Genomic DNA, 44,679 nt, shown 5'->3' with positions numbered 1-44,679 from the left:
AAACGTATAAAAGTGAAACTAAAAGGCCTGACTCCGATAGAATATCGAACTCAGGCCTTGAAAGCCGCTTAACAGAAATGTCCAACTTTACGGGGTCACTTCAACCTAGGTTGCGGGCTTTGCTATAAGCGATGTGTATTTTGCTATTAAGCAGTCAGAGACAAGATTGTGCCTGGCAGTACAAGGAATACCGCAACAAGGTAACCGGCAACAACAGCTTTGTTCTTCACAGCCATGTCTGAAATCATGTCTGCTGCTTTAACTGGTAGCTCACGTAGGAACGGGATACCGAAGATGAATACCGTTGCCATGATGTTGAACACCAAGTGTACTAGAGCAATCTGTAGTGCGAATACTGCGAACTCACCAGATACTGCTGTTGCTGCTAGCAGAGCGGTAATACATGTACCGATGTTTGCGCCTAGAGTGAATGGGTAAACATCACGTACTTTAAGAACACCTGAGCCTACTAGTGGAACCATCAAGCTTGTCGTCGTTGAAGAAGACTGAACAAGGATAGTAACGATAGAGCCAGAAGCGATACCGTGGATTGGACCACGACCGATTGCGTTCTTCAGAATCTCACGAGCACGACCAACCATTAGGCTCTTCATCAGCTTACCCATAACTGTGATAGCTACGAAGATAGTTGCGATACCTAGAGCGATAAGCATGATGCCGCCAACCGTGTCGCCAAATGTTGATAGAGGCTCTTTAATTGCGCTCACTACTGGTTTAGTGATTGGTTTGATGAAGTTAAGACCCTTCATGCTCATATCACCTGTTGCTAGCATCGGAGATACCAACCAGTGAGAAATCTTCTCTAGAATACCAAACGCCATCTCTAGCGGTAGGAAGATAGCTACAGCCAATAGGTTAAAGAAGTCGTGAATCGTCGCACTTGCGAATGCGCGTTTGAACTCTTCTTTACAACGAACGTGACCAAGGCTAACTAGCGTATTGGTTACCGTAGTACCAATGTTTGCACCCATGATCATAGGGATTGCTAGCTCAACAGGTAAACCACCTGCCACAAGGCCAACGATAATTGAAGTAACTGTACTTGATGATTGAATAAGTGCGGTTGCAACTAAACCAATCATTAAGCCTGCAACTGGGTGTGAAGCAAATTCAAAAAGAACTTTTGCTTGTTCGCCTGTTGCCCATTTGAAGCCTGTACCAACCATTGAAACTGAAAGTAATAGTAGGTAAAGCATGAATGCCAAGTTAGCCCAGCGTAGCCAACGAGTTGTGCTCGAAATAGGCGCTGCTGCAGTAGTAGCTTGGTTCATAATGTTTTCTCCATAGGACCGTTTAAGTCTGTGTTTGGTCTGTTTGTTTAATCTGAGCGTGATGTTAGAGGTGAAATATTTCAGTAATATTACATTTTGATTGAGGCGAGACTTTTTTGTGATGATTTACTGTTTAAATATTCTGACAGTAAATGTGGTTGTTTTAAGTTATTGTTTTTGAATGTTTTTATTGCTGGTTTTGATGGGTGATATAGATCTTAAAAGTTAGAAAAAAATTGAGAAAATTCGTCCTAATATTACATTATGAAATCAAACACTTCGAAAAAATTAGTGGTTAAATGGTTTTGTGATTGGTTTTTCCGAGTTTGTTGAGCGGAGGTGTCATATTTGATATAAAAAGGAATCGACTCTCTTATTTACGGCACACCTATGTCGCACCTCAACTATAACCATCTTTATTACTTCTGGATGGTCTGTAAGCAAGGCTCTGTTACTAAAGCAGCAGAAGCTCTATTTCTCACACCTCAAACGGTAACTGGCCAGATAAAAGCATTAGAAGAGCGAATGGACGGCAAGCTGACTAAGCGTAATGGTCGCAGTGTTGAACCAACAGAGCTTGGGCAGTTGGTGTTCAAATACGCGGATCGTATGTTTGGTTTGAGCTACGAAATGCTCGACATCGTGAACTACAGTCAGCACTCAAATATTCTGTTTGATGTCGGTGTTGCGGATGCGCTGTCAAAAAGGCTCGTTAGCAAGATCCTGATGTCGACAATTCCAGAAGACAACAGTATCCACCTTCGCTGTTTTGAATCGACTCACGAAATGCTGCTTGAACAGCTCTCTCAACATAAGCTCGATATGATCTTGTCTGACTGCCCTGTGGACTCTAGCCAAAGCCCAGGCTTATTCAGCAAGAAGTTGGGTGAGAGCGGTATGAGCTTTTTCAGCTCGGGTGAAGTGAAAGGGGTTAATTTCCCTGCTGTACTAGAACAAAGGAAGTTGCTGATCCCGGGCAGTCGAACCTCAATGGGGCGCAAGATACTGCAATGGTTTGACCGCCAAGGTCTTAAACCAGATATTTTGGGAGAGTTTGATGACGCGGCATTGATGAAAGCGTTCGCTCGCTATCACCATGACGCGATTTTCTTAGCGCCAACGCTTTATATGTCAGAAGTAGAACAAGACACTTCATTGCAGCTATTAGGTGGTATTGAAGAGTTAAAAGAGGAGTACTACGTCATTTTTGCTGAGAGGATGATCCAGCATCCAGCAGTAAAAAATGTATGTGACGCAGATTTTAGCAAATTGTTCGAATGAGGTAGTTTGTTAATGAATTGATATCGACTATGATAACTCCGCAATATGCCGTAAATACTGATAGCCCGTAGTTGGCGTAAAGGTTGTAGGGAGCCAAACTATGAACTTAAAAGAGATGGAGAAGAACTCAGCACAAGCTGTGATTCTACTCAAAGCCATGGCCAACGAACGTCGCTTACAGATTTTGTGCCTTTTACATGGTACTGAGCTGTCGGTTGGGGAGTTGTGTGGCAAGTTGGAACTGAGTCAATCGGCTTTATCTCAACACCTTGCTTGGTTGAGAAGAGATGGTTTGGTCGATACTCGCAAAGAAGCTCAAACCGTGTATTACACATTGAGCAGTGAAGAAGTAAAAGCAATGATTAATCTACTGCATGGTCTATATTGCAAGTAGTTTATTGTTGGTAAGAAAAGTAGTTTCTTATCAGGAATAAGGTCGACACAAGGAAGTGTCAGTATTTCACGTCGAACGTTTATCGCTGTCTATTCACTATCTATTTATCTACAACCTATCTATTTAACTCCTATCTGTTTTATTTACTATTCGTAACTTGGTTTGTTAGTCACCTTTAACTACTGCCTGTCAGTCGTTTAATTGGGCTGCTCAAAATTTAGATATAAAAAAACCGGCCTAAGCCGGTTTTTTTCGTTTTGCGTTGTAATCAAATTTCTATTAAAGAGCTTTGATTGCAGCAGCGAAACGAGACTTATGACGTGCAGCTTTATTCTTATGAATAAGGCCTTTAGTCGCCATACGGTCAAGAAGTGGTGTAACTTCTACAAGAGCAGCAGTTGCAGCTTCTTTATCACCAGCTGCGATAGCTGCGATAGTCTTTTTCATGTAAGTGCGCATCATAGAACGACGGCTAGCGTTGTGCTGGCGACGTTTCTCAGCTTGGATAGCGCGCTTCTTAGCAGATTTACTGTTTGCCAAGGGTCTAACTCCCAAAAACTTAGTTCGGTGACAATTTAAGGGCGAGGACTATCCCTCATTAGCGCTTAATTGTCAAATGATTTGTGCAAAAACCAATCGTAGCCAAACAAACTTTGGTATGGAAAGGTCATCGCGGTTAAGATGGCGGGGATTCTAACAGCATTTTTAGACCAATGCTAATAAATATGCTTCTTAGGACAGGATAGTATTTATCCTCCCTTGAAAGTAATCAACCAGTGTCAGAGGTTTCTGTGAGTAAACGACTATTAAAGTCAGGCCTGATTGTCAGTGCAATGACTTTTGTTTCCCGTGTATTGGGGCTAGTACGTGATGTAGTAGTAGCAAATTTGATGGGAGCAGGAGCGAGTGCCGACGTATTTTTCTTCGCTAATAAAATCCCGAATTTCTTACGTCGACTGTTTGCAGAAGGTGCCTTTTCTCAAGCGTTTGTTCCAGTATTAACGGAATATCACGCGGCTGGTGATAAAGAGAAAACCCGAGATTTAATCGCTAAGGTGTCAGGTACGCTCGGGGTATTAGTGTCTATTGTTACCGTTATCGGTGTGCTGGGCTCTGGAGCAATTACCGCGCTGTTTGGTGCGGGTTGGTTTATCGACTGGCTAAATGATGGCCCAGCGGCGCCTAAGTTCGAACTCGCGAGCTTTATGCTCAAGATTACCTTCCCTTATTTATGGTTCATCACTTTTGTCGCGTTATCTGGTGCCATTCTCAATACACTGGGTAAGTTTGCGGTCTCCTCTTTTACCCCTGTGTTTTTGAATGTCATGATCATCGGTGCAGCGTGGTTTATCTCTCCGAACTTAGAACAGCCAGAAATCGGCTTGGCGATCGGTGTGTTTCTTGGTGGCTTAGTTCAGTTCCTTTTCCAGATGCCTTTCCTTATTAAAGCAGGTGTGTTGGTTAAGCCGAAGTGGGGCTGGAGAGATCCGGGCGTCGTTAAGATTCGCACATTAATGATTCCAGCTCTGTTTGGTGTGTCAGTTAGCCAAATCAACCTACTGTTTGATACCTTCATTGCCAGCTTCCTAGCGACAGGCTCTATTAGTTGGTTGTACTACTCAGATCGATTGCTTGAATTCCCACTGGGTCTATTTGGTATTGCGATTGCGACTGTGATTCTTCCTGCTTTGTCTCGTAAGCACGTTGATGCTCAAGGAGAAGGGTTTGCACATACCATGGACTGGGGCGTGCGTATGGTGCTACTGCTTGGCATTCCTGCCATGCTGGGGCTTATTGTTTTAGCGAAACCAATGCTGATGGTGCTATTCATGCGTGGTGAGTTCTCTCCACACGACGTGCAACAAGCATCGATGTCTTTAGTGGCGTACGCATCTGGCTTGCTTAACTTCATGTTGATTAAAGTGTTAGCTCCGGGTTATTACTCTCGTCAAGATACGAAAACCCCAGTGAAGTACGGCATTATCGCAATGGTCACGAACATGGTATTCAACGCTATCTTTGCTTATTTCTATGGCTATATAGGTTTGGCAATTGCAACCGCTCTGTCAGCCTTTGTGAATATGGCCTTGTTATATCGCGGTTTACATCTTGCTGGTGTCTATAAGCTGACAAAGACCACTTTACTGTTCTGCGCGAAGCTTGTTGTCTCAGGCGGCGTGATGGTCGCGGCAATTCTGTGGCAGTTAGATAATATGCAACAATGGCTTGAATGGAGCTTTAGTCAGAGAGCGCTGATGCTAACAGGCTTGATTGGACTTGGTGGCTTTGTTTATATTGTTTCGGTACTGGTTTTAGGTATCCGAGTAAAACATTTAAAAGCAGCGACAGATTAATACTGATTAGTATATAATCCGTCGGTTTCACACAATGAATGATGCAAATAACAGGTTTTAGCTGATCATAATGGAACTGATCCGAGGTATACACAATATTAAAGCGCAGCATCACGGCTGTGTATTGACCATAGGTAACTTCGATGGTGTTCATCTAGGACATCAAGAGGTTCTTAGCCAGGTTTCTGAACAAGCGGCAGCATTAGGTTTACCTTCTGTTGTTATGACGTTTGAACCGCAGCCTATGGAGCTGTTTGCCCGAGATAGAGCGCCAGCACGTTTGACTCGCTTACGCGATAAGTACGTTCAACTGAGAAAGCTAGAGATCAGTCGTTTATTGTGTGTCAATTTTAATCAGTACTTTGCAAGTTTATCGGCGGAAGCATTCATTAAAGATCTTTTGGTTGATAAGCTTGGCGTGAAGTTTTTGGTGGTTGGTGATGACTTTTGTTTTGGCAAAGGCCGCACTGGCAATTTCGCTATGCTTAAAGAAGCGGGTGAAAAGTATGGCTTTGAGGTGGTAAGCACACAAAGTTATTGCTTAAATCAATTACGTGTCAGCAGTACTGAGATACGAAATGCATTAGCGGTCGATGACTTGGCTGCAAGTGCTACCATGTTAGGACGTGATTACAGCATTAGTGGTCGTGTGTCCCATGGTCGAAAACTGGGGAGAACCATAGGTTTCCCTACCGCTAACATTCCATTAAAGCGTTGTGTATCTCCTGTGTCGGGAGTGTACGTTGTCGAAGCATTGGATATCGATGGGGTTCCTGTCGGTGGCGTTGCTAATATTGGACAACGACCAACGGTGAATGGTGTAAGGCAGCAATTAGAAGTGCACTTTTTTGACTTTAAAGCCAATTTGTATGGTAAACAGTTAGAAGTACGACTTTTGCACAAACTGCGCGACGAGATAAAATTTGAATCGTTCGACGCATTAAAGAATCAAATAGAATTGGATGCTGAAGCCGCAAGGGTGTGGCTGCTTCAGCTAAAGAATTAATCGGATGATTCCACCGATTAACATAATGTCTAACTTCGCCCAATATAACGGAATTAAGAATCGATGAGTGATTATAAAGATACCCTGAACTTACCAGAAACAGGGTTCCCAATGCGCGGCAATCTGGCAAATCGTGAGCCAGAAATGCTTAAGCGTTGGTACAAAGAAGATCTTTACGGCGAAATCCGTAAGGCAAAGAAAGGTAAAAAATCTTTCGTACTGCATGATGGCCCTCCATACGCGAACGGCGACATTCACATTGGCCACGCGCTGAATAAGATTCTTAAAGACATTATTATTAAATCTAAGACCCTTTCTGGTTTTGATGCACCGTACATCCCTGGTTGGGACTGTCACGGTCTTCCAATCGAACTAATGGTTGAGAAGAAGAAAGGTAAGCCAGGTCAGAAGATTTCGGCTGCTGAATTCCGCGAAGAGTGTCGTAAGTACGCTGCGGGCCAGGTTGAAGGTCAAAAAGAGAGCTTCAAACGTCTTGGTATCATGGGCGAGTGGGACAAACCTTACCGCACTATGGATTTCGGTACAGAAGCGAACATCATTCGTTCTCTAGGCAAAATCGCAGACAAAGGTCACCTACTGAAAGGTTTCAAACCTGTTCACTGGTGTACTGACTGTGGTTCTGCTCTGGCTGAAGCTGAAGTTGAATACAAAGATAAAGTATCTCCATCTATCGATGTGAAATTTACTGCAGCTGACGAAGCGGCGCTTCTAGAGAAATTCTCTCTAGCTGACGGCCACGCTGGTCAAGGCGAAATCTCTATCGTTATCTGGACAACAACACCATGGACTCTGCCTGCTAACCGAGCGGTATGTCTACGTGATGATCTTGAATACGTGCTTATACAAGTTGAAGCGAATGGCGACCAGCCAGCTCAACGTATCGTTGTTGCTTCTGAACTAGCAAAAGACGTAATGGATCGTGCAGGCATCGAGCATTTCCATAACCTAGGCTTTGCAACTGGTGCTGATCTTGAGCTTTCTCAGTTCAACCACCCGTTCTACGACTTCACTGTTCCTGCGATCCTAGGTGATCACGTTACGACGGATTCAGGTACTGGTGTGGTTCACACTGCTCCTGGTCACGGTCAAGAGGATTTCGTGGTTGGTAAGAAGTACAACCTAGAAATCGCTAACCCAGTAGGCTCTAACGGCGTTTACCTGCCTGATACTGAGCTATTTGCTGGTCAGCATGTATTCAAAGCGAACGACTCTGTTTTAGACGTTCTAAAAGAGAAAGGTGCACTTCTGCATCACCACGCTTACGAGCACAGCTACCCACACTGTTGGAGACACAAAACTCCAATCATCTTCCGTGCAACACCACAGTGGTTCATCTCTATGGATCAAGCTGGCCTACGTGCAAAAGCACTAGAGTCAACGAAGAATGTTGAGTGGATGCCTGAGTGGGGTCAAAGCCGTATCGAAGGTATGATCGAAGGTCGTCCTGAGTGGTGTATCTCTCGTCAACGTACTTGGGGTGTGCCAATTGCTCTCTTCGTTCATAAAGAAACGTCAGAACTTCACCCAGATAGCTCTGAGCTAATCGAAAAAGTAGCGAAGCTAGTTGAAGAGAAAGGCATTCAAGCTTGGTGGGATGTAGACGCAGCTGACCTAATGGGCGCTGAAGACGCAGACAAGTACGAAAAAGTGCTAGATACGCTAGACGTATGGTTCGATTCAGGCGTTACACACTTCTCTGTTGTTGATTCTCGTGAAGAGTACAACGGTAACAGTGCAGATCTTTACCTTGAAGGTTCTGACCAACACCGTGGTTGGTTCCAGTCTTCTCTAATTTCATCTATCGCGATGAAAGACGAAGCACCATACAAGCAAGTGCTAACACACGGCTTCGTAGTAGATGGTAACGGCCGTAAGATGTCTAAATCTATCGGTAACGTTGTTGCTCCTAAAGATGTAACCAACAAACTAGGCGCAGATATCCTACGTCTATGGGTTGCTTCTACAGACTACACGGGTGAAGTAGCGGTTTCTGATGAAATCCTGAAGCGTTCTGCTGATGCTTACCGTCGTATTCGTAACACAGCGCGTTTCTTCCTAGCGAACCTAAGCGGTTTCAACCCTGAAACTGACCTAGTGCCTGCTGAAGAGATGGTTGCACTTGATCGCTGGGCTGTTGGCCGTGCACAAGCTGCACAAGAAGAGATCGTGAAAGCATACGGCGAGTACAACACTCACGGTGTAACTCAGCGTCTAATGCAGTTCTGTTCTATCGAAATGGGTTCTTTCTACCTAGACGTAATCAAAGACCGTCAGTACACAGCAAAACAGGGCAGCCATGCTCAACGTAGCTGTCAGACTGCGCTTTACTACATCGTAGAAGCTCTAGTTCGTTGGATGGCACCTATCATGTCGTTCACTGCAGATGAAATCTGGAACGAGATGCCTGGTCAACGTGACAAGTTCGTATTTACTGGCGAATGGTTCGAAGGTCTGTTCGGTCTTGCTGAAGGCGAAGAGCTAAGCAACGAATTCTGGGCTGAAATCCAAACGGTTCGTGGCGCTGTGAACAAGCTTCTTGAAGACGCTCGTAAAGAGAAAACAATCGGTGGTGCACTACAAGCTGAAGTCACTCTATACGCTGATGACGCACTAGCGGCTAAGATCAACAAGCTAGAAGATGAGCTACGTTTCGTACTTATCACTTCTGCAGCGGTTGTTAAGCCACTGAGCGAGAAGTCTGATGCGGCTCAAGCGACAGACGTTGAAGGTCTATTCGTTGAAGTTGCAGCAACAGAAGCTGAGAAGTGTGACCGTTGTTGGCACCACACACCAGACGTAGGCACTATTGAAGGACACGAGAAGATCTGTGGCCGTTGTGTATCAAACGTTGATGGTGAAGGCGAAGTGCGTAAGTTCGCATAACGACTCAGAGAAAGACTGAACTTTTTGTAAAAATCATAGCCCCAGTATCAACTGGGGTTATTTTTAGTTATAGGAAATGTGTTTAACCAAGCTGATTCTTCATGGCGACTCAAACCGAGTGTGTGAATGAGGAATCGCTTCGTAAATACTAGGAATAGAAATGAGTGAAGTTTCGTTAAAACAATCTGGTGTACGTTGGTTATGGTTAGCTCTGCTGGTTTTTCTTGCAGACATCGGCATCAAACTCTTTGTCATGGACAACATGGGTTATGGCTGGGCAAACCGTATTGAGGTGTTGCCGTTCTTTAACTTTTTGTACGTTCATAACTACGGTGCTGCATTCAGCTTCTTGAGTGATCAAAGTGGTTGGCAGCGTTGGTTATTTACAGGTATTGCCTTTGCTGTAACGGGCATGCTGACATACTGGATGAGCAAGCTACCAGCGACAGAAAAGTGGAACAACATCGCTTATGCCATCATCATAGGTGGTGCAGTCGGTAATGTATTTGACCGTGTTGTACACGGCTTTGTTGTCGATTACTTAGATTTCTACTGGGGCACTTACCACTGGCCAGCATTCAACTTAGCCGATATGGGTATTTGTATTGGTGCCGCGATGATCATCCTAGATGGTTTCCGCAAGAAAGACGAAAGCAAATAGCTTTTAAATAGATGCTCTAAAGTCAGTCTATGACTCACAGAATAGAATAGCCCTAAGCGCTGTCGGTTGATTCCGGTGGCGCTTTTTTTTATGCTTCAGTCAACAAGGGAGCAAAGCAAAATGCATCCTCAAATAATAAAGAAGTCTAAGGAAAGTAACGTGGCAGCAATTAAAAATGATTCAGCAGTAACCCTACATTTTACGATTAAAATGAAGGATGGTTCAGTTGCCGATAGCACCGAAAATATGGGCAAACCGGCGAAGTTCGTGATGGGCGATGGTAGCCTAAGCGAGAACTTTGAAGCGTGCTTACTTGGGCTTGAAGCCGGTACTGAAAAGTCTATCGACCTGAAAGCGGAAGATGCATTTGGTATGCCGAATCCAGATCATATCCATCACATGGACCGTGCTAAATTTGTTGGCGACTCTGAGGTTGAAGTGGGCACTATCATGGCATTTTCTGGTCCAGACGGCATGGAAATCCCAGGTATTATCACTGAGATCGCTGGCGATTCAGTGACGGTTGATTTTAATCACCCACTTGCAGGCCAAGATGTTACGTTTGACGTCAATATCTTAGCTGTCGACTAACATCACCTTACAGCTGTGATGTCACCCAGAGCTTCACTGTCTAGGCGCTTCACTGTAGAATGCGAGCCTCGCCGACGGCGAACTCTATAGAAACAACCTTAGTACCGCGGTAAATGATGAGCAATGAAATGAAAATAATGTTAGCTAACCCTCGTGGCTTTTGTGCCGGTGTTGATCGTGCGATCAGCATTGTCGAGCGCGCACTCGAAATGTATCAGCCACCGATCTACGTTCGTCATGAAGTGGTACACAACCGCTTTGTTGTTGAGGGGCTAAAACAACGCGGTGCTATTTTTGTCGAAGAACTTAGCGAAGTGCCAGACGATAACATCGTGATCTTCTCTGCTCACGGCGTGTCTCAAGCGGTTCGTAAAGAAGCGAAAGAGCGCGAGCTAACGGTATTCGATGCAACGTGTCCTTTGGTAACTAAAGTACATATGGAGGTTGCTCGTGCGAGCCGTAAACATATGGAAGTGGTACTGATTGGTCACGCAGGTCACCCTGAAGTTGAAGGTACTATGGGTCAATACGCGAGCCAAACGGGTGGCATGTACTTGGTTGAGAGACCAGAGGACGTGCAAAACCTAGTGGTGAACGATCCAACTAACCTGCACTACGTGAGCCAAACGACGCTCTCTGTTGATGAAACCGCTGATGTAATCGAAGAGCTACGTCGTGTATTCCCTGAGATTCAAGGCCCTCGTAAAGACGACATCTGTTACGCGACTCAAAACCGTCAAGACGCTGTTCGTGAGATGGCAAACGACGTTGACGTTGTGATTGTGGTTGGTTCTAAGAACTCATCGAACTCAACACGCTTGAAAGAGCTGGCTGAAAAACTAGGCACACCTGGTTACCTAACGGATTGCCCTGAAGACATTCAAACAGAATGGGTTGAAGGCAAGAAGAAAATCGGTGTAACGGCTGGTGCATCTGCTCCTGAAGAGCTAGTAAATCAAATCTTAGATCGAATTCGCGAGCTTGGTGCTACTGACGTTGAAGAGATTCAAGGTCGTGAAGAGAATATGTTCTTCGAAGTACCAAAAGAGCTACAGATTAAACAAGTCGATTAATCTCTATCGATTTGTGACATTAACGATTCGTCATACCGTCGATTCGCAAGCAGTAAAAAGCCAACGTTGATACGTTGGCTTTTTTGATCGTGCGCTTTGATAAGCTATTGGATACCGAGTTGTTCTTTTAGTGTCTTGAGATAGCGACGACTCACAGGCACTTCAAAGCCAGTAAGCGTGACGATCTCCGCTAATCCATTCTCTAGCAATTTGATCTCTTGGATCGATTTTATGTTGATCAAGTATTGTCGGTGACAGCGGATCAAATCGGTCTTCTCTTCCAAGATCTTTAGCGTCAGCTGTGAAGTGGCCGTTTGCGATGAACAGCGAACATGCACGCCGCTGATATCAGAATAGGCGCACTCGACACTTTGGCTCGCCATGATCACAATACGGTTGTGACCAATACACGGAATCTGTTCTAAGCGTGAAGGAGCAATTGAAGCGACATCTTGCTCTGGTGCTTTTTGGTTCTGCTTGACGACTTTATTCAGTCGAGAAACACTTTTATTGAGTCGGCAGGGCTCAACAGGCTTAAGCAGGTAATCAAAGGCGTTGTCTTCAAAGGCTTGAATCGCATATTGATCGTAAGCGGTCACAAACACCACGTAAGGCATTGTCTCTGGGTCAAGCATACTCAACAGCTCAATACCTGTAACTTGAGGCATCTGAATATCCAGATACACCACGTCGGGTTTAAGAAGGTTGATCTGCTTAAGTCCTTCGATCGCGTTGCTTGCTTGACCGATGACTTCCACTTCTCCCGTTTCAGTCAGTAACTCAATCAGCTCTTCGCGAGCAAAAAGCTCATCATCGATAACGAGTGCTTTTAACATCCTGCAATCTTCATTTTTGTTCTGTCCCTGCTTATTCCGCTTATCTTTTTTATGCCTGCTTCTAAATGTCGCTAATGAGAAGCGATTACCTACGAAACACCATTATTTTAGTATAGGTATGATAAAGCTCATTCGAGTAAATTGCTGTGGTTGAGATTCTATTTTTAGTGCTGAATCTTGTCCAAAGAAATTAGTGAGTCGTTTATCAACAATTTCCATCCCTAATCCTACATGATCTTGAGATGGCTTCTGGTAGTTACCAGCATTGTCTTCGACGATCAGTCTAAATCCACCTTGGAAAGCTTCGCTATAGATCTTCACTTTGCCGCCTTCCAGCATATTTGAAATCCCATGTTTAATGGCATTTTCAACCAGAGGTTGCAGGGTAAAGCTTGGCAATTGTGATTCAAACAATTGTGGGTCTATATCCCATTCAATTTCTAAGCGGTCAGTAAAGCGCGCCTTTTCGATCGTCAGGTACGCATTAACGTGCGCGAGCTCGTCTTTAAGCTTAACGGTATTAATATTCTGTTTGAGGTTGCTTCTGAAGAAGTGAGACAGATGCTGAATGAGCTCACGTGCTTTATCTGGATCACGACGTGTTACGGCACTGATGGTATTGAGTGCATTAAACAAGAAGTGCGGGTTGACCTGTGCGTGCAGCAGTTTGATTTCAGCTTGAGTGAGCAGGGTTTGCTGTTGCTGATAGTTGCTGAACAGGATTTGACTCGATAACAGCTGAGCAATACCTTCAGCCATCGACATGTTGATGGTTGAAAACAGCTTCAGTTTGGGCTCATACAGTTTAATGGTGCCGACGACTTCGTTACCAGCACGCAGTGGGATAATCAACGCTGACCCCAGCTTACAATCCTGTGAGAGAGAGCATTGGTATGGGTTCTCTTTACCATCCAGGTAGATGATGTCGTTCTGTTCCATCGAAGTCAGTGTGCTTTGCGATGAAATAGGAGTGTTAGGGATATGGTGCTCATCGCCAATGCCAACGAAAGCGAGAATTTTTTCTCGGTCAGTGATTGCCACAGCGCCTACGTTGGTCTCTTCGTAGATAATACGCACGATTTTCTGCGCGTTATCAGACGTGAAACCACCATGAAGAATACCCACCGAACGCTCAGCAATGGTCAATGCGCGGCGCGAGAAGGTCGCTGAGTATTTCTCAAAGATGGTTTTACGGTCTTGGATGATACTCATGAACAGTGCTGCACCCACGGAGTTGGCAATGATCATCGGTGCTGCAATGTCGGAAACCAGCGCATAAGATTGTTCAAACGGTTTGGCGACCGCAAGCAGAATCAACATCTGAATGATCTCTGCAAATAACGTCACAGAAAACACTACCATCGGATTAAACAATTGGCTGGCTTTGTTTTTTCTGACTAAGTACACATGCAGCAAGCCACCAATCAGGCCCTCTGCTGTCGTTGAGATAGCACAAGCTAAGTCCGTAAAACCACCTAATGAATAGCGATGTATCCCGCCAGTAAAGCCCACCGCAAAGCCAACTACAGGACCACCAAACAAACCGCCCATGACTGCGCCCATCGCACGTGTGTTGGCGATCGCATCATTGATCTGTAGGCCGAAATAGGTGCCCATAATACAGAACAGAGAGAACAGAACGTAACAGCTGATCTTGTGGCTCAAGCGTGAAGAGATGCTCAACAAAGGGAGAATCAGTGGGGTTTTACTTAGCATGTAAGCGATCACTAAGTAGACACAGGTTTGTTGAAGCAGAGAGAGAATGAGTTCCATATTTTCACCTATTGAGACGCTTGTTAAGTGTAAAGCTCATTGTGTGGTAAGGGTAGTTTTGCTTGTGTTTGTTAGGCTTATATCGAGCGATTAGCGCTCACACTGTCTTGTTGCTAACCAGTACAGACAATAAAGCCCATCACAGGGGATGGGCTTTAGTCTTAATATCCATGAATCACTGAGTGATTGCCGGAACAAGCGAAGTTGTGTTTGGCTGTTCTTGTCTTTCTATGAAGACTGGTCTTTTACAAAGAGTTTAAAGAACTAGGCTGTTTTAGTTTCACCTTTTGCTTCTTTTTCTTCATCAGCAAGGTCTGTTTCGCCTTTGCCTTTAGAAATCTTGATTACGTAAGCCGCAACACCCAGCGCACTAATCACACCAACGATAGTTGAGATTTGCATTGGTAGGCCGAAACCAAGTTGGCTGTTGTTCAGGATGAATGTGATACACACAGACGTCATGAAGATAGCTGGAACCGTCGTTACCCAGTGCAGTTTGTTGTGACGTAGTAGGTAAGCTGAAGCTGTCCACAACATCATTACTGCTGTTGATTGGTTAGCGAAACCGAAGTAGCGCCAAATGATACCGAAGTCTACTTGAGTCAGGATGCCACCGATAACGAACAGTGGTAGAGCCATCAGTAGGCGGTTACGCAGTGTCTTCTGTTCCATGTTGAAGTATTCAGCAAGGATAAGACGGCTTGAGCGGAATGCAGTGTCACCAGATGTGATTGGTAGGATAACCACGCCTAGGAAAGCAAGGATACCGCCGAATACACCTAGTAGGCCAAATGAAGCGCTGTATACAACGTTACCTGGACCGCCGTTTGCTACCGCTTCAGATAGAGACTCAACTGAACCGAAGAACGATAGTGCAAGTGCACACCAGATAAGAGCGATGATGCCTTCACCAATCATTGCACCGTAGAATACGAAGCGACCGTTCTTCTCGTTTTCCATACAACGCGCCATCAGAGGTGACTGAGTTGCGTGGAAGCCAGAGATTGCACCACAAGCGATAGTGATGAATAGAGCAGGCCATAGTGGTAGGTCGTTCGGGTTCATGTTGGTGAACATGTCGCTGATTTCAAAACCACCCATGATTTGGTGTTCATCAGAGAAGCCAATCGCAGTGATAAGGCCAACTGACATGAAGATAAGCAGAGCACCGAACAGTGGGTAGAAGCGACCAATGATTTTATCGACAGGGACAATCGTTGCGATGATGTAGTAAGCAAAGATAACAACAACCATAGTTGTTGCAGACATCGCGAAATCAGTTTGGTCGTTCACTAGGTTAGTGATCATGCCTGCTGGAGCAGAAACGAATACCACACCAACTAGAAGCAGTAGAACAATGGCAAAGATATTCATAAAGTGTTTTGCGCCATTGCCTAGGTAACGTCCAGTGATGGTTGGAACCGAAGCACCGCCATTACGGATAGATAACATACCTGAGAAGTAGTCGTGTACTGCACCTGCGAAGATACAACCTAGTACGATCCATAGCATTGCTGCTGGGCCGTATAGGGCACCCATGATAGGGCCGAAGATTGGACCTACACCTGCAATGTTTAGCAGTTGAACTAGGTAAACCTTTGGAGTCGACATTGGAACGTAGTCCACGCCGTCTTGCTTAGTGTGAGCAGGTGTTTGACGCTTTTCATTGATACCAAAAATCTTCTCGATAAAGGTACCGTAAATAAAGTAGCCACCAATGAGTGCTGCGACACAGGTAAGAAACCACATCATAATTTGTTATCCCTGAATGTATTAATTAAGTCAGGGTGTATATTAGAGGAGTGTATGGAAAGAAACTTCCGCTACTGGAGTGAGTGGTCGAATAGCTAATTAAGTGGTGTTATAACCGGTTTAGTGGTTTGTGACCTTTGTTGAGTGGTGGGGTAGAAGTGTTGAGAAGTATCGTGCTTCTGTTAAGTGGTCGATAGTGAGCATTAAACGGCGCGTAATAAAGATCAACGGCAGATAACAGAGATGAGTGGACATCAGCTCCCGTTCAGCGGAGAATCACCAACAGAGGCAAAGCTTCATTTAGAAGTGGCTAGGGAAATATAAAGGATTGAAATGAAAAAGATAATAGCACTATTCGCCGTAGCATTTAGCCTTGCAGGATGCAGCGCCAATGTTCAAGATTTAGCGGCAGAAGGCAACTGGCAAGAGATTGGCTACCGCGATGGTATTAAAGGCAACACTCAACGTTCCTATTCAGAGATGGCAAAATTGGGCGCGGTTGACCAAGCAAGTTACAACGAAGGTTACCAAATTGGTGTGACTGAATATTGTAACCCTAACCACGCATACCAGATTGGTCTATCTGGTCAGGTGTATGAAGGTGTTTGTTCTGGTACCGAAGATGCCCAGCGTTTCCGTATGGAGTGGCAACGTGGCTGGGATGAGTTTTCAAACGACCACTAACTTCGCTCGTGATTACTCACACCTCTTAAACGGAATCATTAAGCTTAAATTGAAAAAAACCAGTACCTTATGTGTACTGGTTTTTTGTATCACGCTTTCGTCAGTATTGAAGATTAATCCGACATTTACTGATTATTCTCGACCGCTTTTCTTAAAAAGCCGTTCTGCTGGTCAAGCTGAGCCTTCGCCGCCTGCAAATCAAGCCCGGTCAGAATCATTAAAATCGCTAGCTTAACGTCATAATCGGTAGTTTTAAGTGTCGACACTGCCAACGCTTTATCACATTCGGTTGCTTGAATAACGATACGAGCGGCCCGGGCTACTAGCTTTTCGTTAGTCGCTTTTACGTCGACCATCAGGTTCTGGTAGCTCTTACCAATACGAATCATGCTCGCTGTGGTCAGCATATTAAGAACCAGTTTTTGCGCTGTACCGGATTTCAGCCTTGTTGACCCCGTTAGTGCCTCTGGGCCAACCACTGGGCTTATCGCGATCTGAGCAATATCAGCAATTGGCGAATCTGGATTACAAGACAGAGCAACCGTCACCGCACCGATTTGATTGGCGTAGTTGAGTGCGCCAATCACGTAAGGCGTACGCCCGCTTGCCGCAATGCCAACCACAACATCCTTTTCTGAAAATTGAATCGCTTTCAGATCATCAATACCTAACGTTAGCGAATCTTCAGCCCCTTCTTTGGCTTTCAAAATGGCTTCTGGTCCGCCGGCGATAAGGCCGATAACCATTTTGTCTGAAACGCCAAATGTGGGCGGGCACTCTGAGGCATCTAAAACGCCCAATCGACCACTGGTGCCAGCACCCATGTAAATCAGTCGCCCTCCGTTTTGAAAGGCGTGAGCGATTTTATCAACGGCCTTAGCTATTTGCGGCAGTTCAGCTTCGATCGCCAGTGGGACTTGTTTGTCTTGTTGGTTAATCTTTTCGACCACTTCAAGAGAAGTGAGTAGATCAATATCCATAGTGTCAGGGTTTCTCCCCTCCGAAACGAGGTGCGAGAGCGCTGATATGAGAGCGTCGTTACTCATAATGATCCTTAAATGATGGTTCTAAAATGGTTTAGTTAGCACTGTATAGAACGCCTAGAGAGGCAGATCTACTTGCACCAGTCACTTCTGGTAAATTACTCGGTAGTTGATGGACATGACGTTGAGCAAGCCAAGCAAAAGCCATCGCTTCCATATAGTCAGCGTCTACACCTTTGCTGGTGGTTGAGGCAACCTCCCAGCTTGGTAGAAGCTCAGAAAGCCTCTTCATCAATAATGGGTTTCTAACCCCACCACCACATACATACAATGCTGGAGCGTTACCTAAGCGGTAAGCCTCGACTTCATTGGCTATCGTCAAAGCCGTGTATTCGCAAAGTGTGCGTTGGACATCTTGTGCTGAGATGTCATTAAATTCTGTTAATTGTTGCTCTAACCAAGGCAGATTGAATAGCTCTCTACCGGTACTTTTCGGCGGTGTTTGAGATAAATAAGACGCTTCCAGCAGTTGTTTTAATAAGGCTTGATTAACTTGACCTTGAAGTGCGAACTGAGCGTCGCGGTCAAATTTTTCACCCGTGTGTTTATCTACCCAAGCGTCCATTAACATATTGCCTGGGCCAGTATCATAACCAAGTGTTGGTTGATTCGGGCGCAGTACTGAAATATTCGATATGCCACCAATGTTCAGCACAACAACTGAGCTTTCTTGCGGTTGAAAAATAGTATGGTGAAAAGCGGGGACCAGTGGTGCACCTTGTCCACCAAGCGCCATGTCTTTACGTCTGAAATCTGCGACGGTTTGAATCTCGGTTTTAGCAGCAATAATGTTGGCATCGCCTAACTGCATGGTAAAGGGAGAGTCGCCTGTTGGTTGGTGGAATACCGTTTGACCATGATTGCCAATTGCGGTGACAGTTGATGCTGGAGTCTCTGACTTGGCGAGAAGCTGTAGAACGGCATCAGCAAATAGGTGGCCAAGCTGGTGGTCGAGCTCACCAATGGCAATCAAGTCAGTTTGCTGACCGATACATACATTAAGCAAGCGTGTTTTGAGTTCCTTTGGCATTGGAAACTCATCATGAGCAAGCAGTGTGATCCGGTTGTCTTCTATCGACACCAGTGCCGTATCAACGCCGTCCATGCTGGTGCCTGACATCACGCCAATGTATAACTCTGACTTCATGGTCATTTCCTTAATTAAGCGGGCGAAGCTTTTGATGTGCGATGATTTCTGCGCCATCTAAAGCATTACCTTGAACCTCTAAGCTGCGATCTTGTAGCGCTTGTGGCAGTTTGTCACGATAGAAAGCGCCTAAGCTGCCTAAGAACATGATCGGTAGTGAGTTGTTGTCTGAGCATGTTCGTGCAAGCAGATCAATTTCTTGAATACCTTGCTCAACGATGTTTTTTGCCGTCGGACAACACGGTTCTAACTCGACAAGCTCTTTTGCAAGTTGAGCATAATCGGTTGCGTTGGCTGAGCGAGTCCATTTTAGAATCGCACTGCGGACATTGCCTGTTTTCTTCATGACTAGTTGACTCGTTAACGAGCAACGTTGAGCGTCAAACTCGACAAGTGTTTGCTGAACCGCTTTAAAACCAAGCCAAGCGCCACCACCCTGATCGCCAATGGGGAAACCCCAACCGCCAAATTGATGGGTCACGTATTGGTTGTCTAATTGAATCGCAACAGAACCAGTGCCAATGGCAATACAGTTTACGCCTTCCCCTCTATTTGCACCAACGACCGAGGCTTCAGCATCGCTCGTCACATACAGGTTTGGGAAATGGGACAGTGCCAGTTGTAATTTCGCTTTTAGTTGAGCATTACCTGCGCCAGCAACACCGACCACAATATAACACTGTTTCGGACTTATCTGATTCACACTCAGCATTTCTTCAATGTAATGAGTCAGTTGAGTGATAGCTGTTTCACCGTATAAGGTCAATGACGTTGCGGCCAAAGTACGCTCTTTAATTACGCTCGGTGTCGGCGAAATTCGCTTGAGTCTCATTGCGGTTTTTGTGCCGCCACCATCGACGGCTAGAGTATGAGTAATCATTGGCTAACTGTTTGTAGTTTGTTTGCTTCTTGAGGCTGCTTCTTGCCTGATAGACAGACGATCAATGACACAAAGGTACCTACACACAGTTGATACGGGAAGGCCAATCGAACACCCACCCAATCAGTATTAATCATACCCATTACGCTATCCCAAACATAAGCTTGCATCAGTAACGTAGTTAAGAAGCCGGCGACAAGCGCTAAAGCTACTGATGTTTCATTGCCACGTTCGGTGAAAATCGCTGTGAAGTAGACCCCCAATAACCCAGTGTAAGCAAACACCATTACACTCAAAGCGAACGACAATAATGGCATGTCGGTGTATTGCTGCCAGTAGTAACACAAGATACCCATGCTACCTAAGGCCAGCGCAGCAGCGGCCATACCGAAGCGACCCGCTTTTACATAATGGAAGTCATCTTGTTCGCCTTTACGAGCTTCTAACCATGGTTTGTAGATATCTTGAATCGCAACAGAAGACATTGAATTCAAGCCTGAGTTTAGGGTTGAAAGCGCAGCGGCAACCACACCAACGGTCACTAAGCCTCGAAGGCCTGCTGGCATTTCATTGAGCACGTAGTACATGAAAATCGTCACGTTCTCACCATTAAAGCTCTGCACGACATCTTTACCTTCGACGCCCATCAGGTCAGGTCGTTGATAGAAAACATACAGAAGCAGGCCAATCGACATGAAAACCAACACAACAGGGATAGAGAAGATGATTGAGTTGATCATCGCCTTAGAACCTTGCTTGGCATCTTTGCAGGTTAGAACTCGCTGGGTCATGTCTTGATCAAGACCAAACGCACCAATGTTCAGCAGTACAAAACCAGTAATACATGCCCAGAAGCTGAAAGTACCAGCAGGTGTTAAATCAAGAGTGAAATCGAGCAAGGTCAGCTTCGAAGATTGACCTTCACCAGGGTTGGCAAGCACTTGTGCTATTTGGCTGAAATCTGCCGGGATCTGACCTAGTAAGTAGATAATGACTGCAATAGCTGCACCGACGTACACCACAAGTTGGATCAGGTCACTCCAGATAACCGAGCGGATACCGCCCATGTAGGTGTAAGCGAGGCCAACGGTGACCAAAATCACCACGGAAGTGATAACGCTGCTTGGGTCAATATTGGTAAATAGAATCATAGATACTGCGATAGCCGCCATATATAGACGAGCACCAGAAGCAAACACACGACCAACCAAATACATCACACCAGCACGCTGCTTAGTTTTCTCGCCAAAACGCACTTTCAGTAGCTCATATACTGTTGAAACTTTGTTTTGATAGAAGCGAGGAATCAGAATTAGAGCGACAAAAATAGCGCCCAGAATACCGCCAATATTAGTCGCTAGGTAAGTGAGGTCGCCACGGTAGCTCGATTCTGGTCCACCTAAAAACGTCGCTGCTGACTGTGAGGTTGCGAGTACTGAGATAGCCACCACCCACATTGGCATTGAGTTACCGCCTAAAAAATAGTCCTTGGTACTCGTGATTTTGGTTCGGCTGAAATGCCAACCTGTGAAGGCGATAACAACGAAGTAAATCGCAAATACCGCCCAATCCAGCGAAGTAAATAGTGAATTCATAGCAGCTCCATAGCATGAATAGATAAGAAGGTGTTTATTATTATTTTTTCAGAATGACAGTTTGAATAATGAGTTTCAAAACCTATTCCTTGGTGGAATAGTGACCAGAGGTTTTCTTTGATGATGCTCCCATAAGGTGGTGTGAGCTATTCCAAATGAGAAGGTGGAAAGGAATAATTATTCCAATGGAAAGGCAAAACTCGTTATGATGATGACAGTTGAAAGAGGAGAGGATTAGAGTGAAAGGCATTGCTAAAGTAAAAGCGTTATTACCAAAGCTCTCTCCATCGGATTCGCTGGTGGCACGATATGTATTGGATCACCCGCAGCAGGTCAAGCAGCTCTCTTCCCCTGAATTAGCGAAAGCGGTAGGTGTGAGCCAGTCAACGATCGTCAAGTTTAGTCAGAAGATCGGTTATAAAGGCTTTTCTGAAATGAAGGTGAAACTCTATCAGAGTGATATGAGTTATCAGCCCGTTTCCCAGCGAGGGATACACGGCACCATCACTAGAAAAGATTCGCCAGATACCGTGATGGAAAAACTTCTTGCAAGCAAAACACAATCGCTTGAACGTACCGTGTTATTAAATGAGGGCGAACAGCTGAGTAATGCCGCTGACTTACTGCACCTTGCTAATAGAATCCAAATTTCAGGTGTCGGAGCATCATCTCTAGTTGCGAAAGATTTCGCTTATAAGCTGATGAAAATCGGTCATGCGGTTCATGCTGAGCCAGATGCTCATATTCAGATTGCCAACGCGGCATCGCTTACTGAAAATGATGTGTTGGTAGCGATTTCCTATTCAGGAAAAACCAGAGAAGTCGTAAAGGTGGCTCAGCTAGCGAGATCGAAGAAGGCCAAAGTGATTGTGATTAGCCAGTTATCTCCCTCGGCTTTGGACAAATATGCTGACATCAAACTCATTTCGGCGGCTGACGAGAATCATATTCGTAGTTCCTCTATCACAGCACGTGATAGCCAACTTTATATTACTGACTTGTTGTTCATTGCGTTAACTCAGCAAGAAGAGCAAGCCGACCAATTAATCGAACAAAGTAAATCTGCGGTAGCGGAATTTAAGCAATAGAAGGACATATTATGGGACCGTTGTGGGTTGATGTTGCAGGCTACGAACTGACTGCGGAAGACAAAGAAATTTTAGAGCACCCAACCGTTGGTGGTCTCATTTTATTTGCTAGAAACTACCACGATAGCAAGCAGCTATCGGCTTTAAATAAAGAGATTCGCAAAGCGGCTAAGCGTCCTATTTTAATTGGTGTTGACCAAGAAGGAGGACGAGTACAGCGTTTCCGCGATGGCTTTTCTATTATCCCTGCTGCTCAAGAGTTCGCGACTCAAAAGAATGGTGAACAATTAGCTGAACAAGCTGGTTGGTTGATGGCAGCGGAGCTGATTGCTCACGATATCGATCTAAGTTTTGCACCAGTATTAGATAAAGGTCATCAATGCAAAGCGATTGGCAACCGAGCATTTGGTGAAGATATCGATACCATCGTTCGTCACAGTAGTGCATTCATCAAAGGCATGAAGTCGGTTGGTATGGCGACAACTGGAAAGCACTTCCCTGGTCATGGTGGTGTGATAGCCGATTCGCATCTAGAAACGCCTTACGACCCTCGAGACGATATCTTTGAAACCGATATGGCGACCTTTAAGGCGCAAATTGAAGCGGGATTATTAGATGCGATGATGCCTGCACACGTGGTTTTCTCTCATTATGATGACCAACCAGCAAGTGGCTCTCAATATTGGTTACAGAAAGTATTGAGACAAAAACTGGGCTTTAAAGGTCTGATCTTCTCTGATGATTTAACGATGGAAGGCGCTGCGATCATGGGCGGACCAGCCGACAGAGCAAAAGCAGCCTTGAGTGCGGGCTGTGACATGGTGTTGATGTGTAATAAACGAGATGCACAAATTGAGGCTCTTGATCACTTAGCGATTCAAGAGGTGCCTTTAGCCAACTCATTGCTTAAAAAACACAGCTTTGATTTGCCGACTCTTCACTCTGATACCCGATGGAAAGAGGCTTCAGAGCAGATTAAGCGAATGCTAAACGATGAGTGATAAATAAACACTCTACAAATTTAAAGAAGGCGATATGAGAAATATCGCCTTTTTTGTTTGTATTGACTGTGGTTTAAGCTAGTAATCTAATTAAAACGACTCAAAACTCACGTGTAAATTAATATTTACACTAAATGTTTTTTATTGTTTACGCTTGCAATCGTTTTTGTAGCTGTTATTGTGTTTTTAAAGATTGTTAACCCAAATGGAAATGTTGGGTGTAAAAATAAATATACAGGTTGAGTTATGCAGAAAAGTGAATTAAGCAATGTCAATATTATCGACGAACAGGTACTGATTACTCCTGAGGAGTTAAAAGCAAAACTGCCTTTGAGTGATAATGCTCGTCGTTTCATTCAAGAGTCTCGTCAAACTATCGCAAACATCATCCATAAGAAAGATCACCGCATGCTGGTTGTATGTGGCCCGTGTTCTATCCATGATGTTGAAGCGGCAAAAGAGTACGCGAAACGCCTAAAAGCTTTATCTGCGCAACTTAGTGATCAACTGTATATTGTTATGCGTGTTTACTTTGAAAAGCCTCGTACTACGGTGGGCTGGAAAGGTTTAATCAACGACCCTCATCTAGATGGTACTTTCGATATTGAGCATGGTTTGCATGTAGGTCGTGAACTATTGGTTGAACTTGCTGAGATGGAAATTCCACTGGCAACAGAAGCACTAGACCCAATCAGCCCGCAATACCTAGCAGATACATTCAGCTGGGCGGCGATCGGCGCACGTACAACGGAATCACAAACGCACCGTGAAATGGCAAGTGGTCTTTCAATGCCTATTGGTTTCAAAAACGGTACAGATGGCAACCTAGGCACAGCAATCAATGCGATGCAGGCAGCTTCTTCTAGTCACCGTTTCATGGGTATCAGCCGTGAAGGTCAAGTTGCACTATTAACTACTCAAGGTAACCCAAACGGTCATGTTATTTTACGTGGCGGTAAGCAAACAAACTACGATTCAGTATCCGTACACGAATGTGAGCAAGAGCTTGGTAAATCAGGTTTAGAAGCAGCACTGATGATTGACTGTAGCCATGCTAACTCTCGCAAAGATTTCCGTCGCCAGCCTCTGGTTGCCGAAGATGCGATTCACCAAATCCGTGAAGGTAACAAGTCGATCATCGGCCTTATGATTGAAAGCCATATCAACGAAGGAAATCAATCTTCTGATATACCTCTCAATGAGATGAAATACGGCGTTTCAATTACCGACGCGTGTATCAATTGGGACACAACTGAGGCACTATTGAAACATGCACATACGGAACTAGTCCCGTTCTTAGAGAACCGTTTGAAAGGTTAGTCAGAGTTTAAAAGTTTAGTGCCTCATCTAATGGGGCATTTTAAGATCTGTTGCTAACGAAATCGGCGTTGGTACGGGCTTATAGATTAGTAAGGAATAAAATGGCCGTTGAACTGAACGAATTACGCGACCAAATTGATGCTGTCGATAAACAGATGCTGGATTTACTGGCTCAGCGACTTGCTCTTGTTGAGAAAGTTGGTGAAGTGAAAAGTGAACATGGATTACCTATTTATGTGCCGGAGCGTGAAGCGGCAATGTTGGCGTCTCGTCGTCAAGAAGCAGAAAAAATAGGGGTTCCACCACAGCTCATCGAAGATATTTTGCGTCGAACTATGCGTGAATCTTATGCCAGCGAAAAAGACTCTGGTTTTAAGTGTCTTAACCCAGAATTACGTTCAGTGGTTATCGTTGGTGGTAATGGTCAGCTGGGTGGCTTATTTGGCCGTATGTTTAAGCTTTCTGGCTACGAAGTGAAAGTCCTTGGTAGTCAAGATTGGGATAAAGCCGATGAAATCCTAGATAACGTTGGTCTTGTGGTTGTAACCGTTCCAATTCACTTAACGGAAGGTGTGATTGCGAAACTTGGTAACCTGCCAAGTGATTGTATTCTTTGTGATTTAACATCGATTAAATCAAAGCCGCTGCAAGCAATGATGAACATGCACCAAGGCCCTGTTGTTGGTCTTCACCCTATGTTTGGTCCTGATGTACCAAGCCTAGCGAAACAGGTGATTGTTTACAGTGATGGGCGCGGTTCTGAAAGCTACCAATGGCTACTGGAGCAATTTAGTATCTGGGGTGCGAGCCTATGTCAGATGGATGCTGCTGAGCATGACCACGGCATGACTCTGATTCAAGCGCTTCGCCACTTTACCTCTTTTGCTTACGGTCTACACCTAAGCAAAGAGAACCCGAATATCGACCAACTTCTGAAGCTTAGCTCTCCAATCTACCGTCTAGAGATTGCGATGGTTGGTCGTCTATTTGCTCAAGACCCGAACTTGTACGGTGACATCATCCTATCTTCAGATGAAAACATTGAGATGATTCGACGCTTCCACCGTTGTTTTGGTGAAGCACTCGAGATCTTAGACGGAAAAGACAAAGCCAAGTTCGTTGAGAGCTTTAACCAGGTGAGTGATTGGTTTGGTGACTACTCACAGCAATTCTTGCAAGAGAGTCAAAGCCTGTTAAAACAAGCACATGACTCGATTCATCGCGGTTAATAGTGTGGTTTGAAAAATAAAAAAGAGCGACCATTTGGTCGCTCTTTTTGTTTGTGTTAAATGCCGATATTGCATCTGGCCTATAGTAGGCGAAATGCATTTTGATCATCATGGGCCAAACGAACAAACCTAGTTAGTCACGATAGGCTCTTTGTTATTCTCGTTCGATACTCGGTTATCATCGCTGGATACCGTGTCGATAGTTGAACTGATGTAAGGTACGTTAGTTAGGTTGATCTGCAAGCGAACCACGTTATCAATCAGCTGAACGAGTGGGCCCCATTTCACCTTTTTCTCTTTCTCAAACACGTAATTGAAGTTTTCTGGTGTCCAATCCATCAAGTATTGAGGATTCAATGAGCGACCAAGGAAGCGTACTTCATAATGTAGATGTGGCCCAGTTGAGTTACCTGAGTTCCCACAGCTCGCAATCACATCACCTTTACTGACAAACTGACCGCTGCGAACTTTGAATTTTTGCAGATGCGCGTAAGAGCTCATGAAGCCGAAAGAGTGGCGCATAGTGATAAAGTTACCGAAGCCTTTCTTGCTTGGACGAACCGTTTCAATCACACCGTCCGCTGGCGCTAAGATATCTTCGCCGCGCTTACAAGTAAGGTCGATACCAGTATGGTTGTGACGTTTGCCTGTAATTGGGTTTGTACGGCGACCGTAAGAAGACGAGATACGTTGATATGCCATCGGGCTATCATTAGGAATTAAGCGGAACATGGTAGCTCTTACCGCGGAATCGACTGCCGCAGCATCAATACGGTCTTCTAATGAAACCTCATCGGTGTGTAATTCTTCATCAGCCAGGCCAAGAACGGACTCCACATCGAATACACGCTTACCCAGTAACTGAATCGTGCCTTCTTTCTCAGTCAATGCTTGAGATAGGTTATGGTTGGTTTCAACCTGTTCCGCATATAAAAACTCGGTCTGTTCTTTTTCAACAATCAGAGTTTCAATTAACTGTTGTGCATCACCGGCTTGTGTAGCCAGCTTGTTTTTACTCTCAAGGTGCATGTAGGTAGCGCCACCAATCAATATTGGTACTGAGAGCAGGGACGTCATGCATAAGAGTACGGCTTTTCGACCGAAGTAAAACGTCTGTTCCCCCTGACTTGAGGGAATAGTAATGGAAACTTTTTTAGACATGGTTCTGTATTAACTAAATGCTTCTAATAGAAAAAGGGTAATGGAGACACTATTCCTTACCTAAGTCGGTAAGGTGTTCAATCTCTCTATAAAGCAGTTCATCGTCACCAACGTTAAGCTCAACAAGGCGCTTAAGGTGGCTGATACTATCAATATCTAAATGCTCTATGCGTAAACGCATTGAGGTATTGATGGTAGAGACTATCGTTGCTTCTAATTGAATATTGATATCGCTGTTGGCCAGCTTAAAGCTAACGTGAACAGGGGTATCTTGGCTGAATCGTTGTAATTCATCGCACTGAATGAGTAAACCATGGAGAGACAAGTCTTGCACTGAGCCTGATGCATTTATGTGTTCTTGTGAGATTTCAGTCGGAACTTGATAAACAACTCGTGAAAATTGACGTCTTTCAATCATAAGTATTCTCTCTATATCGATACGTAATACGTAAGCCAGATATATCAAAGGCCGCTATTATCGCGGCCTTTGTTCAAAATACAAGCTTATTTACTTAGCAATACGTTTGTACTTGATGCGGTGTGGTTCTGCCGCTTGTGCGCCCAGAGTCTTCTTCAGCCACTCTGTGTACTCAGTATAGTTACCTTCGTAGAAGTTAACTTGACCTTCATCACGGTAGTCTAAGATATGGGTCGCAATACGGTCTAGGAACCAACGGTCGTGCGAGATAACCATTGCACAGCCAGGGAACTCAAGCAGTGCTTCTTCAAGAGCACGTAGCGTTTCAACGTCTAGGTCGTTGGTCGGCTCATCGAGTAGCAGTACGTTACCGCCCGCTTTTAGTAGCTTAGCTAAGTGAACACGGTTACGTTCACCACCAGAAAGCTCACCGATGATCTTCTGTTGGTCGTTGCCTTTGAAGTTGAAACGAGAGCAGTATGCACGTGCTGGGATTTCGAAGTTGTTGATCTTGATGATATCAGCGCCTTCAGAGATCTCTTGGAATACTGTCTTAGTGTCGTCCATGCTGTCACGGAACTGATCAACAGAAGCAAGCTTAACTGTTTCACCCAGTTCAACCGTACCTGAGTCTGGTTGCTCTGCGCCGCTTAGCATCTTGAATAGTGTTGATTTACCCGCACCGTTGGCACCTACGATACCCACGATTGCACCCTTAGGCATGCTGAACGATAGGTCATCGATAAGAACGCGGTCACCGTATGACTTAGTTAGGTTCTTAACTTCAAGAACTTTGTCACCTAGGCGCTCACCTGGCGGGATGAACAGTTCGTTGGTTTCGTTACGCTTCTGGTATTGGCCAGTCGTCAGTTCTTCAAAACGAGCCATACGAGCTTTAGACTTAGCTTGACGACCTTTAGGGTTTTGACGAACCCACTCAAGTTCTTTCTCGATGGTCTTTTGACGTGCGCTTTCACCAGCTTTCTCTTGCTTCAGACGCTCATCTTTTTGCTCTAGCCAAGACGTGTAGTTACCTTGCCATGGGATACCTTCACCACGGTCAAGCTCTAGAATCCAACCAGCAGCGTTATCTAGGAAGTAACGGTCGTGGGTAATCGCCACAACAGTACCGCTGTAGTCCACTAGGAAGTGCTCAAGCCATGCAACTGATTCTGCATCCAGGTGGTTCGTTGGTTCGTCAAGAAGCAGCATGTCTGGCTTCTCTAGAAGTAGACGACAGATAGCAACACGACGACGCTCACCACCAGAAAGGTGTTCAATCTTAGCGTCCCACTCAGGAAGACGAAGTGCGTCTGCAGCGCGCTCTAGAGCTGCTTCTAGGTTGTGACCATCTTTTGCTTGGATAAGCGCTTCTAGTTCGCCTTGCTCTTTTGCTAGTGCATCGAAATCTGCATCTGGTTCAGCATAAGCCGCGTAAACTGCGTCGATACGTTTAAGTGCATCAGCAACATCAGAAACCGCTTCTTCTACGATTTCACGAACCGTTTTTGATTCGTCTAGTACTGGTTCTTGAGGTAGGTAACCTACGTTAAGACCTTGTTGTGCACGAGCTTCGCCATCGATATCAGTATCAATACCAGCCATGATACGTAGTAGGGTAGATTTACCTGAACCATTTAGACCCAAAACACCGATTTTAGCGCCAGGAAAAAAGCTAAGAGAAATGTCTTTAAGAATTTGACGCTTAGGTGGAACAGTTTTGCTCACCCTAGACATGGTATATACGTATTCAGCCATTGCCGATCGATCCTAGTTATTGTTCAAAATTGTTAGCTATTTTATACCAATATCCCTAAAGATGTTACTCCTAGGAAAGAAAAGCCATTCTTGAACGAATCCTTACTTACTATTGTCACATTGGTTATTAAAACTATATTTAATATGCTTCTTAGATGAAGTGTTAAATATTAATAATATTTACACTCAATTCCTTTACATTTTATGTGATGTCGGGCGTAAATAGATTTCACGTATTCATACACGCACTAAGGAAAGAGCGAATGTTTTTCCGAATTGGTAATACGAAGGTTGCTGTGGCTGCATCGGCAATCTTGTCTTCATTTTCACTAGCTCCAGTGGCTATGGCTAGCAATGCCTCAGAGCTAGAAATGCAGCGTGATGTTTATGATAGAGCGCAAGAGGTTTTAGACAACCGTGATCTAAAAGCTTACTCAGAACTGCGCAGCAAAATTCAAACATACCCTCTCACGCCTTACACCGATTATCGTGCTTTTCTTATCGGTCTTGGTGATCGTACTCCGGCTGAAGTGGATGCGTTTATTGAAGAGAACAAAGCCTTGCCATTTTCTAATCGTATGCGAGCACCATATTTAGATATGCTGGCTTCTAGAAAACAGTGGCAAACCATCCTTGAGTTTCAAACTAAAGAGCCAGTGGGCGAAAAGTACCAATGCATTTATTACCGAGCGAATTATGAGCAAGGTAATCAAGAACTGGCTTTTAAAGGGGCGAAGCAGCTTTGGTTGAGCGGCGATGGTGTTGATGACGCTTGCGACCCGCTATTTAAGAGTTGGGATCAAGCTGGCTTAAGAACTGATGAGCTGATTTTAGAGCGTATGCTGTTAGCGTTTGATGGGCGTAACGGTAAGCTGATGAGCTATCTGATCAAGCAATTGGATCATGATGAGTCAATTGCTCAAGCTAAGCAGATGAAGGCGTTATACAACAAGCCTGAAAACGTGCTCACATTCGCGAAGAAGTATCCAGCCAATGAGTTTTATCAAGCTCAAACGGAGTTTGCTTTTAAGAAGCTCGCAAGAAAATCGGCTAGCAGTGCCCAGGAAATATTTGATGATGTCATCAAGGCCCAGAAGTTTTCTAAAGAGAAATCTCAAGAGCTCGCTGATTACCTGACTTTCCGTTTAATCAATACCGATTCTGAAGAGTTGATGGAGTGGCGAGACGAGATGTTGGCGAGTTCGTCGAAACAAGTCTTATTGGAACGTCGTGCCCGTTTGGCTATTCAGCATGCCGATTGGGCTGGATTGAAAGAGTGGATTGCCCTCTTAGACGACAAGCACCAAGCTTCATTGCGTTGGCAATACTGGTTAGGCAGGGCTGAAATAGCAACTGGAGATACCGAAAAGGGCAACCAACGTCTGTCTGATATTTTAGGCAAGCGTAATTTCTACAGTGTTGCGGCGGCTAAGCAGTTAGGTAAGCCTATTCAGTACCCTACATCAACGCTAAAGTATAATGCTGAAACAGTGAAGCCTTTTAGTACTTCGCTGATTCGTATCGATGAACTGATTACTCGCGATAAAATTGCCGCCGCTAAAAGTGAATGGCGCTGGCTACTGACCAATGCAGATAAAGAGCAAAAAGAGATGCTTGCCGCTTACGCTGCGACACAGCGTTGGAATCACTTCACTGTGATTGCGAGTATTTCAGCGAAAATGTGGGATAACATTGCGCTGCGTTTTCCGGTTGCTCATAAGTGGTGGTTTAACTTCTACGCGGAGAAGCATGATATTGATCCAATCACCTTGATGTCTCTAGCAAGACAAGAGAGCGCGATGGATTCAGAAGCTCGTTCTCCAGTTGGTGCACGTGGTGTCATGCAAATTATGCCAAAGACAGCGCAATACACCGCGAACAAACACAAGATTAAGTACAAGGGTAGCGATGATCTTTACGATGTCGGCAAGAATATCGAAATTGGCAGCCACTACTTAGATGGTTTGCTCTCTCAATATGACAACAACCGTATCTTTGCTTTTGCTGCCTACAATGCAGGTCCAAGCCGTGTTAAACAGTGGCGTTCTCGCAGTGACGAAAAGCTTGATGCCTTCGCTTTTATTGAGATGATTCCATTCAAAGAGACACGCGGTTACGTTCAGAACATCTTAATGTTTGAGACTTACTATCGAGACATCTTGGGTGAGCAGGGCGAGTTTTTGGCTCCCCATGAGGTGAAAGCTAAATACTAGTGGTCGATAAGGCCTGAAACTGAGTGACAATTGAAGGCAGTGAGTGCGAACCATTTCCGCTTACTGCCTTTTTACATTGGATCACATCCAGTATTTCGGTATAAAGTGGTAGACGCTTTCAATCGATAAGCGACTCTTTAAAGTCTGAATTTAAAAGTAAGTGTAGAGATATGGCATCACAACCTGAATATGATAACTGGCAACAACTCATGGATTTAGTTAAGACAGCGGTTGAGAAAGATCAGCATGAACTGTTGTTGACCATGATGATGACGCCCGATGAGCGAGATGCTCTGGTTGCTCGAATTAATATTTTTTGTGAGCTAATGAAAGGTGAAATGTCTCAAAGACAAGTAAGCCAAATGCTGGGAGTCGGTGTGGCAACCATCACCAGAGGCTCGAATGAGCTCAAGGCAAAATCAGAACAAGAGAAAGCGATTATTGCCGATCTGCTGCTCAAGTAATGATGGCTTAAGCTATCACTGAATAGCGAGAGTGCGAATTGAAAAAAAACGCTAACTGAGGGTTAGCGTTTTTTAGTTTCTAGAGCTTGCAATCGAGCTGCTAGAAAGCTTGAGAAGCATTCATTGGTTAAGCCGAGAAATGTTCAGGGTTCACAAATGGGATCAGCGCTAAGATTAACGCTTGGTGATAGACCGAGCTACGTGAAAGCTGGTTATGTGTCAGTAAACCAATCGCTCCACCTTTTTGTTTGATATTGTCAGTACCAAATACTTCATCCATCACATCCCCGAGTTCGTTAGCGTGTTCTAGCTTCTCAAGAACGGCTGGTGGCAACATCAGGCTTGCCGAGCGAGATTCTCCACGTTGGCCATTTGATTCAATCACCATCCAAGCAAAGGTAACCCCGCCTTCGATTCCCGCTTCTAACCCAACATAGAAATCCGCATTAGGTTGCTGTTGTGTCGCATTGTGTACACGGTTCACCGCACCTTGATAGGTTTCATCATTACTCATCGGCTGATCGGCAACACCACTTGGCACACTTGCCCCCGTGAACTCAAACTCGGTGTTGGGAAACGCAGAGACAAAAGCACTTTTGACAGCATTGATCTTAGCGGGATTTAGCGAGGCGATGATGACAGATTTCATGTGTTCGATTCTTCTAGTCGGTTGATTCAGTTGGTGCGTGTTAATCGTTCTGCTGGTGCTTAAATCGCTGTTGGTGTTCGTGATACCAGTCGCTTAGTTCATTGAGAGGCATTGGCTTGCCAAAGTAGAAGCCTTGCAGCATGTCGCAATGCGCGTCTTGTAGCCATTGGTGCATCTCTTTGGTTTCGATACCTTCAGCAGTCACGGTTTTACCTTGCGCGTGACACAGTCCGATCACGGGTTTAACTATGTTCTGATTATCTGTTTCGATCAAGGCTTCTAAAAAACCTTTGTCTAATTTAATTTTTTGCGTTGGGTACTCAACCAATTGAGTGATGGATGTGTAGCCCGAACCAAAATCATCGATAGCTAATCGGTAGCCCATTCGAGCGAGTTCGTTGAGTAGCGGGAAACCGTGTGAATTTGAATAGAAGGTCTCGGTGATCTCAAAATCAATTAAGCTTGGTGGAATGCCATTAATCTTTGCGTGTTGTTCAATGAAATCCGCTAGGTGCGTAGTCTCTATCCCTGCGGAAGATAGGTTGATGGACAGCTGAATCGAGTGATCAAATTGACCCTGAAGCTGATGGAAAGAAGCGAAGGCATTCTCGATAACCCAGCGGTCGACAAGCTCAAATAGCCCTGTTTGCTCGGCAATAGGAATAAATTCATTGGGTGCAACCGTACCAAGTTGTTCGGACTCCCAACGCAATAGAACCTCAACCCCAATCACGTGGTTCCCTGCGGCATCCATGTAAGGCATATAAACGAGTTTAAACTCTTCATCGAAGTTTTTATCTCTGAGGGCGCGCTCAATATTGGCTTGACGCTGAATAGTTTTATCCAAATCTAACGAGTAATCCGCGAACTGATTCTTGCCAGCATGTTTTGCCTGATACATCGCAGTATCAGCGTTTGAGAGTAGTTTCTCTATGGTATGCCCATCACTTGGGTAGGTCGCGATCCCAATGCTCACGGTAATCGGAAAGCTTCCTGAGTCGGTGATGAACCCTTTTTGTAGTGGAGCGAGTAACTTTTCAGAGAATTGATGCGCAATATTATCGGCATTCGCTGGGGCATTGATATAGATAACAAACTCATCGCCCGACAAGCGCGCAGGCATGCAGTTAGCGCTGTCGCTTTGTTGAAAAAAGTCACATAAAGCAGTGATGCGCTCTGCAAAAGAAACCAGTATTGAATCCCCAATCTGGTGTCCGTATTTGTCGTTCACAAACTTAAAGTTGTCTAAATCGAGATAGAGTACCCAGGTATTGTTTTTCGAGTCAGGGGCTGGCAGAGATTGTTGCACAAACGACTGAAATTGAAGTCGATTGGGGATTTGCGTTAGCTGGTCATTTTCTGCCAACACTTTGGTCTGTTGGTAGGTATTATCGAGCTCTTGGTACATGTCATAAAAACGTTGTGACAAGCGGCCTAATTCATCATTAGTACCTAAGCGCTCAATGTTCTTTCTTTGCTTTTTTTCGACCTGTTGCAGCTGCTTATCCAAGCGCGTGATTGGATTAATCACACAGCGGGATAAAAGCATGAGCAATAAGCCCACACTGACAAAGGCAGACAGAGCAAACGACAAGCTGAGCTCATTCCAGATTGATTTTAGCTTGTTGTCCAACAAAAATTGAGCCGGGTCGAGGGTTGCGTAAAGTTCAGGTCCCAGCTTCACAGACTGAGTTAAACCATGCCCAAGAGTTATCGGTTCATCGGTAAAGAAAAGACTGGTTTGGTAGTCAAACTCTATCTGTTTTCGCAGTGAATTAAACTTATCGAGAGAGACCGAAACGACTAGAAAAAATACATCATTGATCTGCTCGCTTATCGGGGCCGAAACGCTTTTTTTATCAAGTACTTCATAGTGAACAAGCATCCCTTCGCCCTGCGAGTTTTGGATGTAGTCAGTACGTGAGGTTACGTGTTTTTCTTGATACTGACGATCAACAAACTCTAAGACCTTCGGGTCCATCTCTGCAAAGGGGTCACGGCTATTTTCGGCGTAGTAGCTGACGGTACCATCGCCGTCGAGAAGAGCAAGGCCAGTAAAGCTATCGTCGCCATCTTGTAATAACTTTATCGTCTCGTGTAGATCATCAATGAGTGCGAGCTCTTGGCTAGGGTTCTCTTCGGCCAAGAAGAAGCGTTTAATCATGTCACTTTTAGTAAGCGCATAAGAATAGCTGTTCAAAAAAGATCGCGATTGACGAAAGTGTCCGGCGAGCTTTTCCATACTCAATTGCAGAGCATTATCTTCGCGTTTGATGAAACTGTTTTTTTGAGTCGAGTAAATGATATAGCTGGAAGCCGCAGTACTGATCAGTATTACGGGGGCAATCAGAAGTAATATTTTCTTACTTAGCTTCATGGCTATTCACAACATGGTTTATAAATTTGAGCGCGTAAGTTTATGTCACTTGCGGTGAGCTCGCTATTAATTACACGTTGTACGGTGCTTTCCTGTGAAGGCGGTAAAGTTTTGTCTTTATTGATAAAAATGCCACTAATGAGTTTTCTATTAGGAAGGCATAAAGCAGTAGTAGATAGGGAGGGCCTAGGGGCTCTAAGAGTATTGTAAAAATGAGGGGCTTAAGTATTTGGCCTACTGTAGGCCAAATACTTCTATTAGTAAAAAGCGGTTACTAATTCTAAGTTATGACAACTTAACTTGAGTCGCTTTGATGTTTTCACTTGGGTAGCAACCAAGGACTTTTAAGTGGCGAGTAATGGCCGTCAACTCTGTGATTGCTTGCTGCATATTATCCGAATCTAGGTGTGCTTCTAAGTCCACATAGAACATCTCTTCCCAAGGGTTACCCATAATCGGACGAGACTCTAGCTTAGTCATGTTGATACCTAAGCGCTGCAGAATCAGTAGCGTCTCTACCAATGAACCTGCTTCTTGTGAAGTTGACATAATCAGTGTTGTCTTCGCAGGGATCTGAGTCGAGACTTCAACAGGTTTACGAGCTACTACGATGAAACGTGTGTGGTTCTCTGTCTGGTTCGCAATGTTGCCTTGGATAGGCTGAAGTCCGTAAAGCTTGCCGCTCGATGCATTACCAATTGCAGCAACATCATCTCCATCCAGTTCTTTGACCTTTTTCATTGCGTCGGCTGTGCTAGCACATGATTCAAGAGTTACATCTTTCAGGCGGCTCAAGAACTCACTGCACTGCTGGTGTGGTTGTGGATGTGAGTAAAGTGTTTTGATGTCTTCTAAACGGATATCACTTTTCGCGACTAGGCAGTGTTCAATCGGTTGAGATAGCTCACCAACGATATAAAGCGTGGTGTGCTGAAGTAGGTCGTACACTTCGTTAATCGAACCTGAACTGGTGTTTTCAATTGGCAATACACCGTAATCCGCATGTCCCGATTCTACAGTCGACGCTACTTCTTTGAAGTGATTACAGTTTAACTCAATCAATTCCATATTCTTACGGCTGAAATACTCACGGCTCGCAAGATGGGAGTAGGACCCTTTAGAGCCTAAGAATGCAACGCGAGCCAATGGTTTACGGCTTTGCGGGTTCGCAAGGTTTTGTAGGTATGACTGTTGCAGTAGGACTGAATCTTCAATGATGGTGTGGAACAGCTTGGTAATGTACTGAGCATCTAGTTCGTATTTGTCTTTACCGTTGTTAATCAGTTTAACCAACAGTTGTTGTTCTCTTACTGCGTCACGAACTGGCTTTGATGTTTCTACCTTGCTTTTAGCAACTTCGATGCTTAGCTTGCGACGTTCTGAAAGTAGCTTCAGTAGTTCGTCATCTAAATCATTGAGACGAAGGCGGATATCATCCAGTGAAATTGAGCGGTCAGTCATAAATGTGTCCTTATAAAAAAGCCTCCCTAGTGTGGGAGGCTTCTTGTTCGTTTTTGACTTGTTTTTCTAAAACGACTTAGCCTCCGATTTACGGAAGAAAAAAGAAGTCAAAAATAAACAAAGATTGAGTTTGCATAAAAAGTGATTGTTTTATGAATGTTTAAACACAATAAGCAAGCGAGCTACGAGCGTCAAGCAAAAAAATAGCGCCCTGAGGCGCTATTTTTTAATCTGTTATCTTTCCTTATTCTACTTCAGCTTCTAGCTCTTCGATTTCAGGCTTTTCAGCGCGGCGCGCTTCTGGTTTATGGCGTAGCTTGTTGAGTTGACGCTCTAGTTTTTGTTCTACTTCGTTGATAGCAACGTAGAGGTCGTCATGGATTGATGAAGCTACAAGTTGCCCTTTTGGTACGGTTAGTACCGCTTCAAATTTCTTCTTCTTGTTTGGTTCTTCACTAAAGCTCGCTTGGCAACCAATGATGTCTACTTGCCATTTATCCAGCTTCTTAAATTTGCTTTCTATGTGATCACGGATTGCAGAGGTAATGTCGATGTTTTTACCAGTGATGTTCATTTTCATAGAAGTTTTCCTCTGTTGTATCCCTCATGGGTTAACTTCAGATTACGACTTTTGGGAATTTAGAATGTGATCTAGATCTTGTTTTGATGGGGTGGAATGAGCATTAAAATCAAATGTGATCTTACGCAAGTCTTGATATCTTTTTGGCGAAAAATGCTTGTTATCCTTATGAAAAACGATAACTTGGAGGCAAGGCTTCGCTAAAAATTAAATCAGTTTTTAGGGGCGTCTTACAGCTTATAGAAAGTGCTTGATGGATATTTATCCAATTGTACTTTGTGACATAGAGCACACGATATGAAGCATCAGGTTAGCTTCTTCAGAATTCGATAAACAAAAGCCGCATAACTTTGCTTATGCGGCTTTTGTGTTTTTAGTCTTCCGTCGTTTTTCAGGTTATGACCAATTAATCGTTGGTTTGCAGTAATCTAGCTGTGCCGTTCTCTCGAATTGTATTGATGGCTTCTAACTGTTTATAGATAACGAAATATCGGTTGATGTTGGCGACATAGGTGACGGGTTCTTTACTGACGTATTTACGAGTAATGATCTCTACGTTTTTAAACCAGATATTCGGGTTGTAGCCTTTCTTCTTCGCAAGGTTCCTCATTTTTCTGATCTTAGCGGGGCCTGCATTATAGGAGGCTAGAGTAAAGTAAAGCTGGTTATCTGGAGTAATGGCTGGGTCATCAAAATATCTATCTTTAATGAAGCGCATGTACTTTACGCCAGCATGGATGTTGTTATCGACGATGTGGATATTCTTGATGTTGACGTTTTTGTCTCTCGCAGTGCTAGGGAGAACCTGCATTACTCCAATAGCACCTCGGTGGGATACTCTGCTTTGATCAAGGCCCGACTCTTGGAAGCCTTGCGCAGACATCATCAAAGGATCGAATTCATACTTATTCGAATACTTTTCAAATACATCAGCCAGTTTAGCAACGCGGTCAACTTTGTTCGGGTTGAGTGCCCGACCTAACCAACGAGTATTATCTATGTATTTCTTATAGATAACGTTTCCAAGTAGGGTGCCTGTTCGAGCGGTCTTGACGTATTTGTTTATCTCTTTCTTTAGCTGAGGGCTGTCTTTTCTTAATGCCCATGCTATTTGACCATTTTCGCGTAAAGGTAAGTCGTGATGAACTTGGATGTTTTCCATCACATCGATCCAGAGTTTCGCTTTGTGACTGTCCAGAATCGTACCTTGTATATAGCCTTGGTTAACGAGTTCGATCAGTTCATAGTCTTGCAGTGACTCTTCGATGAAGTGGACATGCAGCGGCGGTAAACCTAGCTCGTTGAGTTCTTTATTGACCCTTTGCACGCTTTCGAAGTAGCTAGAACTTGCCCTAATCCATACTTCCTTACCACTGAGTTGCTTGATCTCGGTGATCGCTTCTGAATTCTTGCCTGTGATAATGAGCTCTTTACCGTCTTTAATCATAGGGTCTGAAAAGTCGATCACCTTTAATCGCTTATCGGTGACGGTCAGGTTTGCAACAGCAACATCGCCATAGCCTGACTGTAAAGAAGGGAGCAGGTCATCTCGCTGCACAGGAATAATTTGAACGTTCAGGTAAGGGTGTTTCTTACGAAGGCTTTTTTCAAAATGGTAAAGCATCTCGGCAACGATGCCTTTGGGCTTGCCATCTTCTATGTAGTAAAAGCCGAGGTCAGCAGAGACAAGCACTCTCACCGTTCCTTTGGTTTTGAGTACATCGAGATCCCCCATGTAAGGCTTATTGCTTAATGGCGAGAGTTCTAACGCGTGGGAAAATTGGCTAAATAGCACGATCCCAATAAATAATAACAACCTACTCACATCCACACTCCATGTTGATGTTTTGTTAAAAGTTATTTATTGAAGATACCGTGTATTGTTCGATTCATCAAGTTCGTGGTATGGGTTTAAAAAAGCGCGCTAGTAAATTAGCGCGCTTTTTTAGTCAGGAACAGAATGGTTGGCTAAGGTAGTGGGTTCAGCTCAATCAAGGCTTCTGTTCTTTGGATCGCGTCCTCAAGGCCAAGCTGTTTGTAAGCCTCTAGCTGAATTTTTAGAGACTTACGCGCAGCGATAGTATCTGGGTAAGTCTTTTGCAGTTCTTGCGTTCTATTGATTGCAGCGATCCAAGCTTCACGACGTAGATAGAAATCTGCCGTTGCTAGGTCGTAATCCGCCAAACGGTTTTTAAGTGCGAACATGCGTTTTTGTGCATCTTCTGCGTAAGGGCTTGCTGGGAAGCGCTCTAGTAGTCGTTTGAAATCAGCAAAAGCGAGTTTTACTGGCTCAGGATCTCGGTCGCTACGGTCGATATTAAAAATATCGTGCATAAAGTTTCTGTCTTGTGCCATGTGCGTTAGGCCGCGCATGTAAAGAACCCAGTCTTGTTTTTCGTGAGTTGGGTTTAAACGCAAGAAACGTGAAATGGTCGCTAGGCCAAGCGCTAGGTCATCATTTTTGTAGTAAGCGTAAATCAGGTCTAGCTGTACTTGTTCAGAATAGGCGCCGAAAGGGTAACGAGAGTCTAGGGCTTCTAGCTTTTCAATGGCAGAAAGCCAGCTACCACTTTGCAGCGATTCTTGCGCCTCAGAGTAGAGAACCGATGGCGGTACATCTGGCACTATCTCTTCGGTACTTGAACAACCAGCCAAGAGTGATACGGCTAATAGACCCGCTAAAGTAAGGTGTTTCATGTCAGGCGTCGATTCCTTGAATTAAATATTTCGTAAGCTTCCGTTACTTTCTAACCAGTAACAGATACAATGATGCAATTATTCTATTTTATCCATACTAATGGGTATTAGTCTCACGGTTTTTAAAAAAGTTCGATATGGCTCAGCAGATCACATTAACAGACACAGTAAAAAGCAGCCAGTTAGGTCAACGTTTAGACCAAGCTGTCGCTGAACTATTTACCGATTTTTCTCGCTCTCGTATTAAAGAGTGGCTTCTTGACGGCAAAGTCCAAGTGGATGGCGAAGTTATTACCAAGCCACGCGTTAAGGTTATGGGCGGAGAAGAGATCATCTTACAAGCTGAACTTGAAGATGAAGAGCGCTGGGAAGCACAAGACATTCCTCTAGACATTGTCTTTGAAGATGAACATCTACTGGTGATCAACAAGCCACGTGATTTTGTTGTTCACCCAGGAGCAGGTACGCCGGATGGAACCGTGCTAAACGCGTTGCTGCACCACTACCCACAAATCGCTGAAGTACCTCGTGCAGGTATTGTTCACCGTCTCGATAAAGACACAACAGGTCTTATGGTTGTTGCTAAAACAGTACCAGCACAGACTCGCCTTGTTCGTGCATTGGCTAAGCGTCGTATTACTCGTGAATATGAAGCGATTGCAATCGGCAAAATGACCGCTGGTGGCATGGTAGAAAAAGGCATTAGCCGCCACGCAACCAAGCGTACTTTGATGGCTGTGAATGAAACGGGTAAGCCAGCGGTAACTCACTACCGTGTTGCTGAGCACTTCCGTGAACATACACGTATTCGTCTACGCCTAGAAACGGGTCGTACTCACCAAATCCGTGTACACATGTCTTACCTTCAGCATCCACTGTTAGGTGATATTGCATACGGCGGTCGTGCTCGTATTCCAAAAGGCGCATCAGAAGAACTAACGAAGATGATTCGTGCTTTTGATCGCCAAGCACTACACGCGGTTATGCTTAAATTTGTTCACCCAATCACGGGCGAAGAAGTTGAGTTCCACGCACCTGTGCCAAATGACATGGTTGTAATGGCTGAAGCATTGCGTGTTGATGCTCGCGATAACCTAGAAGAAGACATTTAATTATGTCGATGATCATCCCCAACTGGAACGCACCAAGTAACGTGAAGGCTTTTGCTTCGACGCGTGTTGGTGGTTTTTCTGCTGATGCATATCATGGGCTAAACCTTGGTATGCATGTTGGGGATGATGCTTCATTGGTTGAACGTAACCGCATATGGCTTACGCAACACGCTAACATGCCAACTGCACCGGTATGGCTAAACCAAACACATTCTACAGATGTGGTTACGGTTTTAGAGCCAACAACCAATGTTCTCGACGCGGATGGCGCATTTACTCCAGCGACTGGGGTTGTGTGTTCAGCGATGACTGCAGATTGTTTGCCAGTGATCCTCACGGATACCAAAGGTACTCAAGTTGCTGCGGTTCATGCCGGATGGCGTGGTCTTGCTGGTGGTATTCTTGAAAATGCAGTCGCAAAGTTTTCTAATCTCGGCTCCGATAACCAGATTATCGCTTGGCTTGGCCCTGCTATTGGCAAACAGGCCTTTGAGGTTGGTGATGATGTGTTAGAAGCTTTCGTTAGTTTTGATCCTCAAGCGAAGCTTGTATTCAAAGCGAAAACTGAACCGGGCAAATGGTTAGCGAACATGTCTCAACTTGCAACACAGCGACTTGCTAAAGTTGGAGTTTCGCAAGTAACGGATTCGAACCTTTGTACTTTTGCCGATTCTGATGCTTTCTATTCTTATCGTCGAGATGGCGTTACTGGCCGTCAGGCTACCTTTATTTGGCTAGAGTAACGTTTAGTAAGTGTCCGCTTTTATCCAGCGCAATTATATTTTTATATAAACTCTATTCTTCATTCCTATCCCTTGAAAATCCGCGTTACCGTATCCATCTTCTAACCATAAGATAAACATATCTAAGAGTAGGAAGGTTGGCATGCGTCTCGATCGATTCACTAGTAAATTTCAAATTGCGATATCTGATGCTCAGTCGCTCGCATTAGGTCGTGATCACCAATATATAGAGCCTGTACACCTAATGGTGTCGCTATTAAATCAAGATGGTAGTGCGATTCGTCCATTGCTTACCATGTTGAATATTGATGTGGTTCAGTTGCGTTCAAAGTTAAGCGAAATATTAGACCGTGTACCGAAAGTAAGTGGTATCGGTGGTGATGTTCAGCTTTCGAATACAATGGGTACTCTGTTCAATCTATGTGACAAGGTCGCACAAAAGCGCCAAGACACATACATTTCTTCGGAAGTCTTCCTACTTGCCGCAATTGAAGATAAAGGTCCTTTAGGTAACCTGCTTAAAGAGCTAGGTCTTACTGAGCAAAAATTATCTCAAGCTATCGAGCAGGTTCGTGGCGGTCAAAAAGTTGATGACCCAAATGCCGAAGACCGACGCCAAGCGTTAGAGAAGTTCACCATCGATCTGACTGAAAGAGCGGAGCAAGGCAAGCTCGATCCTGTTATCGGTCGAGATGACGAAATCCGTCGTACCATCCAAGTACTTCAGCGTCGTACTAAGAACAACCCTGTCATTATCGGTGAACCTGGTGTAGGTAAGACAGCTATCGTTGAAGGTTTGGCTCAGCGCATTATTAACAATGAAGTGCCGGAAGGTTTAAGAGGCCGACGAGTACTGTCATTAGACATGGGCGCTTTGGTGGCTGGTGCTAAATACCGTGGTGAGTTTGAAGAGCGTTTGAAGTCTGTTCTCAATGAATTGTCTAAAGAAGAAGGCAATATCATTCTCTTCATCGATGAAATTCATACCATGGTCGGTGCGGGTAAAGGTGAAGGCTCTATGGATGCGGGTAACATGCTGAAACCAGCATTGGCTCGTGGTGAACTTCACTGTGTTGGCGCAACGACTCTTGATGAATACCGCCAATATATAGAGAAAGACCCAGCGTTAGAGCGCCGCTTCCAAAAAGTGCTTGTCGATGAACCAACGGTTGAAGACACGGTGGCGATTCTTCGTGGTTTGAAAGAGCGTTATGAACTTCACCATCATGTAGAAATTACCGACCCAGCGATCGTGGCTGCAGCAACACTATCTCATCGATACGTTTCTGATCGTCAACTGCCAGATAAAGCAATTGATCTGATTGATGAAGCCGCATCGAGTATCCGTATGCAGATCGATTCAAAACCTGAATCTCTGGATAAACTCGAGCGTAAGATCATTCAGCTTAAGATCGAGCAGCAAGCGCTAACTAATGAAAACGATGAAGCAAGTGAAAAGCGTCTTCGCACCTTACAAGCGGAGCTTTCTGATAAAGAGCGTGACTTTGCTGAACTTGAAGAAGTGTGGAACGCTGAGAAAGCAGCACTGTCTGGCACGCAACATATCAAATCAGAGCTAGAACAAGCTCGCATGGATATGGACTTTGCAAGACGTGCTGGCGATCTAAATCGAATGTCTGAACTGCAATATGGTCGTATCCCAGAGTTGGAGAAGCAACTAGACCTTGCTACCCAAGCTGAAATGCAAGAGATGACCTTACTGCGCAATAAGGTTACTGACGCAGAAATTGCAGATGTCTTATCTAAGCAAACGGGGATTCCGGTTTCCAAGATGTTAGAAGCAGAAAAAGAGAAGCTTCTAAAGATGGAGGGTGTTCTGCATAAGCGCGTTATCGGCCAAGGCGAAGCAGTAGAAGTGGTTTCGAATGCGATTCGTCGTAGCCGTGCTGGTTTATCTGATCCGAATAAGCCAATTGGTTCTTTTCTATTCCTTGGCCCTACAGGGGTAGGTAAAACGGAGCTCTGTAAAACGCTTGCTAACTTCATGTTTGATAGTGACGATGCAATGGTACGTATCGACATGTCTGAGTTTATGGAGAAACACTCTGTTGCTCGTTTAGTTGGCGCGCCTCCGGGCTATGTCGGTTACGAAGAGGGTGGTTATTTAACTGAAGCAGTGCGCCGCAAACCATATTCAGTAATCTTGTTAGATGAAATCGAGAAAGCACACCCAGATGTTTTCAATATTTTACTTCAGGTTCTTGATGATGGACGCTTGACTGATGGACAAGGCCGCACAGTCGACTTCAGAAATACGGTCGTGATCATGACATCGAACTTGGGCTCTTCGAGAATCCAAGAAAACTTCAATACGCTTGATTACCAAGGGATTAAAAATGAAGTGATGGAAGTGGTAGGTAAACATTTCCGACCAGAGTTTTTGAACCGTGTTGATGAAAGTGTGGTGTTCCATCCATTAGGTCAAGAGCACATTCAATCAATTGCTTCTATTCAGCTTGAGCACCTGAAAAAGCGTATGGAAGATAATGGTTATGAACTTGAGGTATCAGAAAAAGCGCTGAAGCTAATTTCTCAAGTTGGCTTCGACCCTGTATATGGTGCACGACCGTTGAAAAGAGCGATTCAACAGAGTGTAGAGAACCCATTGGCGAAAGCGATACTTGCTGGAAAAATCAACCCAGATAAAAAAGTACAGCTATTAGTTAATAACGACAGAATTATTGCTCACCAGTAATTGGGGCAGAAACAATAGGTACGATTCGCTAAATTTAGTCTAAATCGTACCTATTTCGAACGCTTTGTATAAATACTATTCGAACAGTCGCTAGTGGCGGCTTTTTTTCGTTTTTGGCCTTGTGCGCAAGATTATTATCTCTATAATGCGCCTCCGTTGTCAGGGATAACCAAGCGGTTTGAACTAAGCAACGAAACGGCAAATAAGCATTTAAGATGCTTCAAAAAATTAGCAGGAAAAAGTGTTTGACACTGAATCCCAATTCGCTAGAATGGCCGTCCACTTCGAGAGGCTCCTTGTTAAAAGGAACGCTTAAGAAGTTAAGCTCTTTAACAATTTAAACCTATCAATCTGTGTGGGCACTCGTTGATGAATATCAAAACGTTTTATCGTTAGATAAAACAGATTCTTCGGAATCAAAATGAT

37 protein-coding genes and 1 other annotated feature are annotated in these 44,679 nt (G+C 44.5%); of the genes, 19 read left to right on the top strand and 18 right to left on the bottom strand.

What is annotated here, in order from left to right:
• The coding region (locus F0251_RS24720) for an IS3 family transposase (RefSeq protein ID WP_353057852.1) at window positions 1-72 on the top strand (72 nt) is incomplete at its 5' end.
• A gap of 74 nt (window positions 73-146) precedes the next feature.
• Here the strand turns inward: F0251_RS24720 and F0251_RS22470 are convergent.
• Window positions 147-1,292 (bottom strand): Na/Pi symporter, encoded by a 1,146-nt coding sequence (locus F0251_RS22470; RefSeq protein ID WP_061033341.1) that lies wholly within the window; start codon window positions 1,290-1,292, stop codon window positions 147-149.
• Between the two features lie 390 nt (window positions 1,293-1,682).
• Here F0251_RS22470 and nhaR point away from each other — a divergent pair, with 390 nt between their 5' ends.
• On the top strand, window positions 1,683-2,573 hold the full coding sequence (nhaR, locus tag F0251_RS22465) for a transcriptional activator NhaR (protein WP_004739533.1): 891 nt from the start codon (window positions 1,683-1,685) through the stop codon (window positions 2,571-2,573).
• Between the two features lie 100 nt (window positions 2,574-2,673).
• Window positions 2,674-2,967 (top strand): metalloregulator ArsR/SmtB family transcription factor, encoded by a 294-nt coding sequence (locus F0251_RS22460; RefSeq protein WP_004739532.1) that lies wholly within the window; start codon window positions 2,674-2,676, stop codon window positions 2,965-2,967.
• A gap of 279 nt (window positions 2,968-3,246) precedes the next feature.
• On the opposite strand, the gene rpsT is transcribed toward F0251_RS22460, so the two are convergent.
• On the bottom strand, window positions 3,247-3,507 hold the full coding sequence (rpsT, locus tag F0251_RS22455) for a 30S ribosomal protein S20 (RefSeq protein ID WP_004739529.1): 261 nt from the start codon (window positions 3,505-3,507) through the stop codon (window positions 3,247-3,249).
• A 251-nt stretch (window positions 3,508-3,758) separates the two neighbouring features.
• Between rpsT and murJ the strand changes: the two genes are divergently transcribed.
• The 6 genes from murJ to ispH all read left to right on the top strand — a co-directional run bounded on the left by murJ (window position 3,759) and on the right by ispH (window position 11,556).
• On the top strand, window positions 3,759-5,321 hold the full coding sequence (gene murJ, locus F0251_RS22450; RefSeq protein WP_061033403.1) for a murein biosynthesis integral membrane protein MurJ: 1,563 nt from the start codon (window positions 3,759-3,761) through the stop codon (window positions 5,319-5,321).
• Window positions 5,322-5,391: 70 nt separating this feature from the next.
• Window positions 5,392-6,327, top strand: coding sequence for a bifunctional riboflavin kinase/FAD synthetase (ribF, locus tag F0251_RS22445; RefSeq protein WP_171731858.1), 936 nt, complete (start codon window positions 5,392-5,394; stop codon window positions 6,325-6,327).
• A 63-nt stretch (window positions 6,328-6,390) separates the two neighbouring features.
• Entirely contained in the window at window positions 6,391-9,231 is a 2,841-nt protein-coding gene (gene ileS, locus F0251_RS22440) for an isoleucine--tRNA ligase (protein ID WP_061033338.1), read from the top strand.
• A gap of 160 nt (window positions 9,232-9,391) precedes the next feature.
• Window positions 9,392-9,892, top strand: a complete 501-nt coding sequence (gene lspA, locus F0251_RS22435; protein WP_004739521.1) for a signal peptidase II — start codon at window positions 9,392-9,394, stop codon at window positions 9,890-9,892.
• A gap of 159 nt (window positions 9,893-10,051) precedes the next feature.
• Entirely contained in the window at window positions 10,052-10,483 is a 432-nt protein-coding gene (gene fkpB / locus F0251_RS22430) for an FKBP-type peptidyl-prolyl cis-trans isomerase (protein WP_004739519.1), read from the top strand.
• A gap of 116 nt (window positions 10,484-10,599) precedes the next feature.
• Window positions 10,600-11,556 carry a 4-hydroxy-3-methylbut-2-enyl diphosphate reductase gene (ispH, locus tag F0251_RS22425; protein ID WP_171731860.1) on the top strand — a complete coding sequence of 319 codons (957 nt, stop codon included), beginning with the start codon at window positions 10,600-10,602 and terminating at the stop codon, window positions 11,554-11,556.
• Window positions 11,557-11,660: 104 nt separating this feature from the next.
• On the opposite strand, the gene btsR is transcribed toward ispH, so the two are convergent.
• The 3 genes from btsR to F0251_RS22410 form a co-directional block, all read right to left on the bottom strand.
• Window positions 11,661-12,392, bottom strand: coding sequence for a two-component system response regulator BtsR (btsR, locus tag F0251_RS22420; protein ID WP_116870034.1), 732 nt, complete (start codon window positions 12,390-12,392; stop codon window positions 11,661-11,663).
• Between the two features lie 102 nt (window positions 12,393-12,494).
• The gene (locus tag F0251_RS22415; protein WP_171731857.1) at window positions 12,495-14,165 is read right to left on the bottom strand and encodes a sensor histidine kinase; all 1,671 of its coding nucleotides are present in this window, start codon (window positions 14,163-14,165) and stop codon (window positions 12,495-12,497) included.
• 264 nt (window positions 14,166-14,429) lie between these two features.
• Window positions 14,430-15,917, bottom strand: coding sequence for a carbon starvation protein A (locus F0251_RS22410; protein WP_061033335.1), 1,488 nt, complete (start codon window positions 15,915-15,917; stop codon window positions 14,430-14,432).
• A gap of 333 nt (window positions 15,918-16,250) precedes the next feature.
• Between F0251_RS22410 and F0251_RS22405 the strand changes: the two genes are divergently transcribed.
• Window positions 16,251-16,601, top strand: coding sequence for a DUF2799 domain-containing protein (locus tag F0251_RS22405; RefSeq protein ID WP_061033334.1), 351 nt, complete (start codon window positions 16,251-16,253; stop codon window positions 16,599-16,601).
• 125 nt (window positions 16,602-16,726) lie between these two features.
• On the opposite strand, the gene murQ is transcribed toward F0251_RS22405, so the two are convergent.
• Genes murQ through F0251_RS22385 form a run of 4 tightly spaced genes read right to left on the bottom strand, consistent with a single transcriptional unit; the run spans window position 16,727 to window position 21,266 of the window.
• A complete protein-coding gene (gene murQ / locus F0251_RS22400) occupies window positions 16,727-17,647 on the bottom strand; it encodes an N-acetylmuramic acid 6-phosphate etherase (protein ID WP_004739508.1) in 921 nt (306 codons plus the stop codon).
• A gap of 31 nt (window positions 17,648-17,678) precedes the next feature.
• Window positions 17,679-18,791: an anhydro-N-acetylmuramic acid kinase gene (locus F0251_RS22395; protein ID WP_171731856.1), complete on the bottom strand. Its 1,113-nt coding sequence runs from the start codon at window positions 18,789-18,791 to the stop codon at window positions 17,679-17,681.
• A 10-nt stretch (window positions 18,792-18,801) separates the two neighbouring features.
• Complete coding sequence (locus F0251_RS22390; protein WP_171731855.1) at window positions 18,802-19,671, bottom strand: BadF/BadG/BcrA/BcrD ATPase family protein; 870 nt, start codon at window positions 19,669-19,671, stop codon at window positions 18,802-18,804.
• Window positions 19,668-21,266, bottom strand: coding sequence for a sodium:solute symporter (locus F0251_RS22385; RefSeq protein ID WP_171731854.1), 1,599 nt, complete (start codon window positions 21,264-21,266; stop codon window positions 19,668-19,670). The genes F0251_RS22390 and F0251_RS22385 overlap by 4 nt, the downstream gene beginning before the upstream one ends.
• A gap of 239 nt (window positions 21,267-21,505) precedes the next feature.
• On the opposite strand from F0251_RS22385, the gene F0251_RS22380 reads away from it, so the two are divergent.
• The 4 genes from F0251_RS22380 (at window position 21,506) to tyrA (ending at window position 25,904) form a co-directional block, all read left to right on the top strand.
• Complete coding sequence (locus F0251_RS22380) at window positions 21,506-22,354, top strand: MurR/RpiR family transcriptional regulator (RefSeq protein ID WP_171731853.1); 849 nt, start codon at window positions 21,506-21,508, stop codon at window positions 22,352-22,354.
• 11 nt (window positions 22,355-22,365) lie between these two features.
• Entirely contained in the window at window positions 22,366-23,355 is a 990-nt protein-coding gene (gene nagZ, locus F0251_RS22375) for a beta-N-acetylhexosaminidase (RefSeq protein ID WP_171731852.1), read from the top strand.
• 246 nt (window positions 23,356-23,601) lie between these two features.
• On the top strand, window positions 23,602-24,675 hold the full coding sequence (locus F0251_RS22370) for a 3-deoxy-7-phosphoheptulonate synthase (protein WP_171731851.1): 1,074 nt from the start codon (window positions 23,602-23,604) through the stop codon (window positions 24,673-24,675).
• A gap of 101 nt (window positions 24,676-24,776) precedes the next feature.
• Window positions 24,777-25,904 carry a bifunctional chorismate mutase/prephenate dehydrogenase gene (tyrA, locus tag F0251_RS22365; protein WP_171731850.1) on the top strand — a complete coding sequence of 376 codons (1,128 nt, stop codon included), beginning with the start codon at window positions 24,777-24,779 and terminating at the stop codon, window positions 25,902-25,904.
• Window positions 25,905-26,033: 129 nt separating this feature from the next.
• Here tyrA and F0251_RS22360 read toward each other — a convergent pair whose 3' ends face one another.
• From F0251_RS22360 to ettA, 3 genes are all read right to left on the bottom strand, one after another.
• Complete coding sequence (locus F0251_RS22360) at window positions 26,034-27,065, bottom strand: M23 family metallopeptidase (RefSeq protein ID WP_171731849.1); 1,032 nt, start codon at window positions 27,063-27,065, stop codon at window positions 26,034-26,036.
• Window positions 27,066-27,114: 49 nt separating this feature from the next.
• Window positions 27,115-27,483 (bottom strand): PilZ domain-containing protein, encoded by a 369-nt coding sequence (locus F0251_RS22355; RefSeq protein ID WP_116870042.1) that lies wholly within the window; start codon window positions 27,481-27,483, stop codon window positions 27,115-27,117.
• 90 nt (window positions 27,484-27,573) lie between these two features.
• Window positions 27,574-29,241 carry an energy-dependent translational throttle protein EttA gene (ettA, locus tag F0251_RS22350; RefSeq protein ID WP_004739497.1) on the bottom strand — a complete coding sequence of 556 codons (1,668 nt, stop codon included), beginning with the start codon at window positions 29,239-29,241 and terminating at the stop codon, window positions 27,574-27,576.
• 263 nt (window positions 29,242-29,504) lie between these two features.
• Here ettA and sltY point away from each other — a divergent pair, with 263 nt between their 5' ends.
• Window positions 29,505-31,454 (top strand): murein transglycosylase, encoded by a 1,950-nt coding sequence (gene sltY / locus F0251_RS22345; RefSeq protein WP_105058961.1) that lies wholly within the window; start codon window positions 29,505-29,507, stop codon window positions 31,452-31,454.
• 170 nt (window positions 31,455-31,624) lie between these two features.
• A complete protein-coding gene (trpR, locus tag F0251_RS22340) occupies window positions 31,625-31,918 on the top strand; it encodes a trp operon repressor (protein WP_008221633.1) in 294 nt (97 codons plus the stop codon).
• Window positions 31,919-32,045: 127 nt separating this feature from the next.
• Here trpR and yjjX read toward each other — a convergent pair whose 3' ends face one another.
• The 6 genes from yjjX to F0251_RS22310 form a co-directional block, all read right to left on the bottom strand.
• Window positions 32,046-32,567: an inosine/xanthosine triphosphatase gene (gene yjjX, locus F0251_RS22335; RefSeq protein ID WP_061033323.1), complete on the bottom strand. Its 522-nt coding sequence runs from the start codon at window positions 32,565-32,567 to the stop codon at window positions 32,046-32,048.
• Between the two features lie 40 nt (window positions 32,568-32,607).
• Window positions 32,608-34,944, bottom strand: a complete 2,337-nt coding sequence (locus F0251_RS22330) for a bifunctional diguanylate cyclase/phosphodiesterase (RefSeq protein WP_171731848.1) — start codon at window positions 34,942-34,944, stop codon at window positions 32,608-32,610.
• A gap of 285 nt (window positions 34,945-35,229) precedes the next feature.
• The gene (gene pheA / locus F0251_RS22325) at window positions 35,230-36,405 is read right to left on the bottom strand and encodes a prephenate dehydratase (protein WP_116870046.1); all 1,176 of its coding nucleotides are present in this window, start codon (window positions 36,403-36,405) and stop codon (window positions 35,230-35,232) included.
• 12 nt (window positions 36,406-36,417) lie between these two features.
• Window positions 36,418-36,539, bottom strand: a sequence feature (Phe leader region).
• A 110-nt stretch (window positions 36,540-36,649) separates the two neighbouring features.
• Window positions 36,650-36,985, bottom strand: coding sequence for a ribosome-associated translation inhibitor RaiA (gene raiA, locus F0251_RS22320; RefSeq protein WP_004735034.1), 336 nt, complete (start codon window positions 36,983-36,985; stop codon window positions 36,650-36,652).
• A gap of 406 nt (window positions 36,986-37,391) precedes the next feature.
• Window positions 37,392-38,816 (bottom strand): lytic transglycosylase F, encoded by a 1,425-nt coding sequence (locus F0251_RS22315; protein ID WP_345779002.1) that lies wholly within the window; start codon window positions 38,814-38,816, stop codon window positions 37,392-37,394.
• A 137-nt stretch (window positions 38,817-38,953) separates the two neighbouring features.
• Window positions 38,954-39,682 carry an outer membrane protein assembly factor BamD gene (locus tag F0251_RS22310; protein ID WP_008221648.1) on the bottom strand — a complete coding sequence of 243 codons (729 nt, stop codon included), beginning with the start codon at window positions 39,680-39,682 and terminating at the stop codon, window positions 38,954-38,956.
• 137 nt (window positions 39,683-39,819) lie between these two features.
• Here F0251_RS22310 and rluD point away from each other — a divergent pair, with 137 nt between their 5' ends.
• The 3 genes from rluD (at window position 39,820) to clpB (ending at window position 44,253) form a co-directional block, all read left to right on the top strand.
• Window positions 39,820-40,794, top strand: a complete 975-nt coding sequence (gene rluD, locus F0251_RS22305; RefSeq protein ID WP_004739484.1) for a 23S rRNA pseudouridine(1911/1915/1917) synthase RluD — start codon at window positions 39,820-39,822, stop codon at window positions 40,792-40,794.
• Between the two features lie 2 nt (window positions 40,795-40,796).
• Window positions 40,797-41,537 (top strand): peptidoglycan editing factor PgeF, encoded by a 741-nt coding sequence (gene pgeF / locus F0251_RS22300; protein ID WP_171731847.1) that lies wholly within the window; start codon window positions 40,797-40,799, stop codon window positions 41,535-41,537.
• Window positions 41,538-41,679: 142 nt separating this feature from the next.
• Complete coding sequence (gene clpB / locus F0251_RS22295; protein ID WP_171731846.1) at window positions 41,680-44,253, top strand: ATP-dependent chaperone ClpB; 2,574 nt, start codon at window positions 41,680-41,682, stop codon at window positions 44,251-44,253.
• Window positions 44,254-44,679 lie beyond the last annotated feature (426 nt).

It is taken from the genome of Vibrio sp. 070316B, from assembly GCF_013114115.1.
Classification (GTDB): Bacteria; Pseudomonadota; Gammaproteobacteria; order Enterobacterales; family Vibrionaceae; genus Vibrio; species Vibrio chagasii_B.
The sequence above is the reverse complement of the archived record's forward strand: the minus strand, read 5'-3'. Positions and strand labels throughout refer to the sequence as shown.

Coding starts and splice junctions, on each gene's coding strand:
- btsR (WP_116870034.1), bottom strand. CDS start 12,392: ATGTTAAAAGCACTCGTTATCGATGATGAGCTTTTTGCTCGCGAAGAG.
- F0251_RS22370 (WP_171731851.1), top strand. CDS start 23,602: ATGCAGAAAAGTGAATTAAGCAATGTCAATATTATCGACGAACAGGTA.
- F0251_RS22415 (WP_171731857.1), bottom strand. CDS start 14,165: ATGGAACTCATTCTCTCTCTGCTTCAACAAACCTGTGTCTACTTAGTG.
- F0251_RS22310 (WP_008221648.1), bottom strand. CDS start 39,682: ATGAAACACCTTACTTTAGCGGGTCTATTAGCCGTATCACTCTTGGCT.
- F0251_RS22360 (WP_171731849.1), bottom strand. CDS start 27,065: ATGTCTAAAAAAGTTTCCATTACTATTCCCTCAAGTCAGGGGGAACAG.
- raiA (WP_004735034.1), bottom strand. CDS start 36,985: ATGAAAATGAACATCACTGGTAAAAACATCGACATTACCTCTGCAATC.
- nhaR (WP_004739533.1), top strand. CDS start 1,683: ATGTCGCACCTCAACTATAACCATCTTTATTACTTCTGGATGGTCTGT.
- ettA (WP_004739497.1), bottom strand. CDS start 29,241: ATGGCTGAATACGTATATACCATGTCTAGGGTGAGCAAAACTGTTCCA.
- yjjX (WP_061033323.1), bottom strand. CDS start 32,567: ATGAAATCTGTCATCATCGCCTCGCTAAATCCCGCTAAGATCAATGCT.
- F0251_RS22385 (WP_171731854.1), bottom strand. CDS start 21,266: ATGAATTCACTATTTACTTCGCTGGATTGGGCGGTATTTGCGATTTAC.
- F0251_RS22470 (WP_061033341.1), bottom strand. CDS start 1,292: ATGAACCAAGCTACTACTGCAGCAGCGCCTATTTCGAGCACAACTCGT.
- F0251_RS22355 (WP_116870042.1), bottom strand. CDS start 27,483: ATGATTGAAAGACGTCAATTTTCACGAGTTGTTTATCAAGTTCCGACT.
- F0251_RS22460 (WP_004739532.1), top strand. CDS start 2,674: ATGAACTTAAAAGAGATGGAGAAGAACTCAGCACAAGCTGTGATTCTA.
- sltY (WP_105058961.1), top strand. CDS start 29,505: ATGTTTTTCCGAATTGGTAATACGAAGGTTGCTGTGGCTGCATCGGCA.
- F0251_RS22390 (WP_171731855.1), bottom strand. CDS start 19,671: ATGATTACTCATACTCTAGCCGTCGATGGTGGCGGCACAAAAACCGCA.
- F0251_RS22405 (WP_061033334.1), top strand. CDS start 16,251: ATGAAAAAGATAATAGCACTATTCGCCGTAGCATTTAGCCTTGCAGGA.
- F0251_RS22395 (WP_171731856.1), bottom strand. CDS start 18,791: ATGAAGTCAGAGTTATACATTGGCGTGATGTCAGGCACCAGCATGGAC.
- ileS (WP_061033338.1), top strand. CDS start 6,391: ATGAGTGATTATAAAGATACCCTGAACTTACCAGAAACAGGGTTCCCA.
- lspA (WP_004739521.1), top strand. CDS start 9,392: ATGAGTGAAGTTTCGTTAAAACAATCTGGTGTACGTTGGTTATGGTTA.
- trpR (WP_008221633.1), top strand. CDS start 31,625: ATGGCATCACAACCTGAATATGATAACTGGCAACAACTCATGGATTTA.
- ribF (WP_171731858.1), top strand. CDS start 5,392: ATGGAACTGATCCGAGGTATACACAATATTAAAGCGCAGCATCACGGC.
- rluD (WP_004739484.1), top strand. CDS start 39,820: ATGGCTCAGCAGATCACATTAACAGACACAGTAAAAAGCAGCCAGTTA.
- pheA (WP_116870046.1), bottom strand. CDS start 36,405: ATGACTGACCGCTCAATTTCACTGGATGATATCCGCCTTCGTCTCAAT.
- clpB (WP_171731846.1), top strand. CDS start 41,680: ATGCGTCTCGATCGATTCACTAGTAAATTTCAAATTGCGATATCTGAT.
- F0251_RS22330 (WP_171731848.1), bottom strand. CDS start 34,944: ATGAAGCTAAGTAAGAAAATATTACTTCTGATTGCCCCCGTAATACTG.
- tyrA (WP_171731850.1), top strand. CDS start 24,777: ATGGCCGTTGAACTGAACGAATTACGCGACCAAATTGATGCTGTCGAT.
- ispH (WP_171731860.1), top strand. CDS start 10,600: ATGAGCAATGAAATGAAAATAATGTTAGCTAACCCTCGTGGCTTTTGT.
- pgeF (WP_171731847.1), top strand. CDS start 40,797: ATGTCGATGATCATCCCCAACTGGAACGCACCAAGTAACGTGAAGGCT.
- murQ (WP_004739508.1), bottom strand. CDS start 17,647: ATGAGTAACGACGCTCTCATATCAGCGCTCTCGCACCTCGTTTCGGAG.
- nagZ (WP_171731852.1), top strand. CDS start 22,366: ATGGGACCGTTGTGGGTTGATGTTGCAGGCTACGAACTGACTGCGGAA.
- F0251_RS22410 (WP_061033335.1), bottom strand. CDS start 15,917: ATGATGTGGTTTCTTACCTGTGTCGCAGCACTCATTGGTGGCTACTTT.